Origin of the sequence: Sphingomonas sp. SAFR-052, assembly GCF_051965015.1 — a bacterium.
Taxonomy (GTDB): Bacteria; Pseudomonadota; Alphaproteobacteria; order Sphingomonadales; family Sphingomonadaceae; genus Sphingomonas.
The window spans coordinates 230,687-285,549 of record NZ_JBQCMO010000006.1 but is presented as its reverse complement, the minus strand read 5'-3'; the positions used below and the strand labels follow the sequence as shown (position 1 = coordinate 285,549).

The 54,863-nt window shown below is 67.5% G+C and carries 56 protein-coding genes (2 of these 56 running past the window's edge); 36 read left to right on the top strand and 20 right to left on the bottom strand.

The genetic code is table 11. The annotated features are described in order from the left end of the window. The 8 genes from ACTHQV_RS12745 to ACTHQV_RS12710 all read left to right on the top strand — a co-directional run. Positions 1-14: the final stretch of an A24 family peptidase gene (locus tag ACTHQV_RS12745; protein ID WP_440490748.1), read on the top strand. It extends 460 nt beyond the left edge of the window; 14 of the gene's 474 nt are visible here — the last part of the coding sequence; its start codon lies beyond the left edge, outside the window; the stop codon is at positions 12-14. A 46-nt stretch (positions 15-60) separates the two neighbouring features. Then, on the top strand, positions 61-1,101 hold the full coding sequence (cpaB, locus tag ACTHQV_RS12740; protein WP_440490747.1) for a Flp pilus assembly protein CpaB: 1,041 nt from the start codon (positions 61-63) through the stop codon (positions 1,099-1,101). Further along, positions 1,101-2,765, top strand: coding sequence for a pilus assembly protein N-terminal domain-containing protein (locus ACTHQV_RS12735; protein WP_440490745.1), 1,665 nt, complete (start codon positions 1,101-1,103; stop codon positions 2,763-2,765). The genes cpaB and ACTHQV_RS12735 overlap by 1 nt, the downstream gene beginning before the upstream one ends. 11 nt (positions 2,766-2,776) lie before the next feature. Next, positions 2,777-3,427: a CpaD family pilus assembly protein gene (locus ACTHQV_RS12730; protein ID WP_440490744.1), complete on the top strand. Its 651-nt coding sequence runs from the start codon at positions 2,777-2,779 to the stop codon at positions 3,425-3,427. After that, positions 3,427-4,707 (top strand): pilus assembly protein CpaE, encoded by a 1,281-nt coding sequence (locus ACTHQV_RS12725; protein ID WP_440490742.1) that lies wholly within the window; start codon positions 3,427-3,429, stop codon positions 4,705-4,707. Before ACTHQV_RS12730 ends, ACTHQV_RS12725 begins: the two co-directional genes overlap by 1 nt. A 16-nt stretch (positions 4,708-4,723) precedes the next feature. Further along, complete coding sequence (locus tag ACTHQV_RS12720; RefSeq protein ID WP_440490741.1) at positions 4,724-5,701, top strand: type II secretion system F family protein; 978 nt, start codon at positions 4,724-4,726, stop codon at positions 5,699-5,701. 4 nt (positions 5,702-5,705) lie between these two features. Beyond that, entirely contained in the window at positions 5,706-6,695 is a 990-nt protein-coding gene (locus tag ACTHQV_RS12715; RefSeq protein ID WP_440490739.1) for a type II secretion system F family protein, read from the top strand. Between the two features lie 73 nt (positions 6,696-6,768). Beyond that, complete coding sequence (locus tag ACTHQV_RS12710) at positions 6,769-7,314, top strand: hypothetical protein (protein WP_440490737.1); 546 nt, start codon at positions 6,769-6,771, stop codon at positions 7,312-7,314. 45 nt (positions 7,315-7,359) lie between these two features. Here ACTHQV_RS12710 and ACTHQV_RS12705 read toward each other — a convergent pair whose 3' ends face one another. From ACTHQV_RS12705 to ACTHQV_RS12690, 4 genes are all read right to left on the bottom strand, one after another. Further along, positions 7,360-7,554: a hypothetical protein gene (locus ACTHQV_RS12705; RefSeq protein ID WP_440490736.1), complete on the bottom strand. Its 195-nt coding sequence runs from the start codon at positions 7,552-7,554 to the stop codon at positions 7,360-7,362. Positions 7,555-7,561: 7 nt separating this feature from the next. Continuing rightward, positions 7,562-10,222 (bottom strand): pyruvate, phosphate dikinase, encoded by a 2,661-nt coding sequence (gene ppdK / locus ACTHQV_RS12700; RefSeq protein ID WP_440490735.1) that lies wholly within the window; start codon positions 10,220-10,222, stop codon positions 7,562-7,564. Between the two features lie 102 nt (positions 10,223-10,324). Next, positions 10,325-12,580 carry a glycine--tRNA ligase subunit beta gene (gene glyS, locus ACTHQV_RS12695; RefSeq protein WP_440490733.1) on the bottom strand — a complete coding sequence of 752 codons (2,256 nt, stop codon included), beginning with the start codon at positions 12,578-12,580 and terminating at the stop codon, positions 10,325-10,327. Next, the gene (locus ACTHQV_RS12690; protein WP_440490789.1) at positions 12,577-13,443 is read right to left on the bottom strand and encodes a glycine--tRNA ligase subunit alpha; all 867 of its coding nucleotides are present in this window, start codon (positions 13,441-13,443) and stop codon (positions 12,577-12,579) included. Before ACTHQV_RS12690 ends, glyS begins: the two co-directional genes overlap by 4 nt. A gap of 124 nt (positions 13,444-13,567) precedes the next feature. Between ACTHQV_RS12690 and ACTHQV_RS12685 the strand changes: the two genes are divergently transcribed. The 9 genes from ACTHQV_RS12685 to ACTHQV_RS12645 all read left to right on the top strand — a co-directional run bounded on the left by ACTHQV_RS12685 (position 13,568) and on the right by ACTHQV_RS12645 (position 21,983). Next, on the top strand, positions 13,568-14,425 hold the full coding sequence (locus ACTHQV_RS12685; RefSeq protein WP_440490732.1) for a TraB/GumN family protein: 858 nt from the start codon (positions 13,568-13,570) through the stop codon (positions 14,423-14,425). Positions 14,426-14,703: 278 nt separating this feature from the next. Continuing rightward, positions 14,704-15,381, top strand: coding sequence for a 50S ribosomal protein L25/general stress protein Ctc (locus tag ACTHQV_RS12680; protein WP_440490731.1), 678 nt, complete (start codon positions 14,704-14,706; stop codon positions 15,379-15,381). Positions 15,382-15,543: 162 nt separating this feature from the next. Beyond that, positions 15,544-16,110: an aminoacyl-tRNA hydrolase gene (gene pth, locus ACTHQV_RS12675; RefSeq protein ID WP_440490730.1), complete on the top strand. Its 567-nt coding sequence runs from the start codon at positions 15,544-15,546 to the stop codon at positions 16,108-16,110. Positions 16,111-16,416: 306 nt separating this feature from the next. Further along, complete coding sequence (locus tag ACTHQV_RS12670; protein ID WP_440490729.1) at positions 16,417-17,286, top strand: AraC family transcriptional regulator; 870 nt, start codon at positions 16,417-16,419, stop codon at positions 17,284-17,286. A gap of 193 nt (positions 17,287-17,479) precedes the next feature. Continuing rightward, entirely contained in the window at positions 17,480-18,367 is an 888-nt protein-coding gene (locus ACTHQV_RS12665) for an alpha/beta hydrolase family esterase (protein WP_440490727.1), read from the top strand. Between the two features lie 38 nt (positions 18,368-18,405). Further along, complete coding sequence (locus ACTHQV_RS12660) at positions 18,406-18,990, top strand: TIGR02466 family protein (RefSeq protein ID WP_440490726.1); 585 nt, start codon at positions 18,406-18,408, stop codon at positions 18,988-18,990. A 65-nt stretch (positions 18,991-19,055) separates the two neighbouring features. After that, the gene (gene ychF, locus ACTHQV_RS12655) at positions 19,056-20,156 is read left to right on the top strand and encodes a redox-regulated ATPase YchF (protein ID WP_440490724.1); all 1,101 of its coding nucleotides are present in this window, start codon (positions 19,056-19,058) and stop codon (positions 20,154-20,156) included. A gap of 63 nt (positions 20,157-20,219) precedes the next feature. Further along, positions 20,220-21,485 (top strand): alkaline phosphatase family protein, encoded by a 1,266-nt coding sequence (locus tag ACTHQV_RS12650; protein WP_440490722.1) that lies wholly within the window; start codon positions 20,220-20,222, stop codon positions 21,483-21,485. A 39-nt stretch (positions 21,486-21,524) separates the two neighbouring features. Further along, positions 21,525-21,983 carry a MaoC family dehydratase gene (locus tag ACTHQV_RS12645; RefSeq protein WP_440490720.1) on the top strand — a complete coding sequence of 153 codons (459 nt, stop codon included), beginning with the start codon at positions 21,525-21,527 and terminating at the stop codon, positions 21,981-21,983. 338 nt (positions 21,984-22,321) lie between these two features. Here ACTHQV_RS12645 and ACTHQV_RS12640 read toward each other — a convergent pair whose 3' ends face one another. Further along, the gene (locus ACTHQV_RS12640; protein ID WP_440490718.1) at positions 22,322-23,074 is read right to left on the bottom strand and encodes a peptidase; all 753 of its coding nucleotides are present in this window, start codon (positions 23,072-23,074) and stop codon (positions 22,322-22,324) included. 156 nt (positions 23,075-23,230) lie between these two features. On the opposite strand from ACTHQV_RS12640, the gene ACTHQV_RS12635 reads away from it, so the two are divergent. The 4 genes from ACTHQV_RS12635 to ACTHQV_RS12620 all read left to right on the top strand — a co-directional run bounded on the left by ACTHQV_RS12635 (position 23,231) and on the right by ACTHQV_RS12620 (position 25,730). Further along, positions 23,231-23,377, top strand: coding sequence for a hypothetical protein (locus tag ACTHQV_RS12635; RefSeq protein ID WP_440490716.1), 147 nt, complete (start codon positions 23,231-23,233; stop codon positions 23,375-23,377). 1 nt (position 23,378) lies between these two features. Continuing rightward, positions 23,379-23,696, top strand: coding sequence for a phosphoribosyl-ATP diphosphatase (locus ACTHQV_RS12630; RefSeq protein WP_440490715.1), 318 nt, complete (start codon positions 23,379-23,381; stop codon positions 23,694-23,696). Positions 23,697-23,700: 4 nt separating this feature from the next. Next, the gene (locus tag ACTHQV_RS12625; RefSeq protein ID WP_440490714.1) at positions 23,701-24,078 is read left to right on the top strand and encodes a histidine triad nucleotide-binding protein; all 378 of its coding nucleotides are present in this window, start codon (positions 23,701-23,703) and stop codon (positions 24,076-24,078) included. Between the two features lie 107 nt (positions 24,079-24,185). After that, positions 24,186-25,730, top strand: a complete 1,545-nt coding sequence (locus ACTHQV_RS12620; RefSeq protein WP_440490713.1) for an amino acid permease — start codon at positions 24,186-24,188, stop codon at positions 25,728-25,730. A 75-nt stretch (positions 25,731-25,805) separates the two neighbouring features. On the opposite strand, the gene ACTHQV_RS12615 is transcribed toward ACTHQV_RS12620, so the two are convergent. After that, positions 25,806-26,804, bottom strand: coding sequence for an adenosine kinase (locus tag ACTHQV_RS12615; protein ID WP_440490712.1), 999 nt, complete (start codon positions 26,802-26,804; stop codon positions 25,806-25,808). Between the two features lie 125 nt (positions 26,805-26,929). Between ACTHQV_RS12615 and ACTHQV_RS12610 the strand changes: the two genes are divergently transcribed. From ACTHQV_RS12610 to ACTHQV_RS12600, 3 genes are all read left to right on the top strand, one after another. Continuing rightward, positions 26,930-27,628: an EI24 domain-containing protein gene (locus ACTHQV_RS12610; RefSeq protein ID WP_440490711.1), complete on the top strand. Its 699-nt coding sequence runs from the start codon at positions 26,930-26,932 to the stop codon at positions 27,626-27,628. Beyond that, positions 27,621-28,001: a hypothetical protein gene (locus ACTHQV_RS12605; RefSeq protein WP_440490710.1), complete on the top strand. Its 381-nt coding sequence runs from the start codon at positions 27,621-27,623 to the stop codon at positions 27,999-28,001. Before ACTHQV_RS12610 ends, ACTHQV_RS12605 begins: the two co-directional genes overlap by 8 nt. A 63-nt stretch (positions 28,002-28,064) precedes the next feature. After that, positions 28,065-28,811, top strand: coding sequence for an HAD-IIB family hydrolase (locus ACTHQV_RS12600; RefSeq protein ID WP_440490709.1), 747 nt, complete (start codon positions 28,065-28,067; stop codon positions 28,809-28,811). Positions 28,812-29,009: 198 nt separating this feature from the next. Here ACTHQV_RS12600 and ACTHQV_RS12595 read toward each other — a convergent pair whose 3' ends face one another. Together ACTHQV_RS12595 and acnA are read right to left on the bottom strand one after the other, a co-directional pair. Further along, on the bottom strand, positions 29,010-30,014 hold the full coding sequence (locus ACTHQV_RS12595) for a glycosyltransferase (protein WP_440490707.1): 1,005 nt from the start codon (positions 30,012-30,014) through the stop codon (positions 29,010-29,012). 76 nt (positions 30,015-30,090) lie between these two features. Next, positions 30,091-32,766 (bottom strand): aconitate hydratase AcnA, encoded by a 2,676-nt coding sequence (acnA, locus tag ACTHQV_RS12590; RefSeq protein ID WP_440490706.1) that lies wholly within the window; start codon positions 32,764-32,766, stop codon positions 30,091-30,093. A gap of 519 nt (positions 32,767-33,285) precedes the next feature. Between acnA and ACTHQV_RS12585 the strand changes: the two genes are divergently transcribed. Together ACTHQV_RS12585 and ACTHQV_RS12580 are read left to right on the top strand one after the other, a co-directional pair. Then, positions 33,286-33,882 (top strand): hypothetical protein, encoded by a 597-nt coding sequence (locus ACTHQV_RS12585; protein ID WP_440490704.1) that lies wholly within the window; start codon positions 33,286-33,288, stop codon positions 33,880-33,882. Then, the gene (locus ACTHQV_RS12580; RefSeq protein ID WP_440490702.1) at positions 33,845-34,393 is read left to right on the top strand and encodes a 5'-methylthioadenosine/S-adenosylhomocysteine nucleosidase; all 549 of its coding nucleotides are present in this window, start codon (positions 33,845-33,847) and stop codon (positions 34,391-34,393) included. Before ACTHQV_RS12585 ends, ACTHQV_RS12580 begins: the two co-directional genes overlap by 38 nt. Positions 34,394-34,396: 3 nt before the next feature. Here ACTHQV_RS12580 and ACTHQV_RS12575 read toward each other — a convergent pair whose 3' ends face one another. From ACTHQV_RS12575 to xseA, 6 genes are all read right to left on the bottom strand, one after another. Next, positions 34,397-34,657: a hypothetical protein gene (locus ACTHQV_RS12575; RefSeq protein WP_440490700.1), complete on the bottom strand. Its 261-nt coding sequence runs from the start codon at positions 34,655-34,657 to the stop codon at positions 34,397-34,399. Positions 34,658-34,730: 73 nt separating this feature from the next. Next, complete coding sequence (locus ACTHQV_RS12570; RefSeq protein ID WP_440490699.1) at positions 34,731-35,807, bottom strand: lactonase family protein; 1,077 nt, start codon at positions 35,805-35,807, stop codon at positions 34,731-34,733. A 35-nt stretch (positions 35,808-35,842) separates the two neighbouring features. Next, complete coding sequence (locus ACTHQV_RS12565; protein ID WP_440490697.1) at positions 35,843-36,370, bottom strand: superoxide dismutase family protein; 528 nt, start codon at positions 36,368-36,370, stop codon at positions 35,843-35,845. A 56-nt stretch (positions 36,371-36,426) separates the two neighbouring features. Further along, positions 36,427-37,218 (bottom strand): M23 family metallopeptidase, encoded by a 792-nt coding sequence (locus ACTHQV_RS12560; protein WP_440490696.1) that lies wholly within the window; start codon positions 37,216-37,218, stop codon positions 36,427-36,429. Beyond that, a complete protein-coding gene (locus ACTHQV_RS12555; protein WP_440490695.1) occupies positions 37,215-37,412 on the bottom strand; it encodes a DUF2093 domain-containing protein in 198 nt (65 codons plus the stop codon). Before ACTHQV_RS12555 ends, ACTHQV_RS12560 begins: the two co-directional genes overlap by 4 nt. A gap of 11 nt (positions 37,413-37,423) precedes the next feature. Next, positions 37,424-38,920, bottom strand: coding sequence for an exodeoxyribonuclease VII large subunit (gene xseA, locus ACTHQV_RS12550; RefSeq protein ID WP_440490694.1), 1,497 nt, complete (start codon positions 38,918-38,920; stop codon positions 37,424-37,426). Here xseA and purD point away from each other — a divergent pair. Both purD and ACTHQV_RS12540 read left to right on the top strand, forming a co-directional pair. Beyond that, on the top strand, positions 38,919-40,187 hold the full coding sequence (gene purD, locus ACTHQV_RS12545; protein WP_440490692.1) for a phosphoribosylamine--glycine ligase: 1,269 nt from the start codon (positions 38,919-38,921) through the stop codon (positions 40,185-40,187). The genes xseA and purD overlap by 2 nt on opposite strands. A 3-nt stretch (positions 40,188-40,190) precedes the next feature. After that, positions 40,191-40,850 carry a hypothetical protein gene (locus tag ACTHQV_RS12540; RefSeq protein WP_440490690.1) on the top strand — a complete coding sequence of 220 codons (660 nt, stop codon included), beginning with the start codon at positions 40,191-40,193 and terminating at the stop codon, positions 40,848-40,850. A gap of 30 nt (positions 40,851-40,880) precedes the next feature. Here ACTHQV_RS12540 and ACTHQV_RS12535 read toward each other — a convergent pair whose 3' ends face one another. Beyond that, positions 40,881-41,231 (bottom strand): hypothetical protein, encoded by a 351-nt coding sequence (locus ACTHQV_RS12535; RefSeq protein ID WP_440490688.1) that lies wholly within the window; start codon positions 41,229-41,231, stop codon positions 40,881-40,883. A gap of 69 nt (positions 41,232-41,300) precedes the next feature. Then, positions 41,301-42,605 (bottom strand): hemolysin family protein, encoded by a 1,305-nt coding sequence (locus ACTHQV_RS12530; RefSeq protein ID WP_440490787.1) that lies wholly within the window; start codon positions 42,603-42,605, stop codon positions 41,301-41,303. A gap of 172 nt (positions 42,606-42,777) precedes the next feature. Between ACTHQV_RS12530 and ACTHQV_RS12525 the strand changes: the two genes are divergently transcribed. After that, positions 42,778-43,455, top strand: coding sequence for an OmpA family protein (locus tag ACTHQV_RS12525; RefSeq protein ID WP_440490686.1), 678 nt, complete (start codon positions 42,778-42,780; stop codon positions 43,453-43,455). Position 43,456: 1 nt separating this feature from the next. Here ACTHQV_RS12525 and ACTHQV_RS12520 read toward each other — a convergent pair whose 3' ends face one another. Further along, complete coding sequence (locus tag ACTHQV_RS12520; RefSeq protein WP_440490786.1) at positions 43,457-43,888, bottom strand: nucleoside deaminase; 432 nt, start codon at positions 43,886-43,888, stop codon at positions 43,457-43,459. Between the two features lie 60 nt (positions 43,889-43,948). After that, entirely contained in the window at positions 43,949-44,182 is a 234-nt protein-coding gene (locus tag ACTHQV_RS12515; RefSeq protein ID WP_440490685.1) for a hypothetical protein, read from the bottom strand. A gap of 167 nt (positions 44,183-44,349) precedes the next feature. Between ACTHQV_RS12515 and rpmB the strand changes: the two genes are divergently transcribed. Continuing rightward, positions 44,350-44,643: a 50S ribosomal protein L28 gene (gene rpmB / locus ACTHQV_RS12510; RefSeq protein ID WP_440490684.1), complete on the top strand. Its 294-nt coding sequence runs from the start codon at positions 44,350-44,352 to the stop codon at positions 44,641-44,643. Positions 44,644-44,828: 185 nt separating this feature from the next. Here the strand turns inward: rpmB and ACTHQV_RS12505 are convergent, their stop codons facing one another. Further along, entirely contained in the window at positions 44,829-45,839 is a 1,011-nt protein-coding gene (locus ACTHQV_RS12505; protein ID WP_440490682.1) for an esterase-like activity of phytase family protein, read from the bottom strand. Between the two features lie 91 nt (positions 45,840-45,930). On the opposite strand from ACTHQV_RS12505, the gene dapE reads away from it, so the two are divergent. Continuing rightward, positions 45,931-47,061 carry a succinyl-diaminopimelate desuccinylase gene (gene dapE / locus ACTHQV_RS12500; protein ID WP_440490681.1) on the top strand — a complete coding sequence of 377 codons (1,131 nt, stop codon included), beginning with the start codon at positions 45,931-45,933 and terminating at the stop codon, positions 47,059-47,061. Between the two features lie 92 nt (positions 47,062-47,153). Here dapE and ACTHQV_RS12495 read toward each other — a convergent pair whose 3' ends face one another. Beyond that, the gene (locus ACTHQV_RS12495; protein ID WP_440490679.1) at positions 47,154-48,134 is read right to left on the bottom strand and encodes an NAD-dependent epimerase/dehydratase family protein; all 981 of its coding nucleotides are present in this window, start codon (positions 48,132-48,134) and stop codon (positions 47,154-47,156) included. Between the two features lie 426 nt (positions 48,135-48,560). Between ACTHQV_RS12495 and murB the strand changes: the two genes are divergently transcribed. The 5 genes from murB to ACTHQV_RS12470 form a co-directional block, all read left to right on the top strand. Next, positions 48,561-49,598 carry a UDP-N-acetylmuramate dehydrogenase gene (gene murB, locus ACTHQV_RS12490; protein WP_440490677.1) on the top strand — a complete coding sequence of 346 codons (1,038 nt, stop codon included), beginning with the start codon at positions 48,561-48,563 and terminating at the stop codon, positions 49,596-49,598. Continuing rightward, a complete protein-coding gene (locus ACTHQV_RS12485; protein ID WP_440490675.1) occupies positions 49,595-50,881 on the top strand; it encodes a UDP-N-acetylglucosamine 1-carboxyvinyltransferase in 1,287 nt (428 codons plus the stop codon). The genes murB and ACTHQV_RS12485 overlap by 4 nt, the downstream gene beginning before the upstream one ends. A 46-nt stretch (positions 50,882-50,927) precedes the next feature. Beyond that, positions 50,928-52,769 (top strand): type I secretion system permease/ATPase, encoded by a 1,842-nt coding sequence (locus ACTHQV_RS12480; protein WP_440490674.1) that lies wholly within the window; start codon positions 50,928-50,930, stop codon positions 52,767-52,769. Next, the gene (locus ACTHQV_RS12475) at positions 52,766-54,151 is read left to right on the top strand and encodes an HlyD family type I secretion periplasmic adaptor subunit (protein ID WP_440490673.1); all 1,386 of its coding nucleotides are present in this window, start codon (positions 52,766-52,768) and stop codon (positions 54,149-54,151) included. Before ACTHQV_RS12480 ends, ACTHQV_RS12475 begins: the two co-directional genes overlap by 4 nt. Before the next feature lie 176 nt (positions 54,152-54,327). Further along, positions 54,328-54,863, top strand: the 5' end (the start) of a protein-coding gene (locus tag ACTHQV_RS12470; RefSeq protein WP_440490672.1) for a TolC family outer membrane protein. Its footprint extends 1,162 nt past the window's final position; the window shows 536 of its 1,698 coding nt (coding positions 1-536); it begins with the start codon at positions 54,328-54,330; its stop codon lies beyond the right edge, outside the window.

Here is a 54,863-nt window from a genome sequence, read left to right as displayed (position 1 = left end):
CCGGTCATATCTGATCCCACGAATCAACCCGGCCAGTCGAACGGAAAGGCCAACGAGGTCATGGACTCACGCAAATTGTTCCTGCTGGCCGGCGCGCTCGTCATCGCTGCGATGACGGCGTTGATGGCGCGCAGCCTGATGGTCGGGGCATCGGCACCGGTCGCCGCCGCCGCGGCGCCGGTCGAGGCGCCGATCGACGGCCCGCGCGTGCTGGTCGCGACCAAGGCGCTGCCGGTCGGCACGATCATCGACGCCGCTGCGCTGCGGTTCCAGCCATGGCCCAAGGAACTGGTCGAAAACGCCTATTTCCTTGAATCCTCGCCCGATTCGCGCAGCTTGGTCGGCACCGTCGTCCGCTTCGCCATCCCCGCCGGACAGCCGATCACGCAAGGGTCGCTGGTGAAGCCTGGCGACCGGGGCTTCCTCGCGGCGGCGCTCGGGCCGGGCATGCGTGCGGTGACCGTGCCGGTATCGGCGCAGAGCGCGGTCGCGGGCTTCGTCTTTCCCGGCGACCGGGTCGATCTGGTGCTGACCCAGACCGTGGCCGGCGGTGGCGACGGTCCGCCGCTCAAGGCGTCCGAGACGTTCCTGCGCAACCTTCGCGTGCTAGCGACCGACCAGCGCACCGACAAGAACAGCGACGATCAGGGTCGCACCGTCGTGTCGACCTATTCGACGGTCACCGTCGAGGCGACGCCGCGCATCGCCGAAAAGATCGCGGTCGCGCAGACCGTCGGCACGCTGTCGTTGTCGCTGCGCTCGATCGCCGACAACAAGTCCGAACTCGAAGAAGCGATCGCCAGCGGCGACGTGCAACTGCCCGCGAACGGCGATGCGAAGGCGGAGAAGGCGGCGCTCGACCGCATCGCCAGCCGCCCGCTCGACGGCCTGTCGACCTTCTCGACCGGGGCCGACGTCTCACGGTTCCAGCGCAGCTCGGTTCCCGGCAAGGGCACCGACAGCAGCGACAATTCGGGCGACGGCACCATGACGGTCGCGGCCAGCCCCGCGCCCAGCGCACCCGCCGCGCCGCGCGGTCCGACGGTGCGGATTACCCGCGGCAACGATGTGACCGATGTGTCGGTCGGGGGGAACAAGTAATGCCTGCCATCTGCCTGCTCCATCGATCGCTGGCCGCGACGCTGTCGATCGCGCTGGTCGCCGGACCGGTCCTGCCCGCCGCCGCCGCCGCGCCGGCCCCCGAAGCGCGCGGCGTCCGTGCCGCCCGCATCGGCACGCCTGCTGCCGGCACGCAGCGGCCGACCACCGACGTGCAACTGTCGATCGGTCAGGGCGAGCTCATCACCCTGCCCGGCAATGTCGCCGATGTCTGGGTGTCCAATCCCGGTGTCGCCGATGTCTATGTCGGCAATCCGCGCCAGATCCACCTGTTCGGCAAGGCCGATGGCGAGGCGACCGTCTTCGCCACCAGCGCCAGCGGCGCGGTGGTCTATTCGGCCAATGTCCGCGTCGGCCAGAACCTGACCTCGCTCGACCGGATGCTGAAGGCGGCGATGCCGGAGGCGGATATCCGCGTGACCACCGTCGGCCAGTTGGCGGTGCTGAACGGCACCATCGCCTCGCCCGCCGACAGCGCGCAGGCGGAGCGGCTGGTGCTGACGCTGCTCAATCCGGGCGTTTCGACTGCCGATCCGAATGCGGTGCTGAAGGTCGGGGTCGTGAACCGGCTGAAGCTGGCTACCCCGTTGCAGGTCAACCTGCAGGTCCGCATCGCCGAGGTCAGCCGCAGCTTCGTCAAGAATATCGGCGTCAACCTGACCTCGCGCGACAATTCGGGCGGCTTCCTGTTCGGCGTCGCGCAGGGACGACAGGGGACGATCACGACCGTTCCCGGCACGCCGACCACGACCGGGCCGGTCGACGTCAATGGCGCGCGTCCGGGCAACACTCTGTTCGGATTTCCGGCCAAGGCCGCAACCGGTACGACGCTCAACCTAGCCGGCCGACTGCTCGGCCTCGAACTGCTCGGCGCGCTCGATCTGGGCGAGCGGATCGGGCAGGTGACCACGCTGGCCAACCCGAACCTGACCGCCCTGTCGGGTGAGACCGGTTCGTTCCTTGCCGGCGGCGAAGTGCCGATCCCGGTGCGCCAGGGCCTCGGCGCCATTTCGGTCGAATACAAGCAATATGGCGTCAGCCTCGCCTACACGCCGACCGTGCTGGCCGATGGCCGCATCTCGCTGCGCGTCCGGCCCGAAGTGTCGCAGCTGTCGGCGGCGGGCGCGGTCCAGCTCGAAGGAACCACCATCCCCGCGCTCACCACCCGTCGCGCCGAAACCACGGTCGAACTGGGATCGGGGCAGAGCATGATGATCGGCGGCCTGCTGTCGAACAGCCATGACAATTCGATCGACAAGGCGCCGGGCCTAGGCGACCTGCCGATTCTCGGTTCGCTGTTCCGCTCGAACGGCTTCACCCGCAACGAAACCGAGCTGGTCATCGTCATCACCCCCTATCTGGTGAAGCCGGTCGACAGCCAGTCGCGCATCGCGCTGCCGACCGATGGCTATTCCGCCCCCGGCGATGTCGAACGCGTGCTGATGGGCCAGTTGCAGGGCCAGCGCCGCCCCGATCCGCGCCCGGTCCCGACCATGGCGCCGCAGCCGGCGGCGCGGCCGTCGATCGGCCTGACGGCACCGGTGCCGGTCGTCCCCGCCACCAAAACCGGCGACCCCGTTCCGGCCGCTCCGCGCAAGGGCAGCCGCAAGGCCGATCCGGTCGCCCCCGGCTTCAGCATCCAGTGAGGCACGCTTCGATGACCCTGCTTCGTATCCTCGCGCTCGGCACCGCCTTCGCCGTCGCCGGCTGTTCCGGGACCGCCAATCGCGGCGTCGAATCGGTGCATCAGCCGGTGGTGACGCGCGCCGCCTATGCCTTCGACGTCGCCGCCGGTCCCGGCGGCCTTGCCCCCGGCGAGCGCGCCCGTCTTGCCGGATGGCTGGAGGCGATGCGCCTGCGCTATGGCGATGAGATCGGCATCGATGGCGGCGACGGCGCGGTACAGGCCGATGTCGCGGCGGAAGCGGCGCGCGTCGGGCTATTGCTGGCCGACAGCGTCCCGCCGACGCCGGGGGCGATCGCGCCGGGCACCGTGCGCGTCGTCGTGTCGCGCATGACCGCGTCGGTTCCCGGCTGCCCCGACACCTCGCGCACCTACCAGCCGAATTTCGACGCGCACACCTCGTCCGATTTCGGCTGCGCCACCAATTCGAACCTCGCGGCGATGGTCGCCCGGCCCGGCGACCTCGTGCTCGGTCAATCGGCGGCGGGCACCACCGACACGATGGTCAACAGCAAGGCGGTCGGCGCGCTGCGCCGCGCCGCGCCCACCGGAAGTGGCGGACAGGTCAGCAACAGCGTCGGCAGCGCCGGCAACAGCGGCGGATCGGGCGGGAGCAGCAACTGATGAACGCACCCTTCTCCCTCGGCAAGTCCGCGCAACGCGAGCCGTTCGTCGCCTTTGTCTGCGACGAATTTTCCGCCGACACGCTGCGCAGCGTCGCCACCGAACATGGCTGGCCGATCGAAAAAGTCTTGAAGGGCGGGCTGCGCAACGCGGTGCAGACGCTGGCGGTCTCGGCCAGCCCCAACGTCCTGTTCGTCGACCTGTCCGAATCGGGCGATCCGCTGAACGACATCAACGGTCTGGCCGAGGTGTGCGAACCCGGCACGATCGTGATCGCGACCGGACAGGTCAACGACGTCCGCCTGTACCGCGATCTGATCGCCAGCGGCATCCACGACTATCTGCTCAAGCCGCTGCACCCCGACATGGTCCGAGATTCGATCGTGCAGGCGCATGCGCTGCTCAACGCCCCGAAGGTGGCGGAAGCGACCGTCGAGCGCCCGCATTGCGCGACCGCGGTGATCGGCACGCGCGGCGGCGCGGGCGCATCGACCGTCGCCACCTCGCTCGCCTGGCTGATGGGCGAACAGGAAAAGCGCAGCACCGCGCTGCTCGACCTCGACGTGCATTTCGGCACCGGTGCGCTGGCGCTCGACCTCGAACCCGGTCGCGGCCTGACCGACGCCATCGAAAATCCCAGCCGCATCGACGGGCTGTTCATCGAACGCGCGATGGTGCGCGCCGGCGAACGGCTGTCGGTACTGTCGGCCGAAGCGCCGATCAACGCACCCATCGAAACCGACGGCAGCGCCTTCTACCAGTTGCAGGAGGAGATGCGGAACGCGTTCGAATGCACGATCGTCGATCTGCCGCGGGCGATGCTGGTCAACCACCCGCACCTGATCGAGGAAGTGCAGACCACGGTCATCGTCACCGAAATGACGCTGGCGGCGGCGCGCGACACCATCCGGCTGCTGTCATGGTTGCGCTCCAACGCGCCGCACGTCAAGGTCGTGCTGCTCGCCAACCGCGTCCATCCGGTCGGCGCGCAGGAGATCAGCCGCAAGGATTTCGAGGGATCGATCGAACGCAAACTCGACTTCGTCATCGCGTTCGACGGCAAGCTCGCGGCGCAGGCGGCCAAGCTCGGCAAGCCGCTGGCCGAGGCGGCGAAGGGCAACCGCGCCATCGCGCCGCTGGTCGATCTCGCGCGGCATCTGTGCCGCCTGACCGAGGTTGAGGACGATGCCGCCGCTGCCGACACGGGCAAGGCTGGCACGTCGCTGGTCGGCAAGCTCGCCAAGCTGCGCGCGCGTCTGCCGGTCAAGGCAAAGAAGTAGGGGCGCGGGCGCGGCCATGGCGATCCTGCCGATCCTGGTGCCCGGAATAGGCGCGCTGCTGACACTGGCGATGCTCGCGCTCGCCTTTTCCGGGCCGTCGGGCGAACGCGCCCGCAACCGCCGGCTGATCGCGGTACGCGAACGCCATTCCTCCTCGGCCAGTGCGACGGCGATGGAGGCGCAGATGCGCCGCATCGGCAACCGCAACGCAACGCGCGGCGACCGTGCCGCCGCCCGGCTGCTCCCCAATGTCGAACAGTTGCAGCAGCGGCTGCAACGCACCGGCCGCAACTGGACGCTGGCCCAATATGGGCAGGCGACGCTGGGCGTTATCGTCGTTCTGTTCGCCTATTTGTGGTTGAAAGGGCTGCCGGCGCTGATGGCGCTGTTCATGGCGATGTCGGTCGGGCTCGGCCTGCCGCATCTGGTCGTCAGCTATTTCATCAAGCGCCGCATCGCCCGCTTCACCGCCAAGTTTCCCGACGCGATCGAATTGCTGGTCCGCGGCCTCCGCTCGGGCCTGCCGATCACTGAGACGATCACCGTCGTCGGGCAGGAGGTTGACGGCCCGGTCGGTGAGGAATTCCGCCTGGTCAGCGACCGGATGAAGATCGGCCGCACCCTCGACGCCGCGTTGCAGGAAACCGCCGACCGGCTCGGCACGCCCGAATTCCAGTTCTTCATGATCACCATCGCCATTCAGCGCGAGACCGGCGGCAACCTTGCCGAAACGCTCGCCAATCTGGCCGATGTGCTGCGCAAGCGCGCGCAGATGAAGCTGAAGATCAAGGCGATGTCGTCCGAATCCAAGGCATCGGCCTATATCGTCGGGTCGCTGCCGTTCATCGTGTTCGCGCTGATCTGGACCATCAACGGCCGGTACATGCAGAGCTTCTTCGTCGATCCGCGATTGATGGTGATCGGTGCGGGCGGCGTGCTGTGGATGGCGATCGGCGCGTTCATCATGTCCAGAATGGTCAATTTCGAGATCTGATGCGATGCTGACTGGCTCCACGACCATCCTGGGTTTCGACGCCGCCAATGTCGCGACGATACTGTCGGGCATCGCCGTCCTGTCGATGCTGGTCGCCCTCTATGTCGCGACGTCGGTCCGCGATCCGATGACGCGCCGCGTCCGCGCGCTGAACGACCGGCGCGAACAGCTGAAGGCCGGCATCACCGCCTCGACCAGCAAGCGCCGCGCCAAGCTGGTGCAGAAGAACGAGGCGACCGACCGCATCCGCGAACTGCTCACCTCGATGAAGGTGCTACAGGATTCGCAGCTAAAGGCGGCGCAGCTGAAACTGATGCAGGCCGGCATCCGGTCGAAGGACTGGGCGGTCGCGGTAATCTTCGGCCGGCTGATGCTGCCGATCGTGTTCGGCCTGCCGACGATCTATATTGTCTATGGTACCGACAGCTTCGCCGACTGGTCGCCGCTCAAGGCGTACGGCCTCGTCGCCGGCACGCTGATTCTCGCCTACAAGGCGCCCGACATCTATTTGAAGAACCGGATCACCAAACGATCGGATGCGATCCGCAAGGGGCTGCCCGATGCGCTCGACCTGCTGGTGATCTGTGCCGAGGCGGGGTTGACCGTCGACGCCGCCTTCACCCGCGTCGCACGTGAACTGGGGCGCGCCTATCCCGAACTGGGCGAAGAATTCTCGCTGACCGCGATCGAACTGGGCTTCCTGACCGAACGGCGCCAGGCGTTCGAGAACCTCGCGCTGCGCATCAATCTCGACGCGGTGAAGGGCGTGGTGACGACCATGATCCAGACCGAGAAATACGGCACCCCGCTCGCCAGCGCGTTGCGCGTCCTTTCGGCTGAATTTCGCAACGAACGCATGATGCGCGCCGAGGAAAAGGCGGCCCGCCTGCCCGCGATCATGACCGTGCCGCTGATCCTGTTCATTCTGCCGACGCTGTTCGTCGTCATCCTCGGCCCCGCCGCCTGCAGCATTAGCGACGCCTTCAGCAAATAGTGCAGCCCGGCGGGTGCGGAACGCCGCCCCCGCCCGACCGTTGTCGTCCCGTAATCACCGAAGGGGCCCGCACATGCTGTTCCAGACGCCGACCCAATTCGCGGTTCTCGCGCTCGTCCTCCTCGCCGGCTGGTTCTTCGGCCTCGCCTCGTCGTCGGGCGGCAAGAAGTGGAAACAGCGCTTCCGCGACGAGGAAGCCGCGCACAAGGCGTATCGCACCGAAGTCGCCAACGACCTGAAGACCCGTGACGCGCGGTTGCAGGAGGTGGAGGCGGAGCGCGACCGGCTGCTGAAGGAGCGCACCACGGCGACGACTGCGACCAGTGCCGCGGCGGCAACCGGGGCGGCAGCCGGCACTAGCCATGGCAGCGGCTTTTTCGGCTGGGGCCGCGACAATCTGTCGCGCATCCGCGGCATCGACGCCGATCTCGAACATGCGCTGGGCCAACGCGGCATCAAGACCTATCGCGCGATCGAGGGGTTGAGCGAAGCCGACGAGCGCGCGCTGGAGGATGATCTGCGCCTGCGCCCCGGCACGATCGACCACGAACGCTGGCGCGAACAGGCGGCGATGCTCCACGAAGGCCGCGACGACGACCACAGCACCCGCTGGGGATAAAGGATCGCCCCTCCCGACCAAGGGAGGGGAGACTCCGCTACGCGTCTAGAACGTCACCCACTCGGTACCACCGGGAAACACCACGTCCTCGACCTTGTCGCCGATCTTGGTGACCGCCAGCAGCACCGCGAGTACGACGAGCAGGTCGAACACGATCACCGCGCCCCAGACGAATGCGGGGTGGAACGGGCCGATGCGGTCGAACCCGTCCTTCGTCACCCGTGCCGTATCGTTCGTCATACGCTTCTCACTTCTTCAGTGCCGCCTGCGCCGCTGCCAGCCGGGCGATCGGCACGCGGTACGGGCTAGCCGACACATAGTCCAATCCGACCGTTTCACAGAAGGCGATCGACGCCGGGTCGCCACCATGCTCGCCGCAAATGCCGAGCTTAATGTCGGGGCGGGTCTTGCGCCCGCGCTCGGCGGCCAGTTCGATCAGTTCGCCCACGCCCTCGACATCGATCGAGACGAACGGATCGCGCGCATAGATGCCCTTTTCGACATAGGCACCCAGGAACCGGCTGGCATCGTCGCGGCTGACACCTAGCGTCGTCTGCGTCAGGTCGTTGGTCCCGAACGAGAAGAACTGCCCGGCCTCGGCAATCTCGCCGGCCTTGAGCGCAGCGCGCGGCAATTCGATCATCGTACCGACCAGATACTCGATCGTCCGCCCCTTGTCGGTGAACACCGCCTGCGCCGCCTTGTCGACGACCGTCTTCATCAGCTCCAGCTCACGCTTGGTGCCGACCAGCGGGATCATGACCTCAGGGATCGGTGCCTCGCCCGATTTCTCGGCGACGATCACCGCCGCTTCGAAGATCGCACGCGCCTGCATCTCGTAGATTTCGGGATAAGTCACGCCCAGCCGGCAGCCGCGATGGCCGAGCATCGGGTTGAATTCGTGCAGCTCGGCCGCGCGGCGCTTCAGCTGCTCGACCTCGATGCCCGCCGCCTGTGCGACTTCGGCGAACTCCGCCTCGGCATGCGGCAGGAATTCGTGGAGCGGCGGGTCGAGCAGGCGGATGGTGCAGGGGAGACCTACCATCACCTCGAAAATCTCGACGAAATCGCTGCGCTGTTCAGGCAGCAACCGCTCCAGCGCGGCACGACGCCCGGCTTCGTCCTCGGCGAGGATCATCTGCCGCACGGCGGTGATCCGCGACTGTTCGAAGAACATATGCTCGGTCCGGCACAGCCCGATCCCCTCTGCGCCGAAATCGCGCGCGGTGCGGCAATCGAGCGGGGTTTCGGCGTTGGTCCGCACCTTCAGGCGACGGACGCCATCGGCCCATTCCATCAGCGTGCCGAAATCGCCGGCCAGTTCGGGCTGCACCGTCGCGACGGCACCGGCCATCACCTCACCGGTCGCACCATCGATGGTGACGACATCGCCCTCGCGAATCTCACGCCCGGCTACCTTCATCACGCCCGCCTTGGCATCGATCGAGATGCTGCCGGCACCCGATACGCACGGCCGGCCCATGCCGCGTGCGACGACGGCGGCGTGGCTGGTCATGCCCCCGCGCGCGGTCAGGATGCCGCGCGCCGCGTGCATGCCGTGAATGTCTTCCGGCGACGTTTCGGTGCGGATCAGGATCACCGCATCGCCGGCATTGGCGCGCCGCTCGGCGGTGTCGCTGTCGAACACCGCGATGCCACTCGCCGCACCCGGCGAGGCCGGCAACCCCTTGGTCAGCACGTCGCGCGTTGCCTTCGGGTCGAGGGTCGGGTGGAGCAGCTGATCCAATGCCTGCGGATCGACGCGAGCGATCGCTTCCTCGCGCGAGATCAGCCCTTCCTCGGCCATGTCGACCGCGATCTTCAGCGCAGCCTTGGCGGTGCGCTTGCCCGACCGGGTCTGCAGCATCCACAGCTTGCCCTGCTGCACCGTGAATTCGATGTCCTGCATGTCGCGGTAATGCCGCTCGAGCCGGTCGAACACCGCCGCCAGTTCGGCATAGGCGTCGGGCATCGCCTCTTCCATCGACAGCGGCTTGGCGTTCGCTGCCGCGCGGGCGGCGGTGGTCAGGTACTGCGGCGTGCGGATGCCCGCGACCACGTCCTCGCCCTGGGCGTTGATGAGGAATTCGCCGTAATAGGCATTGTCGCCAGTCGACGGATCGCGCGTGAACGCGACGCCAGTCGCCGACGTGTCGCCCATATTGCCGAACACCATCGCCTGCACGTTGACCGCGGTGCCCCAGTCGCCCGGAATGTCGTTCAACCGGCGATAGACCTTCGCCCGGTCCGCCTGCCACGACCCGAACACCGCGCCGATCGCGCCCCATAGCTGGTCGTGCACGTCCTGCGGAAACGGCTTGCCCCACAGCTCGACGACGATGTCCTTGTACTGCGCGACCAGCGCGCGCCAGTCATCGGCGGTCAGGTCGGTGTCGAGATAATAGCCGCGATCTTCCTTCGCGATTTCCAGCGCCTCCTCGAACCGGCCATGGTCGAGTTCGAGCACCACGTCCGAATACATCTGGATGAAGCGGCGATAGCTGTCCCACGCGAAACGCGCGTCGTCCGACACGCTCGCCAACCCCTCGACCGTCTGGTCGTTGAGGCCGAGGTTCAGCACGGTGTCCATCATGCCCGGCATCGAAATGCGCGCGCCCGAGCGGACCGAGACGAGGAGCGGATCGGCAGGATCACCGAAGCGCTTGCCGGTCACGCCCTCGATATGGGCGATGCCGGTCTTCACCTCGTCGCGTACGCTGTCCGGAAAGGTCTGGCCTTCCTCATAATAGCGCGTGCACATCGTCGTCGCGATGGTGAAGCCCGGCGGCACCGGCAGACCGATCGAGGCCATTTCGGCAAGGTTCGCGCCCTTGCCGCCCAGCAGCACCTTGTCGCCCGATCCTCCGTCCGAAACCCCGCCGCCGAAGCGATAGACATATTGCGTCATTGCTCGTTCCCCATGCTCTCCGCGCAGGTGGTTCCGCGTCGGGGTATCTTGATTCGATCGGGCCTTGCCCTAAACCCCCGTTAAACGGGTTAAACCGACAGGTCAGCCCTCAATTTTCGAGAAATCGGCGACGCGGTGTACCGCATCGCGCACCCGTGCCAGCAAGGCGAGCCGCGCGGTGCGCTTGTGCGGGTCGGCATCGTTGACGGTCACGTCGGTAAAGAACGCGTCGATCGGCGCGCGCAGCGACGCCAGCGCCGCCATCGCCCCGCCGAAATCTTCCGCCGCGATCGCCCGTTCCGCCTGCGGTTCGGCCGTATCGAGCGCCGCGATCAGCGCGGCTTCGGCCGGTTCGCGGTCATAGTCGCGCTTCTCGCGCTCGGTCCGCGCATATTCGGCGACGATCGGCGCGAAATCGGGATCCTCGACCTCGGCCAGCGGGTCCTCCTCGCCGGTCTCCGGGATGTGCTTGCTGGTGCCTGGCGCTTCCTTCCTGAGGATGTTCGCGGCGCGCTTGTATCCGGCGAGCAGGTTCGCGCCGTCCTCGGTCGTGACGAACGCCTGCAACGCATGAACGCGCGCGAGCAGGCGGACGAGATCGTCCTCGCCGCCCAGCGCGAACACCGCGTCGATCAGGTCGTGCCGGACGCCCGCCTCGCGCTGCTGGACTTTCAGGCGGTCGGCGAAGAAGTCGATCACGTCCTCATGCGCCGTCGCACCCGCTGCCGCCGTCGCCTTCGAGAGCGACACGCGCACGCCATTGTCGAGCAGCAGGGCCAGCACACCCAGTGCCGACCGGCGCAGCGCGAACGGATCCTTCGACCCACTCGGCTTCAACCCGACCGCAAAGAACTGGACGATGCTGTCGAGCTTGTCGGCCAGCGCCACCGCAACCGTCACCGGCGCGGTGGGGACATCGTCGCCCTGCCCGACCGGCTTGTAATGATCGCGCACCGCCTCGGCGACTTGCCGGGGCTCACCCTGTGCGGCGGCATAGTAACCGCCCATCAGCCCCTGCAATTCGGGGAACTCGCCGACCATTCCGGTGACCAGATCGGCCTTGGCGAGCCGCGCCGCGCGCTCGGCCATGTCGGCGAGCGCCATATCCTCCCCGGCACGGGGAGGGGGACCATCCGCAGGATGGTGGAGGGGGGTGCCGGCATTCGCTGCCGTTTCGGGAGAAGGAAGCCCCCCTCCACCACCGGCTGCGCCGGCGGTCCCCCTCCCCGTACCGGGGAGGATAATTCCGCTTTCCACCAGCCACCGCGCGAGTTTCGCGACCCGCTGGACCTTGTCGGCGACCGTGCCCAGCTTCTCGTGAAACACGATCTTCTCGAGCTTCGGTAGCTGGTCCTCCAGCCGCGTCTTCAGATCGGTTTCGTAGAAAAACTTCGCATCCGACAGCCGCGCCGCCAGCACCTTGGCATTGCCCGCGACGATCCGTTCGCCGCCATCCGCCGCATCGATATTGGCGGTGCAGACGAACGCGTTCGCCAGCCTGCCATCGGCGTCGCGGCACACGAAATATTTCTGGTTCACCCGCGCGGTCAGCTGGATCACTTCGGGCGGCACGGCGAGGAACGCTTCGTCGAAGCGTCCGATCAACGGCACCGGCCATTCGGTCAGCCCGGCATTCTCCGCCAGCAGCCCCTCATCCTCGACGAGGCGGAGGCCCGCACCCTGCGCCGCCATCTTGGCACCCACCGCGATGATCGCAGCGCGTTCGTCCTGATCGACGATCACATGGCACGCGCGCAGCTTCTCGACATAGTCCGCCGCCGACCCGATGGTGATCGCGCCCGGATGGTGGAAACGATGGCCGAGCGTCACCGCCCCGCTCGTCACCCCCGCGACCTCGCACGGCACCACCTCGCTGCCGAACAGCGCGACGATGCCCTCCAACGGCCGTACCCAACGTGGGGACTCCGGGCTGAGCGACGCCGCGCCCCAGCGCATCGACTTGGGCCACGGGAACGCGCGGACGATCGCCGGGATCGCCGCCGCCAACACCTGCGCCGTCTCGCGCCCCGGCACCTCGGTCACCGCGAACAGCACGCCGTCACGTTCGGTCAGCGCCTCGCGCGTCAGTCCGGTCTTGCGCAGAAACCCTTCCAGCGCCTGTGGCGGGGCGGAGGCGCGCGGCCCCTTCACCTCTTCGCGCACCGGCTCGGTTCGCTCGGGCAGGTCATGCGCGATCAGCACCAGCCGCCGCGGCGTCGCATAGGTCGTGATCCGCGCCGCCGCGATACCCGCCTTGCCCAGTTCGCCGACGAACAGCTTCGACAGGTCCTCGCGGGCCTTCGCCTGCATCCGCGCCGGAATCTCCTCCGACCGTAATTCGAGCAGGAAATCGCTCATGCCACCCACCCCGGAAACTTCGCCTGCCAGGCGGGCGTCTGCGTCTCGATGAACTTCGCGCAGCTGGCCTTCGCCAGATCGCGCACCCGCCCGATATAGGCCTGCCGCTCGGCGACCGAGATCACGCCGCGCGCGTTGAGCAGATTGAACACATGGCTCGCCTCGATCGCCTGTTCATAGGCTGCGATCGGCACGTCATTGGCCAGCGCATTCTCGCACTCGGCCGCCGCCTTCCTGAACAGGTCGAACAGGCCGTCGGTATCGGCGACCTCGAAATTCCATTTCGACATCTGTTTCTCGTTCTCGAGGAACACGTCGCCATAGGTGACGCCGGCGTCGTTGAACGCCAGATCGTACACGCTGTCCTTGTCCTGGATATACATGGCCAGCCGCTCCAACCCATAGGTCAGCTCGCCCGCGACCGGCTTGCAGTCGAACCCGCCCATCTGCTGGAAATAAGTGAACTGGGTGACTTCCATCCCGTCGCACCAAACTTCCCAGCCAAGCCCCCATGCGCCCAAGGTCGGCGATTCCCAGTCATCCTCGACGAAGCGGATATCGTGCTGGGTGAAGTCGATGCCGATCGCCGCCAGCGACCCCAGATACAGCTCTTGCAGATCGGGCGGCGAAGGCTTGAGGATCACCTGATACTGGTAATAATGCTGCAACCGGTTCGGGTTCTCGCCATAGCGCCCGTCGGTTGGCCGCCGCGAAGGCTGGACGAACGCCGCGTTCCACGGCTCCGGCCCCAGCGCGCGCAGCGTGGTCGCCGGGTGGAACGTCCCCGCCCCCATCCGCATGTCATAGGGTTGCAGGATGACGCAGCCCCGATCGCTCCAATAATCATGGAGCGTCAGGATCATTTTCTGGAAGCTGAGCGGGGCGGACATGGTTTCGCCTTTGAATGCAAGAGCACCCGCGCCTAGCCTTTGGGTGGAGCGCGGGTCAAGGTTGCCGCCAGGCGCACCGCCCCGCTAGACCGACCGCATGTTCGCCCGCCCGCTCCTCGCCCTCCTGTGCTGGCTTTCGCTGGCCAGCCCGATCGCGGCGCCGGCGGCGCTCGCCCCGGCGCTGTGGGTCGCGCGCGATGGCGATACGACGATCTGGCTGTTCGGCACGGTCCATCAGTTGCGACAGGGTACGCCATGGCTGACGGGCGCCGTGGCCAAAGCGTTCGCCGACAGCGACGTGCTGACCCTCGAAATCGCGCCGGTGACGGACGATGCGATGGCAGAGTCGCTGGTGAAGGTCGCGCCGGTCAAACCCGCCCCGCTGCCGCCCGACCTCGACCGCCGCCTGCGCAAGCGGGCGCACGATCTCGGCTTTCCCGCCCAAGCGTTCGATGCGACCGATCCGTGGTTCGCCGCCACCACCCTCGCCGCCCAGCCGCTCGCCCGCGCCGGCTACAGCCCCGCGCCCGCCCCCGAGGCGCTGCTGGCGCGACTCGCCGATCGCAGCGGCACCACGATCGAGCCGCTGGAGACGATCGAGAAGCAAATCGCCATCTTCGCCGCGCTGCCGCAACCCGCACAGCGCACGATGCTCGCCCGCGTCCTCGACGACCCCGAACCGGTGGCGGCGATGGACCGCATTGTCGCGACCTGGGGCAAGGGCAATGTCGCCACGCTCGACCGGCTGCTGGCGAGCGACCTCGACGCAGCCGGCCCGTCGGTCCGCACCGCGCTGCTCGAGCGGCGCAATGCGGCATGGACACGCACGATCGGCAGGTGGATGCGCCAACCCGGTACCCGCTTCGTCGCGGTCGGCGCGGGGCATCTGGCCGGGCCGGACAGCGTGCAGGCGCGGTTGCAGGCGATGGGGGTCGAGGTGCGGCGGGTACGGTAGGCCGTTCCGTCACCCTAAATTCGTTCGGTTCGAGCAGCTTCGAGCGCAGTCGAGAAGCGCCCGTCGAGAACGCCTGGCTTGGGGCACCCCTTCTCGACTACGGTTCTTGACAGGCTCGAACCTCCGCTCGAAGCGAACGGGGGAAGAAAGGCGTCGGAGCAACCAACCTTGCCTTTCCGCCCGAACTCCCCTATGCGCCCGCGCTTGTTCGTGCCGGGGTCATCCCTGGAGGCCCGGCCGCGCAAGACACACAAACTTCGTTTCTTAAGGAAGACATGATGAGCGACACGCTGCACCTGTCGGCCGAGACGCGCGATCGGGTAGGCAAGGGAGCCTCCCGCGCCCTGCGTCGCGATGGCCGCGTCCCCGCCGTGATCTATGGCAACAACCAGGACCCGCAGGGCATCCACCTGAACGCCCGTGAGCTGATGAAGCAGCTCATGACCGGCCACTTCATGAACTCGGTCATCATGGTCGATGTCGGTGGTAGCAAGGTGCGCACGCTGGCCAAGGACGTCGCCTTCGACGTCGTCACCGACCAGCCGATCCATGTCGACTTCCTGCGCATCGCCAAGAACGCGACCGTGACCGTCGCCGTGCCGGTGACCTTCACCAACGAAGACGCGGCCCCCGGCATCAAGCGTGACGGCGGCGTTCTGAACGTCGTGACCCACGAAATCGAGCTGGCCGTCGAAGCGTCGAACATCCCGACCGAGATCGTCGTCGACCTGACCGGCCGCGAAGTCGGCGAATCGATTCACCTGTCGGACGTGACGCTGCCGAACGGCGCCGAAGCGACCGCTTCGGAAGATGCCGTCACCGTCGCCACCATCACCCCGCCGACCACGCTGACCGCCGAAGACGAGGCGCTCGACGCCGAAGTCGCCGAAGCGCAGTCGGCCGAAGCCGCTGCCGAGGCCGAAGAAGCCGAAGGCGAGGACAAGGCCGAGGGCTGATCCGCCCCGCCTGTCCGGCGTTACGAAGGAGCGGGATGGCCGAGGTCGTCCCGCTCCTTTGCGTTTCGGGGCTTTCATATTCCCCGATGTCATTCCCGCCTTCGCGAGCATGACGGTTGCGGCTACACGCGCCCTCGCCACTCCACCCGAAGGACCCACGCGATGCAACTCTGGACCGGCCTCGGCAATCCCGGCCCGCAATATGCGATGCACCGCCACAATATCGGCTTCATGGCGGTCGACGCCATTGCCGAGGTCCATGATTTCGCCGCGCCCAAACGCGCCTTCCAGGGCTGGATCCAGGAAGGTCGCATCGGCACGCAGAAGATCCTGCTGCTCAAACCCGGCACCTATATGAACGAAAGCGGGCGCTCGGTCGGCGAAGCGATGCGCTTCTACAAGCTGACGCCCGCCGACGTCACCGTCTTCCACGACGAACTCGACCTCGCACCCTTCAAGCTGAAGGTGAAGACCGGCGGCGGCCATGCCGGCCATAACGGCCTGCGCTCGACCGACGCGCATATCGGCCCCGACTTCCGCCGCATCCGCCTCGGCATCGGCCATCCGGGGCACAAGGACCGGGTCAGCCCCTATGTGCTGGGCAATTTCGTCAAGGCCGAACTCGACGACCTGACCGACCTGCTCGGCGCGGTCGCTGCCGAGGCGCCATGGCTGGCAGCGGGCGACGACGTGCGCTTCATGAACGAAGTCGCACGGCGGATGGGGTGAGGGGCGCTGCCACCCCCCTTTCGTCATTCCCGCGACGGCGAGACCTCTGCGAAAGTCCGCTACCTGTCCCCGGACCCATCCGTACCCCCGCGCAGGCGGGGGTCCAGAGCCGAGCAAAACAACGGCTTGCGAATGTGGCCCTGGGTCCCCGCCTTTGCGGGGATACGGTGCGGCAGACATTCGCAGAGGTCTCGCACAGGCGGGAATGACGAAGGTAATTGAAGCACGCACGCCCACTTCCGCAAGATCGGTCGAGCACCCCCGCCCTTCCCGTGCGCATACACAAGTGCCACACAAGGAACGGACATGACGCCGGCACAGCGCAATTATCACGACCGCATGCGTCGCGCGCTCGATCATATCGACCGGCATCTGGACGACGATCTCGACCTCGCGACCATCAGCGCGGTCGCCGCCTTTTCGAAATATCATTTCCACCGGCAGTTCACCGCCTGTTTCGGCCTGTCGGTGCATCGCTATGTCCAGCTCGCCCGGCTGAAGCGCGCCGCCTACCAACTCGCCTATCGCGATACCGACCGGATCACCGACATCGCGCTCGGTGCTGGTTACGACGCGCCCGATGCCTTTGCCCGCGCCTTTCGCCAGCGCTTCGGGCAATCGCCGTCCGATTTCCGTGCCGCGCCCGACTGGGCACCGTGGCGCGCGGCGCTCCTGCCGCTCGACGATGTAAGGAACCGAACGATGCAGCCCTTCGCTCCCGTCACGATCTGCGATGTCCCCGCCACCCCCGTTGCGATCATGCGCCACGATGGCGACATGGCTGCGATCGGCGACACCATCCGCCGCTTCATCGCGTGGCGTCGGGCGAACCGTCTGTCGCCCGCCAACACCCCGACCTTCAATATCTTTCACAGCGATCCGGCTGACCCAGCAGCGGGGCCGGTACGCATCGACCTGTGCGTCGGCACCGACCGCTCGTTTCCGGTGAGTGATGGCGTGACCGCCGGCCTCATCCCCGCCGGCCGCTGCGCCGTGCTGCGCCTGACCGGCCGCAGCGACGATCTCGAGCCCGCCGCGCTGCAGCTCTATCGCGACTGGCTGCCCGACAGCGGCGAGGAACCGCGCGACTTTCCCCTCTACTGCCAGCGGGTCCGCTTCTTTCCCGACGTGGCGGAGGCGGACGCGATCACCGACCTGTTCCTGCCGCTGCGATAAGGCGGATGCGGCGATCGTCGCGAAACCGCTTTCCTACCCGCCGCAACCGCACCATGCTCGCCCGGTCCGAACCATGTCCCGCTACCCGACGTCCCGCCCGGTCGCACCTTGCACAACTGCGTCACTAGTGTGAACTTTGTGAACTTTGACCCGCTGTTGCCCACCCCCGCCCCCGTCGGATAGGAAGCCATCCATGGTCAAGCCGTTGCAACTGCTCGCCTTCCTTCTCCTGCTCGTCACCGGCACCGCCCATGCCGCCCCGACCTGCACCCTGTCCGGCGCGGCGCGGGTCGCGGTCGGCGACCGCTCGGTCCTGATCCACCTGCCGCAGGGGCAGACCCCGGCCACGCCCGCACCGCTAGTCATCCTACTCCATGGCAGCGGCAGCACCGGCACGGCGATGCTGCGCGACTCCAACCTGGCCGCAGCATCGGACCAGCACGGCTTCCTCGTCGCCGCTCCAGATGCCGGCATCGCCCATGACAAGGGTTTCGTCTGGAACATCCCCGGCGTCCCTACCGTCGCCGGCACGATCCCCGGCCCCGACGCCCCCGATGACGTCGCCTTCATCGGCGCGCTGATCGACCAGCTGGCCAAAGCGGGCTGCGTCGATCCGGTCCGCGTCTATGCCACCGGGCTGTCTGGCGGCGGGCGGATGACCTCGTGGCTCGGCTGCGTCGCCGCCGACCGCTTCGCCGCGATCGCCCCGGTCGTCGGCCTGCGCGCCGGCAATCCGCTGGAAAGCGACCCCAGCCGCCCCGATCCCGCCACCTGCCGCCCGTCGCGTGCCGTTCCGGTCATCGCCTTTGCCGGCGACGCCGACACCACCAACCCCATCCAGGGCGGCGGTGCGAAATACTGGTCCTACACCATGCACGCCGCCGAACAGCGCTGGGCGACGCTCAACCGCTGCACCGCCGCTCCCACCACCCGCTGGGTCGCGCCTAAGGTCTATGAGGAACGCTACGCCGCCTGCCGCGGCGGCGCGGACGTGGTCGGGCGGGTCACCGTCGGCGGCGGGCATAGCTGGGTCGTCGACAACGACGCGCTGTGGGCCTTCCTGTCGCAGCACCGCCGCTGACCCTTTCCAAACCCGCGCCAATCCGCCAAGCCGCCGCCATGACCGTCCGCACCCTGTTCCCGACCCATCTCTACGAAGCCAGCCTATCGGACGACACGCTGGTCGCCGATCTCGACGCCTCGGTCCGTGCGCTGGCCGAGGAGGATATGGCCGGGCGCCGCTGGTCGAAGGAGCATGGCTATCGCGGCTATACCTCCTACGCCTCGCTCAACGACCTGCCGCTGCGCGACCCGGTCTTCGCCGATCTGAAGCGCGTGCTCGACCGCCATGTCGCGAAATTCGCCGCCGCCTGCGGCATGGAACTGGGGGGCCGCAAGCTGAAGCTCGACAGCCTGTGGGTCAATCTGCTCAAGCCCGGCGGCGGCCATTCGGGGCATCTCCACCCGCACAGCGTCGTGTCAGGCACCGTCTATGTCGCGGTGCCCGAGGGTGCCGGCGGCATCCGGTTCGAAGACCCGCGGCTGCCGATGCTGATGGCCGCCCCCACCCGCCCCGGCACGTTCGAAACGGTCGCGCCGCATTCGGGCACGTTGCTGCTGTGGGAAAGCTGGCTGCGCCACGAGGTCATGCCGCATGCCGGCAAGAGCGAGCGGATCAGCGTCAGCTTCAACTATCGCTGGTAGCTTTTGCAAAGCCCGGCCACAGCGGCTAAGGGGCGGGCTTTCCACCATCACCGGGATTGCGCCAAGTGGGTTTTCGCTGCGGTATCGTCGGCCTGCCGAATGTCGGCAAGTCCACCCTGTTCAACGCATTGACGCAGACACAGGCGGCGCAGGCGGCCAATTATCCCTTCTGCACGATCGAGCCGAATGTCGGCAACGTCGCCGTCCCCGACCCTCGCCTAGACCAATTGGCCGAGATCGCCGGTTCGGCCAAGAAGATCGAGACGCAGCTGGCGTTCGTCGACATCGCCGGCCTCGTGCGCGGCGCATCGAAGGGCGAAGGGCTCGGCAACCAGTTCCTCGGCAACATCCGCGAGGTGGACGCGATCGTCCACGTCCTGCGCTGCTTCGAGAATGACGACATCCAGCATGTCGACGATCGCGTCGATCCGATCGCGGATGCCGATACGGTCGAAACCGAGCTGATGCTCTCCGACCTGGAAAGCCTCGAAAAGCGCGTGCCCAACCTGACCAAGAAGGGGCAGCAGGGCGACAAGGAGGCGAAGGTCGCCGCCGCCGTGCTCGGCCGCGCGCTCGACCTGTTGCGCGAGGGCAAGCCCGCGCGGCTGACCGAGATCAAGGACGAGGAAGAGGAACGCCTCTTCGCGCAGGCGCAGCTGCTGACCGCCAAGCCGGTCCTGTACGTCTGCAACGTGAACGAAGAAGACGCCGCCGACGGCAACGAACTGTCGGCGAAGGTCTTTGCCAAGGCGAAGGCGGAAGGGGCCGAAGCGGTCGTCGTCTCCGCCGCGATCGAGGCCGATATCGCGACGATGGACCCCGCTGACCGCGCCGAATTCCTGTCCGACCTTGGCCTCGAGGAGACCGGCCTCGCGCGCGTTATCCGCGCCGGCTATTCGCTGCTCCACCTGCTCACCTTCTTCACCGTCGGCCCGAAGGAAGCGCGCGCCTGGACCGTGTCGGTCGGGGCGAAGGCACCGCAGGCGGCGGGCGAGATCCACAGCGATTTCGAACGCGGCTTCATCCGGGCCGAAACCATCGCCTTCGCCGACTATATCGCCTGCAAGGGCGAAAGCGGCGCCCGCGATGCCGGCAAGCTGCGCGCCGAAGGCAAGGAATATGTCGTGCAGGACGGCGACGTGATGCTGTTCCGTTTCAACGTCTGACCGCCACATTCCCGTCACGCGCAGACGATAGACCGGCTGCTTGTCCAGTTGCCGAGACCTGTCATGCGTATCCCGACCCTGTTCGTCGCGCTCGCCGCACTGTCGGGCTGCGTCATCCACACCGGGTCGGTCGCCCCGCGGCCGCCCGCCGCGGCGGTGGCCGAGGCGAAGGCCCCGGTCACGATCCTGATCGGCGTCGACGGTGCCCGGCCCGACTATCTGTCGCCGACCGTCGCGCCCAACCTGTCGCGACTGGCGGCGGACGGGGTGAAGGCGGCGATGCAGCCGAGCTTCCCGACCAAGACCTTCCCCAATTTCTGGACGATCGCCACCGGGGTGCGTCCCGACAAATCGGGCATCGTCGGCAACAAGATGGAGGACGCCGCCCGCCCCGGTGAGGTCTTCACCATGGAAACGACCGATCCCTTCTGGTGGAACGCTGCCAAGCCGATCTGGATCGCGGCGGAGGAGGGTGGCGTGCGCGGCGCGACGCTGTTCTGGCCGGGCAGCGAGGTGGCGTGGGGCGGCACCGGCAAGGCCGATCACGGCGTCTATGTCGGCGGTCGCCATGCGTCGGACTGGCAGGCGTTCAATCAGGCGATCACCGCCGAACAGCGCGTCGAAGGCGTTATCGACTGGATGCGACGCCCGGCGGCGACGCGCCCGCGCTTCGTCACCCTCTATTTCGACGATGTCGACGTCGCCGGCCACGATCACGGCCCCGCCGCGCCCGAGACGCTGGCGGCGATGACGAAGGTCGATGCCGCGATCGGCCGGCTGCAGCGCGAACTGGCGGCGCTGGACCAGCCTGCCAACCTGATCGTCGTCGCCGATCATGGCATGGCCGCGGTCGCCACCGACCGCGTCATCGCGTTCGATCGCATTGCGCCGACCGGCAGCTATCGCCTGATCGAAACCGGCCCCTATGCCGCGATCGAACCGATGCCGGGTCGGCAGGCCGCGCTCGCCGCCGCGCTCGCCCGGCCACAGCAGCATATGCATTGCTGGCCCAAGGCACAGGTCCCCGCCCGGCTGCGCTACGGCACCAATCCGCGCGCGCCGGCCTTCCTGTGCCTCGCGGAGGTCGGCTGGACGATCATGCCGACCGCCCCGACCCGCCCGGTCACCGGCGGCGCCCACGGGTATGACAATGCCGCGCCCGAGATGCAGGCGCTGTTCGTCGCGGGCGGCCCCGCTTTCCGCTCGGGTGTGACGCTGCCGTCGTTCCGCAACACCGCGATCCACCCGTTGCTGCGTCGGATGCTCGGCCTGCCGGCCGACCCGACGCTCGACGGCGACGACGGCCTTGCCGGACGCGCGCTGCGATAACGCTTGCCAGCGGGCGGGTTTCGGCCTGAAACCTGTACGATGCGCTATTTCGAGGACATCGCCGTCGGCGACACCGCCCGGTTCGGCTCCTACACCGTCGATCGCGACGCGGTGATCGACTTCGCCCGGCGATACGACCCGCAACCCTTCCACCTGTCCGACGAGGCCGCAGCACGAACCCATTTCGGGCGGCTGGCGGCGAGCGGCTGGCATAGCTGTGCGATGACCATGGCGATGCTGGTCGAACACTGGACCGCCCACCCGATCGCGAGCCTCGGCGCGGCGGGGATCGACGAACTACGCTGGCGGCGGCCGGTCTATCCCGGCGACACGCTGTCGTGCGAGACCGAGGTACTGTCGGTGCGCCCATCGACCAGCCGCCCCGAAATGGGCAGCGTCGCAAGCAAGGTGACGGTGCGCAACCAGGACGATCAGATCGTGCTGACGTTCATTTCGCAGGCGCTGATCGCGACGCGTGCCGGCAAGGACGCAGGGTAGACGCGCACGCTGTCCCCGGTGGCGAGTCGTTGTAACGCCCTACGCCACCCCCGTGCCCACGCGGAGGCGGGGGCCCAGGGCCTAGCAGAACAGCCCGTTGCGCGTGTGACCCTGGACCTCCGCCTGCGCGGGGGTACGCCGAAGAGCGTTTCACCAGGATCCCGCCGCCATCCCCGTACCGCCGTTCCGACCGGCGATGTGCACACTTGATGCGAAACGTCGCCCCGGCGAAGGCTGGGGCTTCTGGCGGCTCCTGCCACCATCTATGACCCGGATATCCCAGCCCATGCCGGGATGAGGTCCGGTTCGAAGGGAAGGCACAACGCCCTAGCGCCGCCTCAATCCGACCGACGTCCGCCCCGGCCCGGTCCGCGCCCTTCGGCCCCACGGAAGCGGCCGCCGCCCGGCCGAACCCCTTCGGGCCGTTCGAAGCCGCGCACCGCACCGGCACCCTGTCGCGGCGACTGGCTGGACCCGCGCGGGACATATTCGAACCCGCGCCGCCGCTCGAACCCGGGCCGCCCCGTGCTCCCTGGCGCCGCAACGGGCTGGCCGGGCACCGGCGCTTGGGTGGAGCCGCGTGGCACATACTGGAAGCCGCGCCGTTCGAACCCGGCGCGCGGCGGGTTGCCCGGCAGGGCATCGCTACGCCCGCGCCAGCCGCCCGGACGGCCCGGCAGCGGCGACTGGCTGCTGCCGCGCGGGACGTTCTCGAACCCCGGCCGCCGGTCGAACCCTGGTCGGTTCCAGCCGTCCCAGCGCGGGCGGTTGTCGCCCCAGCCGCCGCGCCACTGGCCGCGGCGCTGCTGCCAGTAATAGCGCTGGCGATCGTTCCATCGGAACGGCCGGCGATAGCGGTCATAGACGTAATAGCCGGTGCCCGGATAATAATAGTCGCCGAACCATCCCCAGTACGGATCGCCGAACCCGGTCGCATAGGGGTCGTAATAGCCGCCATAGCCGCCCCCGCCATAATAGCCCGATCCGACGCCGACCCCGACGCCGCCATAGCCGAAATCGCCATAGGCGCAGCCGGACACGCCCGCCCCCGCCGCCAATGCCAGCACGATCGCGCGCAGCCGATAGAACATGCGATTGCTCCTGCGGGTCGCTGACCGACGTGACGACGTCGCAACGCCCGATGATGGATAATGGAACAAAACGATCCCGCCATGCCAGCGGTTCCTGTCGCAGCGGACCCGGTACGGTGCTTGCCCGGCGACCGCCAAACCGCCTAGAGCGGCAGCATGCCGACCGCCGCCCTCGCCGCCCATTCGGGCGTCGCCCCGCCCCGCGAAGGCTTCGCCGTGTCCGACGTCGCGACCTTCGCCGCGTTCGTGTTCATGGTGGTGCTGGCACGGCGCGCGATCCGCAACCGCAAGCGCAAGGACTGACATGGACGCCTTCGACCGGCTCGAATCGGTAATCGCCAGCCGCATCGGCGGCGACCCGGCCCAAAGCTATGTCGCGAAGCTGCACGCCCGCGGCACCGCCAAGATCGCGCAGAAGGTCGGCGAGGAAGCGGTCGAATGCGTCATCGCCGCCTGTCAGAACGATCGCGCCGGGCTGATCGGCGAAGCGGCCGACCTGATGTTCCATCTGACCGTGCTGCTCTGCGACCGGGGCATCTCACTCGACGATGTCCGCGCCGAACTGACCGCCCGCGAAGGCCGCTCGGGCATCGCCGAGAAGGCCGCCCGTCCCAAGGAGTGATCCGATGCCGATCGACGCTACCCAGGCTTACGACCCCGACAACATCTTCGCCCGCATCCTGCGCGGCGAAATCCCCGCCAAGCGCGTGTATGAGGACGAATACGCCCTCGCCTTCCACGATATTTCGCCGCAGGCACCGGTTCACATTCTGGTGATCCCAAAGGGGGCCTATGTGTCGTGGGACGATTTTTCGGCGCGGGGCAGCGATGCCGAAATCGCGGGGTTCGTGCGCGCAGTGGGACAGATTGCGCGCGACAACGCCCTGGTCGAACCGGGCTATCGCCTGCTCGCCAATATCGGCGGCCATGGCGGGCAGGAGGTGCCGCATCTGCACGTCCACCTGTTCGGCGGACAGCCGCTCGGCCCCATGCTAGCACGATAGGTCAGCTTTGTTGCACGAAAGCAATTGCACGGACGGTTTTTGCGGGTAGGTTTACGCCTTTGTAATCCGCGGCCCTCGGTAGAAGGCGCCGCGTTTGGGGGGCCTGCATGATTTTCGGCCGTATCAAGCCACTCGATGCGATCCTTGCGACCGCAGAAAAGAAATCGCTAACCCGCACCCTCGGTGCGTTCCAGCTGACCATGCTGGGGGTCGGCGCCATCATCGGCACCGGCATTTTCGTGCTGACGTCCGAAGCCGCGCAAAAGGCGGGACCGGGCATGATGATCTCGTTCATCATCGCCGCGGTCGTCTGCGCGGTGGCGGCTTTGTGCTATTCCGAATTCGCGTCGATGGTCCCGGTGTCGGGATCGGCCTATACCTATACCTATGCGGTGCTCGGCGAGCTGCTGGCATGGATGGTCGGCTGGGCGCTGGTCCTCGAATATGCCGTCGCCGCCTCCGCCGTGTCGGTCGGCTGGTCGGGCTATTTCGTCGGGCAGTTGCAGGGGTGGTTCGGCATCACCCTGCCGACTGCGCTGATTACCGGGCCGTACGTGCCCGGCGGCTTCATCAACCTGCCCGCCGTCGCCATCGCGCTGCTCATCACCGGGCTGCTGATGCTCGGCACCAGCGAGAGCGCGAAGGTCAATGCGGTGCTGGTCGCGATCAAGGTGACGGCGCTGACCGCGTTCATCATCCTCGCGCTGCCGGTGATGCGGATGGAGAATTTCGAACCCTTCGCCCCCAATGGCTGGTTCGGCAGCGAGGGTCAGGGGATCGTCGGCGCAGCGGCCTCGATCTTCTTCGCCTATGTCGGCTTCGACGCGGTTTCCACGGCGGCCGAGGAGACCAAGAACCCGCAACGCAACGTGCCGCTCGGCCTGATCGGCAGCCTCGGCATTTGCACCGCCTTCTACATGCTGGTGGCGGCGGGCGCGATCGGTTCGCCGCTCGGGTCGCAGCCGGTGACCTCGGCGATCGGCGAATGGCTGGCACCGGGTTCGCAGGCGCTGGGCGCACGCTGCACCGAACTGGCCGGCATGGGCAGCGAACCGCTGGCCTGTTCGAAGGAAGCGCTGGCGCACGTGCTGCGCGAGATCGGCTATTTGAACATCGGCAACCTGATCGGCCTCGCCGCCTTCCTCGCCCTCCCGTCAGTCATTCTGGTGATGCTGTTCGGCCAGACGCGCATCTTTTTCACCATGTCGCGCGACGGGCTGCTGCCCGAGAAGCTGTCGGCGATCCACCCGAAGTGGAAGACGCCGCACGTCATCACCGCGATCACCGGCATCGGCGTGACCTTTGCCGCAGCGTTCCTGCCGGTCGGCAAGCTGGCCGACATCGCCAATGCCGGCACACTGTTCGCCTTCTTCATGGTGGCGGTCGGCGTGCTGGTGCTGCGCAAGCGCGATCCGCACCGCCCTCGCCCGTTCCGCACGCCGGCCGTGTGGCTGGTCGCGCCGGCGACGATGATCGGCTGTGTCGGCCTGTTCCTGGCACTGCCGCCTGACGCCAAGCTGGTGCTGCCGGTGTGGGGCGCGATCGGCCTCGTAATCTATTTCCTCTACGGTTATCGCCGCAGCCATCTCGGTCGCGGGATCGTCGAGGTCGCGGAAATGGACGACCATCGCGACGTACCCGGTTCGCACTGATCGAACCGACCGGACACAAAAAGGGGGAGGCCGAACCGATCGGCCTCCCCCTTTTCTTTTGAAGGGTCGCGTCGCTCAGCCGAGCTTATCGTGCATCAGCTTGGTCAGGTCGACCTCGGGCCGCGCGCCATAGTGGGAGATGATCTCGGCAGCGCACAGCGCGCCCAGCTTCAGCGAGCGTTCGATGTCGTAGCCATGCGACTGACCGTGCAGGAAGCCGGCGGCGAACAAGTCGCCCGCGCCGGTCGTGTCGACGACGCGCTCGATCGGCTGGGCAGGGACGCTGGTGCGCGTGCCCCCGGTGACCGCGATCGCGCCATGTTCGCCGCGGGTTACGACCAGTACCGGCACCTGGCCTGCGATCTGGTCCACCGCCGCGTCGAAATCTTCGACTTGCGCCAGCGCCAGCAACTCGCTCTCGTTGGCGAACAGGATGTCGACCTGCCCCTCGGCGATCAGCGCGCGGAAGTCGTCGCCGTGGCGCGAGATACAGAAGGTGTCCGACAGGGTGAAGGCGACCTTGCGCCCCGCATCACGCGCGATGCGGATGCCGGCGCGCATCGCGGCGCGCGGCTCTTCCGGATCCCACAGATAGCCTTCGAGATACAGGATCGCGCCGCTGGCGATCAGGTCGGCGTCGAGCGCCGCTTCGGGCAGGAACTGCGACGCGCCCAGAAAGGTGTTCATCGTCCGCTGCCCATCGGGCGTGACGAAGATCAGGCAGCGGGCAGTGGTCGGCTCGCCGCTACGCGCCGCGGTGTCGAAGCGGACGCCGGCGGCGCGGATGTCGTGCGCGAAGACCGCGCCCAGCTGGTCGTCGGCGACCTGGCCGATGAAGCCGGTCTTGCCGCCCAGCGCCGCGATGCCCGCGACGGTGTTCGCCGCCGACCCGCCCGATACTTCGCGGCCCGGCCCCATCTTGGCATAGAGCGCATCGGCGTCGGCAGGCGAGAAGACGAGCTGCATCGACCCCTTGGTCATGCCTTCGCTGGCGAGGAAGGCGTCGTCGGACTGGGCCAGAATATCGACGATGGCGTTACCGATCGCGACGACGTCGAGCGTGGGTTGGGTCAAATAGGGTCTCCGAACAAGCGGTCCGCCGCCAGCATAGGCGCGGACGTTGCCGTTCGCGTTAGCCAGCGGCGGGAGGGCAGGCAAGGCGTTGACGGCGGGCGGCCGGCCCCGCATCGTCGCGGGCGATGATCGAAAGCTTCCTCCTGTCCGTCCGGCAACTCGGCGACCGGGCGTTCCTGCGCGTGCTGGCCAAGTCGCTGGCGCTGACGCTGGTGCTGCTCGCCGCATTGGGAGCGGCGCTGGCGTGGGGCGCGCACTGGCTGACCGCCGATGTCCTGCTGCTCGGCGACGATGCCGGCACGCTGGCGGCAGTGGCGGCGGCGATCGCGGCGATCGGCATCGCTTGGCTGTTGTTCCGCATCGTCGCGATCGCGGTCATCGGGCTGTTCGCCGATGACGTGGTCGAAGCGGTCGAGGCGAGACATTACCCGGCCGCCCTTGCCACCGCACGACCGGTGCCGATCGGCCGGTCGCTGAGGATGAGTGCGACGTCGGCGCTGCGCGCGCTGGCGGTCAATCTGTTCTTCCTGCCGCTCTATGTCGTGCTGCTGGCGACCGGGATCGGGACGGCGGCGGTGTTCTTCGTCGTCAATGGTTGGCTGTTGGGGCGCGACCTGTCGGACATGGTCGCCGCCCGGCACCTGCCGCCCGCCGCGATGCGGGCCGAACGGTCCGCCACGGGCGGGCGGCGTTTCGTGCTGGGGCTGGTCGGAACCGGATTGCTGCTTGTGCCGTTTGTGAATTTCGTTGCGCCCTTGATCGGCGCGGCGATGGCGACGCATCGGTTCCACCGGCGGCGCCCGAGGGGGGACGGACATGCGTAGCGGTTTCATCGCGGTCGCCGCGGGGCTGACCCTGTCTGCCTGTGCCGGGTCGATCGCGCCGGTCGTCCGCCAGAACGCCTTGCCCGTCCCGCCCAGACCGACCTATGGCATCGTCGGCCTCGAACGGGTGCTGGGGCAGAACGCCAATGCGCTGACCGGCCTGTTCGGCCAGCCGCAGCTCGACCTGACCGAAGGGGCTGGGCGCAAGCTGCAATTCGGGTCGAACATCTGTGTGCTCGACGCCTATCTCTACCCGCCGCAGGACGGCGGCGTGCCGGTGGTCCGCCATATCGATTCGCGCCAGCGCAACGGCGCGCCGATCGACCGGGCCAGCTGCGTCGCCGCGCTGACCCGCCGTGAGGGCGGCCGCTGACCATCCTGCCAACCTTTCCCGCGCCGGCGCCCGCCGGCGCTCGCCCCCTGCCGGAGTGACAATATGAAGCAACTCGTAGCCTTCGACCTCGACGGAACCCTGGCCGAAAGCAAACAGCAACTGACCGAGGCGATGGGCGAAGCGCTCGCCGACCTACTGGGCGTCACGCATGTCGCGATCATCTCCGGCGGCGACTGGCCGCAGTTCGAAAAACAGGTCGCCAGCCGCCTCCCCGAACGCGCCGATCTCAGCCGGCTGTGGATGATGCCGACCAGCGGCACCAAGCTGTATACCTATGGCGATGGGCGCTGGAACACGGTCTATGCCGACCTGTTCGCCGATGAGACCAAGGCGAAGATCCTTGAGGCGTTCGACGCGGCGCTAGAAGCCACCGGCTTCGTCCCCGAACAAACCTGGGGCGAGCGGATCGAGGATCGCGGCAGCCAGATCACCTTCTCGGCACTGGGCCAGCAGGCGCCGATCGACGCCAAGGAACATTGGGACCCCAAGTTCGAGAAGCGCAAGATCATCCAGGCCGATCTCAAGCAGCGCCTGCCGGGCCTGTCGATCAACATGGGCGGCGCGACGTCGATCGACATCACCAAGGAAGGCGTCGACAAGGCGACCGGCCTTGCCAAGCTGGCCGATATCAGCGGCATCGCCACCGACGACATGCTGTTCATCGGCGACGCGATCTTCCCCGGCGGCAATGACTATGCGCCCAAGGCCGCGGGCATGGACACGGTGAAGATCCGCGACCCGCAGGAAACGCTGGCCGTGATCGAGGCGATCGTCGCTTGCCAGAAGTAAGCGGCACCCCCTGCCCCGCCGCGCGCGGGGCGGGGTTTGAGGTCCAAAGTTCACAAAGTTCACACTCGTGCAGCATTGCGCGGCGAGGTGCTTTCGACCTGTCGACCGGGCTTTTGAGCGGACCTTTGAAAGAGCGCCGTCATCGATAGGATAAGCCGTTCGCTGTAGGAAAGCGGGGTATTGGGGGCGGCTGATTTGCTATTTCCCGGCGGGCGGGCGATAGAAGCGGGCGAGCGCATATTCATTGCGCCCGCGATTGGTCTTCACCGCCAGACGCTGCATCGCATCGCGCAGGCCGATGGTCGAGAGCAGCAACTGGGTGGCGACGATCGCGCCGCGAAGCGTCAGCTTCTCGGCCAGCGAGCGGCGGGCGAGGTGTCGGGCGATGCGATCATCGCCCTGTAGCCAATGGACGACGGCGGCGCGAGCGAGGCCGCCGGCGATCTTCTTCGAGCGCGGCATGTAATAGGGGGCGAGGACGCCGTGCCGGTCGATCACATCCGCCGATACTCCGCTCGACAGGGCGTCGGCAAACGCGTCATGGCCGATCGCCGAATAGAGTTCATGTTCGGCGAACTTGGCCGCAGAGGCATTGACGCCGTCGCGGAACAGGTAACGGCGGTACAATAGCTGGTCGACATAGCCGAAATCGCCGATCCGGCTCATCCGCCGGAACAGGTCGGTCGCCTGTGCCACGCGGAAGAACGGGCGATAGCCGCCGGCGGCCAGATAGGCCGAGCGGCGGAACATGACTTCGCCGTGCGAGATGCCGAAGCCGGCGATCATCGGCCCCTTCCGGATCGGCTGGGCGGGCCGGATGACATAGCCCTTGCCGCCCTCCTCGACATTCTCGATCGCGCAGCCGACTGCGACGACTTGGTGGTGGGTGAGGAGAAAGTCGCGTTGCGCGCGGAGGCGCCCGGGCAGGCTTTCGTCGCCCGCGCCGTGGACGGCGATGAAGTCGGTGTCCGCCGCCGCGCAGGCCGCCGCCATCGTCGCAGTGAAGCCTTTGTTAGGCTGGGATATAACGGTCAGGTTCGGCGCGGACAGGGCACGCAGTTCGGCGAGCGTATCGTCGCGCGATCCATCGTCGATCGCGACGATCCGCACGTCCTCGCAATCCTGTGCCAGCAGCGATTCGATCGACGGTCGTACCCGGTGGGCGCGGTTGTGGAACACCGTGATGACCGTGATGCCTGCCATGGCCCGCTCCCCCCACACGAAACGGGCCGCGTCCCCGGATCGGAGACACGGCCCGCGCTTAACCGGTTACCGGCGCTTATGCGGCCAGCTTGCGCAGCACATATTGCAGGATGCCGCCGTTCAGGAAATATTCCAGTTCATTGACGGTATCGATGCGGCACTTGGTCAGGAACGTCTCGGTAGAGCCGTCGGCGCGGGTCAGGATGACTTCCACGTCCTGACGCGGGCGCAGGTTCGCAACGCCCTGGATCGTGAAGCTTTCGTCACCGGTCAGGCCGAGGGTCTGGCGGGTCACGCCTTCGGCGAACTGCAGCGGCAGCACGCCCATGCCGACGAGGTTCGAGCGGTGGATACGCTCGAAGCTCTCGGTAATGACCGCGCGGACGCCCAAGAGATTCGTGCCCTTCGCCGCCCAGTCGCGCGACGAGCCGGTGCCATATTCCTTGCCCGCGATGACGACCAGCGGGGTGCCGTCGGCCTTGTGGCGCATGGCGGCGTCGTAGATCGGCATGACTTCGCCGTCGTAGCGGCTCATGCCGCCTTCGACGCCGGGGACCATTTCGTTCTTGATGCGGATGTTGGCGAAGGTGCCACGCATCATGACATCGTGATTGCCGCGGCGGGCGCCGTAGCTGTTGAAGTCGCGGCGGCTAACCTGATGTTCTTGCAGGAAAGTTCCGGCGGGGCTGTCTGCCTTGATCGAACCGGCCGGCGAAATATGGTCGGTAGTGATCGAGTCGCCGAGGATCGCCAGCGGCTTCGCCTCGATGATGTCCGAAGTCGGGTTCGGCGTCATCGTAAGCCCTTCGAAATAGGGCGGATTGGCGATGTAGGTGCTCGACGTCGGCCAGTTGTAGGTGTCCGACCCCTCGACCGAGATGCCCGCCCAATGCTTGTCGCCGGCATAGACATTGCCGTAGCGCGAGCGGAACATGCCGTCGTCGATGTTGGCGGCCATGAGGTCGGCGACCTCTTCGTTCGACGGCCAGATGTCCTTGAGATACACGTCCTGCCCGTCCGAGCCCTGCCCGATCGGGGTCGACACCATATCCTCGGTCACGGTGCCCTTCAGCGCATAGGCGACGACGAGCGGCGGCGAGGCGAGGAAATTGGCGCGGACATCGGCCGACACGCGGCCTTCGAAGTTGCGGTTGCCCGACAGGACCGAGGCGGCGACGATGTCGTTGCCGTTGATCGCCGCCGAAATCGGTGCCGCCAGCGGACCCGAATTGCCGATGCAGGTGGTGCAGCCATAGCCGACGAGGTTGAAGCCGACCGCGTCGAGATCCTGAGTCAGACCCGCCTTGTCGAGATAGTCGGTGACGACCTGCGAGCCCGGCGCCAGCGAGGTCTTGACCCACGGCTTGGGCTTGAGACCGAGCTTGTTCGCCTTGCGCGCGACGAGGCCGGCGGCGACCAGCACCGACGGGTTCGACGTGTTGGTGCACGAGGTGATCGCGGCGATGACGACGTCGCCGTCGCCGATGTCGTGATTCTCACCCTCGACCGCGACGCGCTTCGGTGCGTCCTTCTTGTAGACCTTGGTCAGGTCGCCGTTGAACACATCGTCGACATTCGGCAGCTCGACGCGGTCCTGCGGACGCTTCGGCCCGGCGAGCGACGGTACGACGGTCGACATGTCGAGTTCGAGCGTGTCGGTGAAGATCGGGTCGACGGCGTTCTCGTCACGCCAGAAGCCGTTCGCCTTCGCATAGGCTTCGGTGAGCGCGATCACTTCGGCCGGACGGGCGGTCAGACGCATATAGTCGATCGTCTTGTCGTCGACCGGGAAGAAGCCGCAGGTCGCGCCATATTCGGGCGCCATGTTGGCGATCGTCGCGCGATCGGCGAGCGTCATCGACGACAGGCCCGGACCATAGAATTCGACGAAACGGCCGACCACGCCCTTGGCGCGCAGCATTTGCGTGACGGTGAGCACGAGGTCGGTGGCGGTGATGCCTTCCTGCAGCTTACCCGTAAGCTTGAAGCCGACGACCTCGGGGATCAGCATCGACACCGGCTGGCCGAGCATCGCCGCTTCCGCCTCGATGCCGCCCACGCCCCAGCCGAGCACGCCGAGGCCGTTGACCATCGTCGTGTGGCTGTCGGTGCCGACCAGCGTGTCGGGATAGGCGATCGTACCGCTGCCGTCGGTCGATTCCGACGACCATACGGCTTGCGCGACATATTCAAGGTTCACCTGGTGGCAGATGCCGGTGCCAGGGGGAACGACCGAGAAATTGTCGAGCGCCTTCGAACCCCATTTCAGGAATTCATAGCGTTCGATGTTACGCTGATATTCCAGCTCGACATTCTCTTCGGCAGCGGTCGGGGTACCGAATTCGTCGACCATGACCGAGTGGTCGATGACGAGGTGGACGGGCACCTGCGGGTTGATCTTGCCCGCGTCGCCGCCGAGCTTGGTGATCGCATCGCGCATTGCCGCCAGATCGACGACGCAGGGAACGCCGGTGAAGTCCTGCATCAGCACGCGCGCCGGGCGATACTGGATCTCGCGGTCCGACCGGGCATCCTTCTGCCAGTCGACGATCGCCTGCGCATCCTCGGGCGTGACGGTCACGCCGTCCTCGAAGCGGAGCATGTTCTCGAGCAGCACCTTCATCGAGAAGGGCAGCCGCGACACGTCGCCGAGCTTTGCCGACGCCTTGGCCAGCGAATAGTAAGAATAGGTCTTGCCGCCGACATCGAGCGTGTCGCGGGTGCCGAGCGTGTCCTGGCCGATAGCGGTCATGCGGATCCTTCCCAGTTGGTCGCGGGCGGGATCGATCGGCCGGGGGCCGTCGACGTGCATGCCGCCGCGGGAGGTTATCGAGCTGTACCGGTGGCCCTTAGCAACCGTATAAAGCCGGGGGAAGTGGGTGAATCCGGTTCCGGGCGGGACGATGGCCGACTTTTAATGCAACATAAATGATTTCGCTTTGCAATAGCGATAATATCAGTTTTTGTCGGGGTAGAGCGGGGTTTGCGAACGTAAGTGTTCATCCTACCACGCAGGCAAGACCTTTGTGAAAGTCGCGATCAAAAGCCTTATTGCGTACCCCCGCGCAGGCGGGGGTCCAGGGCCTCAAACGCAAGCCCTTGTTCTGTTTGGCTCTGGCCCCCCGCCTGCGCGGGGGTACGGCAAGTATGCGGCGAAGTAGGGGACTTTCGCAGCGGTGTCGCTGCGGAGAAAGGACGTTGCGGATGGTTTCAGCCCTTTCCTACAGCCATTATGTTCCCGTACTGTTCCAGCATCATCGGGAGGCGGGGAATGGCGACATATCGGGTACGGCATGACGGGTGGACGCCGCAGCGGCAGCGGGCGTTCTTGCGGGCGTTGAGCGAGACGGGGTCGGTGCGCGATGCGTGTGTGCGGGCGCAGATTTCGACGACCTCGGCCTATCGGATGCGCGACCGGTCGATGGCGTTCGATCGGGCGTGGCGGCGGGCGCTGGCCAAGGTCGCGCCGACGATCGAACAGGCGGCGTATGAACGCGCCGTGCTGGGGTGGGAGGAGCCGGTATGGCATGGCGGCAAGATCGTTGGGCATCGGCGGCGGTACTCGGATGGGCTGTTGCGGTTGCTGCTCATGCGCGGGGTCGGAGACGCACGGCGCGACGGCGAGGAAATGATCGTCGCGAACATGGCGACGCAGGCGGAAACCGATGCGATGTTGATCGCCAGGATCGACGGAATGAAGCGCCGGATCGAGGCGGAAAAGGCGCAGCAAGCCTTGCCTGCGCCCAATCCTGCCGTCACCAACCGCGCGGAACAGCAGGGGAATGGAGATGCAGGTGACGCGGATCGGGGGACGGCGGGTGCTGTTCGTCATGGCGACGGACCACGAATACGGACCCTGTCTGGCTGAACGCTTCGTGCCGCTGATCACCGGGGTCGGGCCGGTCGAGGCGGCGATCGGGACGACGCAGGCGCTGGCAGGAATGGCGGAGCTGCCCGAACTGGTCGTGTCGATCGGGTCGGCCGGGTCGCGGCGGCTGCCTTTGGGGTCGATCTGGCAGGTGGCGAGCGTATCGTGGCGCGACATGGATGCGACGCGGATCGGCGTGGCGAAGGGGGTGACGCCTTTTTCGGATCATCCCGCCGAAATGCCGCTGGCGACGCCGCTCGACTGGCCGGTGGCGCGGTTGTCGACGGGGGCGAATATCGTCGGCGGCAGCGACTATGACGCGATCGATGCCGACATGGTCGACATGGAGACGTTCGCGGTGCTGCGGGCGTGCCAGCGTTTCGGGGTGCCGGTGATGGGGCTGCGCGGCGTGTCCGATGGGCCGGGCGAACTGGAGGCGTTGGGCGGGTGGACGGCGATGCTGGGGGTGCTCGACGAACGGCTGGCGGCGGCGGTGGATCGGTTGGGGTAGCGGCTATTGCCGGTCGTTGCGTCGTTGCCGCCTGCCGACCGCAGCGCGGGCGGCGAAGAAGGCGACCAGCGCGACGATCGTGCCGGGAACCAGCACCTGGCTTAGAAAACCACGTCTGCAACCGCTGCCCGGCCAGCAGTCACCGAGTGCATCGACGAACAGCAGGAAGGCAAATACGGGCGCGGCGAAAAGGAAGGCAGCGAAGCACCCCCACCGCGTCCGCTGCGATGCCCCTTCGTAACCGTCATGCCCTTCGATCGCCATGGCAGCATGGTGAGGGGTCGGACGATTTCTGGCAAGCCTCTGCTTTGAAACAGAATTGCGCTTGAGGCGCGCGTTACGCCCGGTCGAGGAACACCACGCCCGGCACCTTCAGCCGCGTCGGGGTCGGGCGGATCGGGCCGTCGACGGTCACCGTGAAGACTGCCACGTCGCCGCTGCGTTCGTTGGCGACGAGCAGTTGGCCGCTGTCCTCGATCAGCAGGAAGAAGCGCGGCCAGTTGCCGCCGCAGTCGATATGCTGGGCGAGCGTGGCGGTGCCGTCCTCGGCCAAGTCGAACACCGCGATGCTGTTGTGGCCGCGGTTCGAGGCGTAGAGGCGGCGGCCGGCGCTGTCGATCGCGATGTGCGCGGCCTGCGACTGCCCTTCCCAGCCGGGCGGGAGCAGCGAGGTGGTGGCACGGGTGGTGAAGCTGCCATCCGCCTGCGCGTCGAGCGTGACCAACGTGTTGGCGAGTTCGGTGACGACATAGCCGATCGGCAGCGTCGGGTGATAGGCCATGTGGCGCGGGCCGGCACCGGCGGGGGCGCGCCATGCGACGACCGGATCGCCGATCTCGCCGCTGTCGAGCGGATAGGCGAAGATCGTGTCTGCGCCGAGATCGACCGAGTGGCAGAAGCGATCGTTCGGGGAGAAGCCGACCCAGTGGGCGTGCGGGGCGCTTTGCCGATCCTTGTTGGGGCCGGTGCCTGTGTGCTGCCGGACGATCGGCGGCTGCGGCATGCCGGCGGCGAGCGGATAGAGCGCGACGGTTCCGGAAGAATAATTGGCGAGGGCCAGCAGGTTACCGCGATGGTTGATGGCGACATGGCAGGGATCGTCGCCGCCGCTCGACAGGTCGGCGAGGACCTTGCCCTGATGATCGGTGGCGAGCAGGCGACCGGCGGCCGATTCGCGGACCAGATAGCGCATCGCGCCGCGGGTCACGCCGAACGAGATGTCCTTGAGCGCAGGATCGGCGGCGCCGACGCTCCAGCCGCTGCCACGCGCGGGCAGTTGGTAGAGCCCCTGCCCGCCGAGTCGGGCATAGGTGCCGGCGATCAGGTCGAGCCGGTCCCGCTGCGCGCGGGCGGGGACGGCGGCGAGCGTGGCGGTGGCGGCGATGCCGGCCAGGAGCGTGCGGCGGGTGGTCATCCCGACGCTATGCCCGTGGCCGGACCTGCGCGCAATCAGGCGGCGGTGAACACGCCGCAGGCGATGCGACCGCCCGAATTGCCCGACGGATCGGTCTTATAGTCGTCGGCATTGGCGTGGATGACGAACGCCGCGCCATCGGCATCGAGCATGCCGTCGATCGTGCCGGCGGGCAGTTCGACGGTCAGCGATCCGGTGCCATCGGCGCCGATGGTCAGATTGGGGGCGTCGCCGGCATGCGGGCCGGCGGGGTTGCTGGTGCCGTGCTGCTTCGACGTCGGGTTCCAGTGACCGCCGGCGGTGGTGAAGTCGGGTGCGTCGCAGCGGCCGACGGTATGGACATGCGCGCCATGGACACCGACGGGCATGCCGCGCGCGTCGATGCGGATCTGAATGCCGCCCGCCATTTCGGTCGCGGTGACGGTGCCGACATCGGCGCCGGTCGCGGTGCGCAGCGGCGCGGTGGCGGTACGGCCGCCGGCGGTGCCCGATCCGCTGGTCGTGGTGGTGCAGCCGGCCAGCGCGGTGGCGGCGATGGCGGTCAGGATGGTGGCACGCAGCATGGTCGCAGTCCCCTTTGATCTGGGGGCGGAATGATCGGGGGCGGCCTGCGGTTCCTTTATTGCGGCATCGGCCCGGCAAGCAGTAGCGGGTCGATGCGCGCGTCGTGCCACTTCATGCTCCAGTGGAGATGCGGACCGGTGGCGCGGCCGGTCGCGCCGATCGCGCCGACGGTCTGGCCCTGGGCGACGCGGTCGCCGGGCTTCACGTCGATGCGCGAGAGGTGGAGGAAGGCGCTGTTGAGGCCCATGCCGTGGTCGATCATCAGCAGATTGCCCTCGAGGGTGAAGGGCGCAGGCGCGGCGAGGATGACGACGCCGTCGGCGGGGGCGGCGACGGGCGTGCCGGTCGGGCGGGCGACGTCGACGCCCGAATGATAGGCGCCGGGTTCGCCGGCGTAGATGCGCTGCGATCCGAACAGGCCGTAGATGCGCCCAGTGACCGGCCAGACGAAGCGCTGCCGCCAGCCCTGCGCATCGGTCGCACGGGTGCGGGCGGCGGCGATCTGCGCCAGTTCGGGGGCGCGGCGCCGCTGATATTCGGCGGACGGCTGCGACACGCGCGGCAGGGTCGGCAGCCGCTCGATCCGCCAGGCGCGGGGCGCGATGGTCGGGGTGCGGACTTCGCGCCGGCCGTCGGGCAGCGTCGCGAGGAGCGTGGCGGCGGGGCCGGCGTCGCGGTCGAAGGCGATCAGGAACGCGCCGTCGGGGGCGACCGTAACCGGCTGTCCATCGAGGGTCAGCGTGGTGCCGGGCGGCACCTGTCCGGTCATCGCCGCGCCCTGCCCCGGCGTGCCGTTCAGCGTGATCGCGCTCTGCACCGCCAGCAACAGCGCGGCGGCGACGATCACTGGGGCGCCATCGCCTTGGTCGAGGCCTCGGCATCGACATAGGGTTCCTGCCGCGCGGCGCTCCAGTAGCGCAGTTCGTCGAGTGGAATGCGGGTGCCGGTAATCGCGCAGGTCACGAAGTCGCCATCGACCAGCACCCGGAAATTATTGGTCAGATATTGGAGTTTGGCGGGGCGGGCTTCGGGCTTCAGCATGGGGTCCGGTTCTACAGCAAGGTGGGTTGGGTCGGTTCGACATAGGCGCGGCCGGGGGTGCGCTCAACCTTCGCCTCGAGCACGCCGTCGCCGAAATGGAGCTGCAGCGCGCCCGCCGAGCGGGCTTCGGCGGCGGAGGTGACCGTCTTGCCGCTGGCACGGGCGGTGACGCGGACATAGCCCTTTTGCAGCAGATTGTCGGGATCGACCTGCGCCAGCATCCGCGCCGTGCCCTCGAACTGCGCGCGGGCCTGGGCGAGGCGCTGGGTGAGCATCGCGGGGCGGAGCGCATGGCCGTGGCGGTCGAAATTGCGGCGCGCAGTCGCGACACGTCGTTCGAGCGCCAGCGACAGGCGGGCGGCGACATCATCGAGCCGCTGGCGCTGCGGCCCCAGCAGCGCGTCGCGGCGCGGCATGACGCGGACCAAAGCCGCCAATTGTTCGCTGCCGCGCTGGTGATAGCGGCGGACGATGCGCTGGGTGCGCAGCGACAGGGTGGCGATGTTGTGGGCCAGTTCGGCGCGGACCGGCACCGCGATCTCGGCCGCGGCGGTCGGGGTCGGCGCGCGCAGGTCGGCGGCGTGGTCGCACAGCGTCGTGTCTGTCTCGTGCCCGACTGCCGAGATGACCGGGATCGGCGAGGCGGCGACGGCGCGGACGACGATCTCCTCGTTGAACGACCAGAGGTCCTCGATCGACCCGCCGCCGCGCGCGACGATCAGCAGGTCGGGGCGGTAGATGGTGTTTTCCCCGTCACTTGCCGTACCCCCGCGTGGGCGGGGGTCCAGGGTTTCAGGCGTTGACGTCAGTATCTGTGGCTCTGGGCCCCCGCCTTCGCGGGGGTACGGTTCGAGGTTGTCGGTGGTCGGTCTCACCGGCAACGCGCCGAAGCCCTGTACCGCCCGCGCGATCTCCGCCGCCGAGCCTTCGCCCTGCACCTTGACCGGCCAGACGATGACATGGGTCGGGCAGCGATCCTCCAGCCGGTGCAAGATGTCGCGGATCACCGCGCCGGTCGGCGAGGTGACGATGCCGATGGTGCGCGGCAGGAATGGCAGGCGGCGTTTCTTCGCCGGATCGAACAGCCCCTCCCCCGCCAGCTTCGCCTTCAGCTTTTCGAGCAGCGCCATCAGCGCGCCCTCGCCGGCCAGTTCCATCCGGTCGATCACGATCTGATAGCGCGAGCGGCCGGGATAGGTGGTCAGCTTGCCGCTGGCGATCACCTCGACTCCGTCCTGCGGGGTGAACGGCAGGCTGCCCGCCGATCCGCGCCACATCACGCCGTCGATCAGCGCCGAATCATCCTTCAGGCACAGATAGACATGGCCCGATGATGCGCGCTTATAGCCCGAAATCTCGCCGCGCAGGCGGACGCGGCCGAATTCGCCCTCGACCATGCGTTTCAGGCGACCGGCCAGTTCGGACACGCTTTCGGGCGCGGCGTTGTCGCCGGGCTGCTGCTCGGCTACGAGCCGGCTCGACTGAAAACCGGGGAAGCGATCGTCCATGAATGTCCTGTTGATCGGATCGGGTGGGCGCGAACATGCGCTGGCGTGGAAGCTGGCGCGTTCGCCGCTCCTAGGTACGCTTTATGCCGCACCGGGCAACCCCGGCATCGCGCAAGTGGCGACGCTGGTGCCGCTCGACGTCGCCGATCACGCTGCGGTGGTGCGGTTCTGCGTCGAACGGACGATCAGGCTGGTGGTGGTCGGTCCCGAAGCGCCGCTGGTCGCGGGGCTGGCCGACGATCTGCGCAGCAACGGTATCGCGACCTTCGGCCCGTCGGCGGCTGCCGCGCAGTTGGAGGGGTCGAAGGGCTATACCAAGGATCTGTGTCGCGAGGCGGATATCCCGACCGCCGGCTATGTCCGGGTGACCGACCTCGACAACGCAATCGCCGCCCTCTCCCCCTTCTCGCTCCCCGTCGTCATCAAGGCCGACGGGCTGGCGGCGGGCAAGGGCGTGACGATCGCGATGGACCGTGCCGAAGCCGAAGCCGCGCTGGCCGCGATCTTCGACAAGCCCGGCGGCGAGGCGGTGATCGAGGAGTTCCTGGCGGGCGAGGAAGCCAGCCTGTTCGTGCTGACCGACGGCGTATCGCTGATGCCGTTCGGATCGGCGCAGGATCACAAGCGTGTCGGCGACGGCGATACCGGACCGAACACCGGCGGCATGGGCGCCTATTCGCCCGCGCCGGTGCTGACCCCCGAACTGGAGCGGCTGGCGATCGATACGATCGTGCAGCCGACCGTGGCGGCGATGGCGGCGCGGGGCACGCCCTATTCGGGGGTGCTGTATGCCGGGCTGATGCTGACCGATCGCGGCCCCAAGCTGATCGAATATAATGCGCGGTTCGGCGATCCCGAATGTCAGGTGCTGATGGCGCGGCTCGACAGCGACCTGTTGCCGCTGTTGCTGGCTGTGGCCGAAGGGCGGCTGGCCGAGGCGGAAGCGCCGGTATTTTCGAACGATACCGCGCTGACCGTCGTGATGGCCGCGCCCGGCTATCCGGGGACGCCCGAAACGGGCAAGCCCATCGGCGGTATCGATGCGGCGGAAGCGGCGGGCACGATCGTGTTCCATGCGGGAACCCGGACGGGCGATGCGGGCGTTGTCACCGCCGGAGGCCGGGTGCTGGCCGTCACCGCGCGCGGGGCGACCGTCACCACCGCACAGGCGGCAGCATATCGCGGAGTCGATGCGCTCGACTTTCCGGGATTCTGCCGCCGCGACATCGGCTGGCGCGAAGTGGCACGCGAGAACGAGCAGGACTGAACCATGCAGGATAGCGGTACGACCCCGTTGCAATCGCCGGGCTTTCTGGGGACGCTCACCACGGTGCATTTCGTCATCATCGCCATTCTGGCGGTGCTGGCGATCATCGGCATCCTTTATGGCATGAAGCTGTCGCGCGAGCGGCGGGCGGCGACGCGCGAACTGGAGGAAGCCGGGCATCTGCAGCGGACCGGCGACGTGCCGGCGGCCGATCCGGATGCGCCGGGTGAGCCGGTTTCGGCTCCGGCGAGGAACGAACGACCGGCACCGGTGGCACCGGAGCCGGCGGTGCCGGTGATGCTGGAGCCGGTCACGACCCCGCTGGAACAGCCGATCGAAGCACCGGTGCCGCCGGTCGTCGCGCCCGAGCCGGCCCGCGCGCCGTTCGTCGAGAGCGCCGCGCCGGTGGTGCCGGCCGCGCCCTCCGGCACCGACCTGACGCGGTTGAAGGGGCTGGGCCCCAAGGTCGCGGCGATGCTTGTCGAGCAGGGTATTCCCGATATCGCCACGCTGGCGCGGTTGCAGCCGGGCGAGGCGGACGACGTGGCAGCGCGGCTCGGGGTCTTTGCGCCGCGAATGGCGAAGGATCGCTGGGTCGAACAGGCGCGCTATCTGGCCGCCGGGGATATCGCCGGGTTCGAGGCGGTGTTCGGGAAGTTGTAAGGCGGGGGGGGGGGGTAGCGTTTCGCCCCCTCAACGCGATCGGTTTGCCGGCATTCCCCTCAACGCCGGTCGCCGCTGCTTCCGTTGCTGCACTGCCAGCACGAAGAACAACACCGCCGGCCAGAACACCGAATAGGTGAAGTCGGCCGTCGTATCATTCCACCGCCACGACCCGAAGTTGAGGCGGTTCAGCACCTCGTTCGCCGCCGCCACGACGACGACGATCAGGAACGGGACCGGGTGCGACAGCGGATAGCGCGTGACCAGCCGAGCGAGGACCAGCACGGCCATGCCGGCATGGATGTGCAACACCGGGTCCGACGCATCAGTATTGTTCCGGATCCACTGCACCAGCGACGCATATTCCGACGAAATCTGCATCGGAACAAGCTACCACCCGCCGATATTGCAACGCAACATCCGCGCCGCGCTGCAGTATCGTCCGATGGTCTACTCGACGTGTTCGACCAACAGCTTGTCGATCTTGCGCCCGTCCATGTCGACGATCTCGAAGCGCCAGCCCTGTTCGGTGAAATGCTCGCCCTCGGTCGGGAGATGCTTGAGGATCGCGAGCGCCAGGCCGGCGACGGTGGCATAGTCGCGGTCCTCTGGAAGGTCGATGCCGATGCGTTCGGCGAGTTGGTCGGCCGGGGTCTGGCCCGACACCAGCAACGATCCGTCGTCGCGGCGGACGATCAGCGGATGGTCGCCCTCCTCCGCGTCCGAGGCGAAATCGCCGGCGATCGCGCGCAGCAGGTCGGCGGGGGTCACGATCCCTTCGAAATGGCCATATTCGTCATGGACGAGGCCCATCGGCACGGCGGCACGGCGGATCGCCTGCAACGCGTCCATCGCATCGACCTGATCGGGCAGTACCGGCGCTTCGTGAAGCAGGGTGCGCAAGTTCAGCGGTTCGCCCCGGCACAAAGCGGCGACGATGTCGCGCGCCTGCACCACGCCGATCACCGCATCGACCGATCCTTCGGCGATCGGCAGGCGAGTATGCGGGGTGGCGGCCATCGCCGCGCGGATGCCCGCTTCGTCGAGCGACACGTCGAGCCATTCGACATCGGTGCGCGGGGTCATGACCTCACGCACCGGCCGGTCGGCCAAGCGGACGACGCCCGAGATGATCGAGCGCTCATGCTCCTCGATCACGCCCGACTTACTGGCTTCGGCGACCAGCAGATGCAGTTCCTCCGCCGTCACCCGGTTTTCGGATTCGCGGTTCATCCGCAACAGCTTGAAGATCAGCCCCGACGTGGTGTCGAGCAGCCAGACGAACGGCGCGGTGATCCGCGACAGCCACAGCATCGGCAGCGCGACCAGCACCGCGATCGGCTCCGGGCTGCGCAGCGCGAACTGCTTGGGCACCAGCTCGCCGATGACGAGGCTGGCGAAAGTGGTGATGCCGATGACCACGCCGAAGCCGACATTGTCCGCGAGCGACGGCGGCAGGCCGAGCAACACCATCCGTTCGCCGACCGGCCCGCCGAGGCTGGCGCCCGAATAGGCGCCCGACAGGATGCCGATCAGGGTGATGCCGATCTGGACGGTCGACAGGAACTTGCCGGGATCGTCGGCCAGCCGCATCGCGGTGGCCGCCCCGCGCCCGCCGGCACGCGCCAATCCCTCCAGCCGGGCCTTGCGCGCAGAGACGATGGCGAGTTCGGACATGGCGAACACGCCGTTCAACGCCACCAGCGCTAGGATGATGACGACGTCGAACCAGGGGAAGGGAGAAAGAGGTTCCATCGAACTGCCCCACCCATGCAGCAATGCCGCGCCCGGCACAACCGGCGAGTCGCCTGGGCTGCACGATTTGATGAACGCGTCGGTCAGCGTCCGTTCAAAACGGTTGCGGAACAACGACCCGCCTGCCCGGTTTTTCCGGGCGACGACGAAATCGAATACCATGGAGGACATAATGGCGGCTCGTTCGAAACTGTGGGTGGCCGGCGCGCTCTCGGCAGCGATGCTGACCTCGGCCTGCGTGACCGATCCCGAAACCGGCGAACGGCGCATTTCGCGTGCGGCGATCGGCGGGATCGGCGGCGCGGTCGGTGGCTATCTGCTCGGCGACCTGGTCGGCGGACGGCGCGACCGCACCGAAAAGATCCTGGGCGCGGGCATCGGCGGTTTGGCCGGGGCCGGGATCGGCGCATATATGGACAAGCAGGAGCGCGACCTGCGCGCCCGCACCGCCGGCACCGATGTCGAAGTCACGCGGCGTGGCGACGACCTGGTGCTGAACATGCCGTCGGGTATCACCTTCGCGACCGACAGTTCGAACGTGCAGCCGCAGTTCCGCCCGACGCTGGACCAGGTGGCCGACGTGCTGAAGGAATATAACCAGACCTATATTGACGTGTACGGCCATACCGATTCGACCGGTTCGGATGCGTATAACCAGACGCTGTCGGAACGCCGGGCGGGTGCGGTGGCCAGCTATCTCAGCAGCCAGGGCGTGCAGTCGGCGCGCATCGGCACGCGCGGGTTCGGCGAAACGCAGCCGATCGCGTCGAACGAGACCGAGGAAGGCCGTTCGGAGAATCGCCGCGTCGAGATCAAGATCGTGCCGATCGCGCAGAACGATCTGCGCTGATTTATCCGCGGCGCTGCTCGAAGAACTCGCGGAGCAGCGCCGCGGCCTCGACCTCACCGATCCCCGAATAGATGTCGGGGCGGTGGTGGCAGGTCGGTTGACTGAAAAAGCGCGGGCCGTGCATGACCGCCCCGCCCTTCGCGTCGTCCGCCCCATAATAGAGCCGGGCGATTCGGGCATGGGCGATAGCCCCGGCGCACATCGCGCAGGGCTCGAGCGTCACCCACAGGTCGCAATCCTCCAGTCGGTCGCGTCCGAGCGCTTGGGCCGCGGCGCGTATCGCGAGGATTTCGGCATGAGCCGTCGGGTCGCAGAACGCACGTGGGGCATTTGCGCCGGTGGCGATCACCCTGCCCCCCTGTACCACGACAGCCCCGACCGGCACCTCGCCCGCCTGTGCAGCGGCATGGGCGGCGGCGAGGGCCGCGTGCATCGGGGACGCATCGAACATCGCCGACCCCCTTGCCAGCCGCCGGATGCAGCGGCCAGTGGCTTATTGTCCGTTGGCGGGGCGTTCGACCTTGACCGCCGGGACTTCGACGGTGCGGTTGACGGTGCCGACGTCGACCTTGCCGACATCGACGTCGAATTTCGGCGTCTGCCCCCCTTCTAGCCGGACATTCGGCAGGGCAGCGGCGCGAGTCTGGTTAAGGTCGATGAATCCGAAGCTCATCAGTGCGGCGACGATGAGCGCCGCGACGCCCAGCAGGACCAATATTGCGCGCATTCCGCCACTCCCTTGCGACTTGCCACTATCCGAATCGATGGCGTAACAACGCGGCGGCGGCGGCGAGGGTTGCACGCGCGGCGGACGGTTGACGTCCGCGCCGTTCGACGCTATCCGCGCCGTCTTTCCGGGGCATGTGTCCCGACACAGAATCAGGATCAACGATCATGTCGCGCATCTGCGAGCTGACCGGCAAGGGCCGGCAGGTGGGTCACAACGTTTCCCACGCCAACAACAAGACCAAGCGCACCTTCCTGCCGAACCTGCAGAATGTGACGCTGATGTCGGAAGCGCTGGAGCGGTCGATCCGCCTGCGCGTGTCGACGCACGGCCTGCGCTCGGTCGAGCATAATGGCGGTCTCGACAACTGGCTGCTCAAGACCCGCGACGACGACCTGTCGCTGCGCGCCCGTCGCCTGAAGCGCGACGTCGCCAAGAAGGTCGCTGCCACCGCCGCATAAGCGGTTCGGGTGACGCGAGATATGCCCCCGGCGCCCCAGCGGCGCCGGGGGTTTTGTCGTGGATGGCGTCTGGGTGACTTTGTGAAGGTCGGCCAGCGTGCTCCTGACAGGCAGGGGTCGAGGTTATCGACGCAAGCCGTTGTTCTGCTTGGCTCTGGGCCCCCGCCTGCGCGGGGCACGGTGGGTCAGCGGCGGTTGCGCTCCGCCTTCGGCTTCCACGACTCCGGCAGCGGGCCGACCGCGAATTTCAGCAGCAGCGAGCGTTGCAGCATCGACTGGTTGTCGTCGGTCGCCAGCCACAGGATCAGGCGGCCGTTTTCGCGGGTCAGGGCCATCGCCTCGAAATTGTCGTGCAACGTCGGGGGGACGAGCCGCGCGAGCGTGCGGCCGCGCAGGAACTGCCCCGGACGGACGCCGCGGGTGTCGAGCAGCTCGATGCCGGTCGTGAAGAAGTCCTTCAGCCGCGTCCGGCGGGTCAGCACCAGCAGCCGCCCGTCGGGCAGTTGCACCGCGTCGGTGTTCACGAAACTGGCCGGCGGCGCGTAGCGGAAGCCGTAGCGCGGCGTCCGTGGATCGGTCGGGTCACCGAGGAAGCGGATCGCGCTATAGCCACGCTTCCCCTTCCCGCCGTTGCTTTCGCTCAGCACGATGACGCTGCCGTCGTGCAGTTGCGCCATCGCCTCCGCCCCGCTGTTCGCCGACCATTCGGCCATCAGGCGCGGGGCGGCGTGCGATAGCGGGTGCGACAGGTCGGCGGTGAAGCGCCAGATCTGGTTGCGACGTTCATAGCCGACCAGGACCGATCCGTCGGGGCGCACGGCGAGTGATTCGGTGTCGCGGTCGCGCTTTTCCCAGCCGGTGCCGGGGCCGGCGATCTCACGCACCGCGACGTCGCGCGGGGTCCAGTCGGCACCCATGGTGAACTGGACCAACCCGCCGCCATCGGACAACAGGCTGAACCGGTCGCCATCGACATGCATCGACGAGAAGCCGCCGAATGCCGGATCGTCGCCGCGCAGCACCACGCCGCCGAGATAGAAGAACGGGCCAAGATCGCGGCGCCTCGGATTCTTGGGGTAGAGCGCGACCGGTTCGGCGGTGATCGTCGGCACCTTCGCAAAGAGCGGCAGCCGGTCGGCACCGCTCCAGCCGGGGACGAGCAGCAGCACCGCCAATATCACGAACAGGACCCGCATCGCCCCGGCTGTAGCGTCCCCCGCCCCAAGCGCCAGTGGCGTTTGTCCGCGCACACGCTACAGCCGCGACGAAATGCGCGTGGAGACCGTTATGCCTGCCGATGTCGTCGACCTGACCTGCCGCCTGATCGCCTGTGACAGCGTGACCCCGGCGACGGGCAGCGTGTTCGACTTGCTGGCGGCGGAACTGGTCGCGATCGGCTTTGCCGTCGACCGGTTCACGGTCGGCGAGGCACCCGACGGGCCGGTCGAGAATTTGCTGGCGGTACGTGGAAATGGCGGGCGGCACTTCGCCTTTGCCGGCCATGTCGATGTCGTGCCCGCCGGCGCCGGATGGCAGGGCGATCCGTTCGGCGGCACGATCCGCGACGGGCTGGTGTTCGGGCGCGGCGCGGTCGACATGAAGGGCGCGGTGGCAGCCTTCGTTGCGGCGGCGGCGCGGGTACCGGCCGATGCGGGCACGATCAGCCTGATCATCACCGGCGACGAGGAAGGACCGGCGGTCTATGGCACCCGCGCGCTGATCGATCGCATGGCCGCGCGGGGCATCAAGCCCGATTTGTGCCTGGTCGGCGAACCGACGTCGCAGCAGCGGCTGGGCGACATGATCAAGATCGGGCGGCGCGGGTCGGTCAATATCTGGATCGACGTGCCCGGGCGGCAGGGGCATGTCGCCTATCCGCATCTGGCCGACAATCCGATCACCCCGTTGATCGCGGCGCTGCACGAGATCGAGGGTATCGTGCTCGACGGCGGCAATGCGTGGTTCCAGCCGTCGAACATCGAGATCACCGATTTGAGCGTCGGCAATCCCGCGACCAACGTCATTCCCGGCCATGCCGCGGCGCGGCTGTCGATCCGGTTCAACGACGAACAGCGCGGCGATGCCTTGGTCGAGCGGATCGCGGGCGTGGTGCGGTCGCACGCGCCGCACGCACAGGTGGTCGGGCGGGTGTCGGGCGAAGCGTTCCTGACCCAGCCCGGCGCGTTTTCGACGCTGATCGCCGATGCGATCGGCAGGCATACCGGGCTGGCGCCGGAATTGTCGACGACCGGCGGGACGTCCGACGCACGTTTCCTGTCGGCGCTGTGTCCGACGGTCGAATTCGGGTTGCTCAACGCGACGATGCACAAGGTCGACGAGGCGGTGGCGATCGACGACCTGCGGCTGCTGGAGGAAATTTACGTCGATATCGTTGGGGCGGCGCTGGCGGGGGAATGACGCCGGGGTCGAACTGGACCAGCGTCGATCGCCCTCACCCTTCGCGGCTGCGCCGCTCCCTCCCTCTCCCGCCGGGAGAGGGAAATGAGGCGTCAATTGACCTTGTAATAGCCTTTGTACCATTCGGCGAACCGACCCAACCCCTCGGCCAGCCGCACCTTCGGCTCATACCCGGTCAGGGCGTGGAGTTGCGACACATCGGCATAGGTCGAGGTGACGTCGCCGGGTTGCATCGGCTTCATGACCTTCACGCTCTCGCGCCCGATCGCGCGTTCGAGCGTCTCGATCATGTCCATCAGCCCGACCGGCTGGCTGCCGCCGATGTTGAGCACGCGGTGGCCGCCGGGTTCGGGCGGATGATCGAGCGCGCCGATGATGCCGTCGACGATGTCGTCGATATAGGTGAAATCGCGGGCCATGCGGCCTTCGCCGAACACCTCGATCGGTGCCCCGGCAACGATCCGGTCGGTGAAGCTGAAATAGGCCATGTCGGGCCGACCCCATGGGCCATAGACGGTGAAAAAGCGCAGCCCGGTCTGAGGCATGCGATAGAGATGGGCGTAGGACTGGCTCATCAATTCGCAGGCGCGCTTGGTCGCGGCATAGAGCGAGACCGGGCGATTGGCCGGTTCATCCTCGCGAAACCCCTCCCCGCCCATCGGCTTGTCGCCATAGACCGAACTGGACGAGGCATAGACCAGATGTTCGAAGCCGGGCGCGTGACGGCACGCCTCGAGGATGGCGAGATGGCCGCCGACGTTCGAGCGTTCATAGGCGAAGGGATTGTCGATGCTGTGCCGGACCCCGGCCTGTGCCGCAAGATGGACGACGCGGCGTATGCCATGGTCGCGGACCAGTGCGGCGATCGCTTCGGCATCGGACACGTCGATCCGCTGAAAGGTGAAACCGTCGATATTGTCGAAGGTCGCCAGCCGCGCTTCCTTCAGCGTCACGTCGTAATAGTCGTTGACGATATCGATGCCGATCACGCGTTCGCCACGTGCGAGCAGGCGGTGGGCGGTGGCATGGCCGACAAAGCCGGCGGCACCGGTGACGAGGATCGGAGCGGCCATCAGCAACGGCTCGCCACGACGCCAGCCGTCGGATCGTTCGGGGTCGCCGGACCCGTTCCAAGGTTGCGCATCGTCCGTTTCCTTTACCGCAACATGTTGATATCGTGCCGCGGTGCAACATCGGCATACGCAGGAACACACAATCGAGCGCGTAGCATATCGGCCATCCCCCGCCATGCAAGTCGCACGGTCGCCGGGCGCAGCGTTAGTCCGTGCGGCGTTAACAAATTGGCATGATCGTCATGCTATCGACTTTCCAATGACTTGGACGACCGGAGCGCCGGGGCTGGACCCGTCGAACCGGACGATCTAATGGATCGCCGGTCAACGACCTTGCCCGCCGCGCCGACGCCACGGGATCTGGGCCGGCGCGCGGCGAGCCCGGCCAAGGGGCGGGATCGTCTGGCCAACGGGGAACAGGGACGGATGACTTTCGCTGCCGATCTCGCCGCCAAGGGCCATGCGCCGGACGCCGGCGTCGCCGCCGCGTTGCGGCGTGCCCTGCCGGCGCACGAGGTCGCGACCGACGTGCCGCTCGCCTCGCTTGGCCGCTGGGGCATCGGCGGACCGGCAGACATCGTCGTCACGCCGCAATCGGCCGCGACGCTGGCCGCCGCGCTGGCGGTGATCGCCGAGTATGACGCACGCCATATCGTGATCGGCGACGGATCGAACCTGTTGTTCGACGATGCCGGGTTTCGCGGCGTCGTGCTGCGGATCGGCCGCGGCCTCGGCGGTATCCGCCGGCTGGACGAACACCGGGTCGGGGCGGGTGCGGGCATATGGGTGCCGGCGTTCGTGCGGCAGGTGATCGACTGGGGCATGGCGGGCGCGGTCCATGCGATCGGCATTCCGGGCACGCTGGGCGGCCTGATCACCATGAACGGCGGCAGCCAGCGCAAGGGCATCGGCGAGAATGTCGTCCATGTCGATGCGATCGACCATCAGGGGCGGATGCACCGGCTGACGCACGACCAGCTCGACTATCGCTATCGCGCGTCGCGTTTGCAGCGCGGCGACCTGATCGTCGTGTCGGCGCAGTTACGCTTCACGCCGGGCGACGTCCGCGCAATGCGGCGCGAGGCGCTGTCGATCCTCGCCGCGCGCCGCGCCAAATTCCCGCGGGTGCGCGCCAATTGCGGGTCGGTGTTCGTCAGCGACCCCGCGCTCTACGCGCAGATCGGCCCGCCCGGACTTGCCATCGAACGCGCCGGATTAAAGGGCGTATCGGCGGGCGGCGCGCAGATTTCACCCGACCATGCCAATTTCATCGTCAACAATGGCGGCGCGCGTGCCGAGGACGTGCTGCACCTGATCCGGCTGGCGCGGCGATCGGTCGCCGACCTGTCGGGCATTGCCATGGACGCCGAAGTCCGCCACCTCGCCCCCGACGGCGTCATGCGTCCCGCGCATGAAGTGGCCGAACTGCTCGACGACCGGGCGTCGCCGGGAGCCACCGCATGACCGACCAGCCGTTCGACCCCGCCCAGCCCGCCGACCGCATCCTGACCGTCGAGCCGTCGCGGCTCGAAGGGATCGTGACCGTCAGCGGAGCGAAGAACAGCGTGCTGCGGCTGATGGCGGCATCGCTGCTGACGCCCGAGCGGATCGTGCTCGACAATTATCCGCAAGGGCTGCTCGACGCGCAGGTCCATGTCGGGATGCTGGAGGCGCTGGGCAAACGCTGCACGATCGCGCACGACGCGCTGACGATCGAGGAGGCGGCGCCGCCGCCGAGCGAACTGGCGTGGGACGGGCGGTCGATCCGCAACACGCTGCTGATCCTCGGCGCGCTGGTGGCGCGGACCGGTGCGGGCAGCGTCCCCCTGCCCGGCGGATGCGACCTGGGCGGGCGCGGCTATGACCTGCATGAACTGGTGCTGACCCGGCTGGGCGCGCGGGTGTGGGGCGAGCATGGTCGCCTGTATGCCGAGGCGCCGGACGGGCTGACGGGGGCGGAGATCGTCCTGCCATTGCGATCGACTGGTGCGACCGAGAATGCGCTGCTGGTCGCATCGCTGGCGAAGGGCACGACGCGGCTGTGGAATCCGCATATCCGCCCTGAAATCCTCGATCTGTGCGCGTTCCTACGCGCGATGGGCGCGACGATCACCGTCTATGGCCAGGAAAGCATCGAGATCACCGGCGCGCCCGCCCTTGCCGGTACCGGATGGCGGGTGATGCCCGACAATATGGAGGCGATGACGTGGCTGGTCGGGTCGGTCATCACCGGCGGCGATGTCGAGATCCGCGATTTTCCGTTCGAGGACCTCGAGGTCCCGTTGATCTTCCTGCGCGAAAGCGGTGCCAAGATCTTTCGCGACGGCAATGTCGCGATCGTGCGTTCGGGCCGGCCCTATCCGGTCGAGATCAGCACCGGCCCCTATCCCGGGATCAATTCGGACATGCAGCCGCTGTTCGCGGCATTGGGCGCCTGTGCGCGCGGCGAATCGCGGATCGTCGACCTGCGCTTCGCCGGTCGCTATGCCTATCTGCCCGATTTCGCACGGATGGGGGTCGACAGCTTCGTGCGCGACGGTACCGCGCACATCATCGGCACCCAGTCGCTGGTTGGGGCCGATGTCCGCGCCGCCGATCTGCGTGCGGGGGCGGCGCTGGCATTACTTGGTATGAAGGCCGCGGGACAGACACGGATCAGCGATGCGTGGCAGATCGAGCGCGGCTATGATAAATTTCTCGAGAAGGCGCGCAGTCTTAACGCTACGCTTGCCTATCATGGTTCATAACGCGCGCACATAACTGGCCCGTTTTAAAGGGATTCGGCTTCTTCCCATGTCCTACGAATCGAACCCGTTGCAGGCAGCCCTGCGCAAATGCCGGCGGCATTTCATCGCCACCGGCATCTTTTCAGGGCTGATCAACATCCTGTACCTCGTGCCCTCCATCTTCATGTTGCAGGTGTACGACCGGGTCGTGCCGACGCGCGGCACGGCGACGTTGCTGGTCCTGTCGCTGATCCTCGCGATATCGCTGATCGTCTTCGCAGCACTCGACACGGTGCGCATGAAGCTGCTGCTTCAGGCGAGCATGCGGCTGGAAAAGATGGCGGCGGGCAACATCCTGCACCGCATCCTCGGCGCCAACGGCGCGACGCCGGCGCAGCGGGCTCAGGCGATGCGCGATTTCGATACGCTGCGCGGTACGCTGACCGGGCCGGCGATCATCGCGATGTTCGACGCGCCCTGGGCGCCGATCTACATCATCATTTCCTACCTGCTTCATCCCCTGATCGGGTTGCTGGCGCTGCTCAGCTCGGCGCTGCTCATCACGCTGGCGGTGCTGAGCGACAAGACGACCAAGGGCCGGTTGAACGAGGTCGGGCAGCGGACCAACATGGCGTATCGGTCGCAGGATTATTCGATCCAGGCGTCCGAAGTCGCCCGCGCGCTGGGCATGCGCAGCGCGCTGGTGACCCGCCATTTGGTCGAGCGTGCCGATCTGGTCCGCGCGCAGGGCGATATCGCCGGGACGTCGGGCATCTTCCTCGCGATCACCAAATTCTTCCGCCTGTTCTTGCAGTCGATGGCGCTGGCACTGGGTGCGTATCTGGCGATCAACCAGCAGATTTCGGGCGGCGCGATCTTTGCCGCGTCGCTGATCCTCGGCCGCGCCCTGCAGCCGGTCGAACAGATCCTCAACGCGCTGAAGAACGTCATCAGCGCGCAGAACGCGTATAAGGGGCTGAACGAGTTCTGCCGCCTGCCCGACGTGACGGTACAACGCACCTCGCTGCCCGATCCGGTCGGTCGGATCGAGGTCGACGGCCTGACCGTCCGCGTTCCCGGATCGGACCGGGTGCTGCTCAACAAGCTGAGCTTCACCATCGAACCGGGCACGATCGTTGCGCTGGTCGGCCCGTCGGGCGCCGGCAAGTCGACGCTGCTGCGCGCGCTGGCCGGAGCGATCGACCCCGACGAGGGCGAGATCCGCGTCGACGGCGCCAGCCTGAACGACTGGAACCGCGAGGAGCTGGGCCGGCATCTGGGCTATATGCCGCAGACGCCGACGCTGTTCCCGGCGACGGTCCATTCGAACATCTCGCGCTTCCGCCAGTTCGAGGGGTTGAGCGGGCAGGAGCTGGACGCGCAGGTGGTGACCGCCGCGCAGCTGGCCGGTGCCCACGACCTGATCCTGCGGTTCGAGCGCGGGTACGACACGCAGCTGGCGATGCGCGAGGGCGGCGGTCTGTCGGCCGGGCAGCGGCAGGTGGTGGCGCTGGCGCGCGCGCTGTTCGGGTCGCCGCGCATCCTGTTCCTCGACGAACCCAACGCGCATCTCGACATCAGTGCCGAGGGACGGTTGATGGAAACGCTCGGGCATCTGCGCGAACGCGGCGCGACGGTGGTCGTGTCGACGCACCGCACGGGGCTGTTGCAGGCGGTGGACAAGGTGATGCTGCTGCGCGACGGCGTGATCCAGATCTATGACGATCGCAGCAAGGTGATCCGCCCCGCGGCACCGCAGATGGAACAGCAGGGCGCGGGTGCGCCGGGCGGCACGCCGCCGCAAGGGGGCCAGGGACCGGCGAACCCGACGCCCGCCCCGCCGCTGCCGGGTAATGACGGGACGGCTGCCGCGTCGAGCGGCAACCGCGCCAATGGAGGTGAAGCGTGAGCGGCGAATTGGTCAACGCCCCCCAGTCGGGGCAAAGCGTCGTGCCGGTGGCGCAGGCGATCCGCGAACGGCTGGAAATCGACGATTCGCCCAATAAGGCGCTGCGTACCGGCATCATCATCGCCGTGCTGTTCTTCGTCGTGCTGCTCGGCTGGGCATCCTTCGCCCGGCTGGACGCGGCGGCGGCGGGCGACGGTCGGGTCGTGGTGTCGGGCAATCGCCAGACGGTGCAGCATCGTGACGGCGGCTATGTCGAGCATCTCGACGTGCGCGAGGGCCAGCACGTCAACCAGGGCCAGGTCATCATCCGCCTGCGCGGTGCGGAGGTCGCGGCGACCGAACGCGCGCTGGCCGGCAGCGTGATCGACCTGCAGGCGCAGCGCGCGCGACTGGAAGCCGAAATCCGCGGCACGCCGATCCAGTGGCCGGCCAGCTTCGCGCAGGCGACCGGCGACGACAAGGTGCTGGTCGACCGCGCCAAGACGCTGCAGCTGGCGCAGCAGAATGCGCGCAACAACGCGCTGGCCGCCAACCGCGCGGTCATCCGCCAGCAACAGGCCGAAGCGTCGCAGAGCATCGGCGGCTATTCGGCACAGGCCCGCGCCAGCGCCGAACAGCGCCGCTCGCTCGAGGAACAGCTGGCCAGCACCAAGCGGCTGGCCGACGAGGGCTATGTCTCGCGCAACTCGGTCCGTCAGATCGAACGGTCGATCCAGCAATTGGAAGGCGCCGATGCCGATTACGCCTCGCGCGCCCGTGCGGCACGCGAACAGGTCGGCCAGGCTCGCGAATCGTCGATCGCGACCTCGCGGCGCTATGTCGAGGATGCGGCGACGCTGCTGCGCGACACCCAGTTCCAGCTGAACGAGGTCATGCCGAAATGGCTGGCCGCCAAGGAACAGCTGGAACGCACCGTCATCCGTGCACCCGTGTCCGGACGCGTGGTCGAACTGCGCGTCTTCTCGCAAGGCGGCGTTGTGCAGGCGGGGCAGCCGATCCTCGACATCGTGCCCGATGCCGCACCGCTGATCGTGCGCGCCAATTTCGACCCGAGCGACATCGACGGCGTCTATGAAGGGCGTCAGGCCGAGGTGAAGTTCCTGTCGCTGCACGAACGCGATCTGCCGATCCTGCTCGGCAACATCCGCAACGTGTCGGCGGACAGCCTGGTCGATGAAAAGTCGGGCCGCAGCTACTTCACCGCCGAGATCGTGGTGCCGCAGTCGCAGATCGCGATGCTGAAGGAAGTGCGCGGCGCCGATACCGGCATCCGCGCCGGTGTGCCGGTCAGCGTACTGGTGAAACTGCGTCCGCGCACGGCGCTGCAGTACATGCTCGACCCGCTGACCGAGGCATTCCGCCGGTCGTTGCACGAGCGTTGATCCGAAGCGTGCCGGACGCGGGCAAACGCGCCGCGTCCGGCACTTATCATGGTTACATCCGTCGGGCGCTGCGATAAGGATCGCGGGCATCGACACGACCGCCCGCCCGGACAGGGAAGCCGGGGGATGGTCCTGACAAGGGGGATTTTATGCCGGCGGGATATCGTTCGCGAGCAATGCTGCTGCTGTCGGTCGCGCTGACCGGCCTCACGCCGGCGATGGCGCAGGTCGCGCGGCCGACGCCGCGCCCGGCCACCCGGCCGACGCCGCCCGCCCCCGCGCCGATGCGGTCGGACCCGGTATCGATCGAAATCCCGACGCTGCCCGCCGATCCCAATGCGCGGACCGAAACGCTGGCCGAGGCGGTCGCCGATGCCTATCGCCACAATCCGCAGCTGGAGGCGCAGCGTGCGCAGCTCCGCGCGATTGACGAAAGCGTCATCCAGGCGAGCTCGCCCTACCGCCTGCGCTCGAGCGTCGTCGGTACGGTGCGCTATCAGGAGCAGGTCCAGCGCCAGATCTTCTTCAACGACCTCATCACCAACCGCAACCGCGCGACTGGCGCGTCGCTGACCGCGTCGCAGATCCTGTTCAACGGCGGGCGCACCGCCGCACAGGTTTCCGCGGCCGAAGCCGATGTGCTGTCGGCGCGCGAACGGCTGCGTGAGGTCGAAAGCTTCATCCTGTTCGAAGTCGTCGATGCCTATGCATC

Bases quoted from the DNA above. Each gene is read 5' to 3' on its own strand.
- xseA (WP_440490694.1), bottom strand. From the start codon at position 38,920: ATGGACGATCGCTTCCCCGGTTTTCAGTCGAGCCGGCTCGTAGCCGAG.
- ACTHQV_RS12620 (WP_440490713.1), top strand. From the start codon at position 24,186: ATGATTTTCGGCCGTATCAAGCCACTCGATGCGATCCTTGCGACCGCA.
- ACTHQV_RS12705 (WP_440490736.1), bottom strand. From the start codon at position 7,554: ATGACGAACGATACGGCACGGGTGACGAAGGACGGGTTCGACCGCATC.
- cpaB (WP_440490747.1), top strand. From the start codon at position 61: ATGGACTCACGCAAATTGTTCCTGCTGGCCGGCGCGCTCGTCATCGCT.
- ACTHQV_RS12680 (WP_440490731.1), top strand. From the start codon at position 14,704: ATGAGCGACACGCTGCACCTGTCGGCCGAGACGCGCGATCGGGTAGGC.
- ACTHQV_RS12570 (WP_440490699.1), bottom strand. From the start codon at position 35,807: ATGACCACCCGCCGCACGCTCCTGGCCGGCATCGCCGCCACCGCCACG.
- ACTHQV_RS12580 (WP_440490702.1), top strand. From the start codon at position 33,845: ATGGCGACGGACCACGAATACGGACCCTGTCTGGCTGAACGCTTCGTG.
- ACTHQV_RS12645 (WP_440490720.1), top strand. From the start codon at position 21,525: ATGCGCTATTTCGAGGACATCGCCGTCGGCGACACCGCCCGGTTCGGC.
- ACTHQV_RS12635 (WP_440490716.1), top strand. From the start codon at position 23,231: ATGCCGACCGCCGCCCTCGCCGCCCATTCGGGCGTCGCCCCGCCCCGC.
- ACTHQV_RS12670 (WP_440490729.1), top strand. From the start codon at position 16,417: ATGACGCCGGCACAGCGCAATTATCACGACCGCATGCGTCGCGCGCTC.
- ACTHQV_RS12730 (WP_440490744.1), top strand. From the start codon at position 2,777: ATGACCCTGCTTCGTATCCTCGCGCTCGGCACCGCCTTCGCCGTCGCC.
- ACTHQV_RS12640 (WP_440490718.1), bottom strand. From the start codon at position 23,074: ATGTTCTATCGGCTGCGCGCGATCGTGCTGGCATTGGCGGCGGGGGCG.
- ACTHQV_RS12735 (WP_440490745.1), top strand. From the start codon at position 1,101: ATGCCTGCCATCTGCCTGCTCCATCGATCGCTGGCCGCGACGCTGTCG.
- dapE (WP_440490681.1), top strand. From the start codon at position 45,931: ATGCCTGCCGATGTCGTCGACCTGACCTGCCGCCTGATCGCCTGTGAC.
- ACTHQV_RS12530 (WP_440490787.1), bottom strand. From the start codon at position 42,605: ATGGAACCTCTTTCTCCCTTCCCCTGGTTCGACGTCGTCATCATCCTA.
- ACTHQV_RS12595 (WP_440490707.1), bottom strand. From the start codon at position 30,014: ATGGCAGGCATCACGGTCATCACGGTGTTCCACAACCGCGCCCACCGG.
- ACTHQV_RS12525 (WP_440490686.1), top strand. From the start codon at position 42,778: ATGGCGGCTCGTTCGAAACTGTGGGTGGCCGGCGCGCTCTCGGCAGCG.
- ACTHQV_RS12660 (WP_440490726.1), top strand. From the start codon at position 18,406: ATGACCGTCCGCACCCTGTTCCCGACCCATCTCTACGAAGCCAGCCTA.
- ACTHQV_RS12540 (WP_440490690.1), top strand. From the start codon at position 40,191: ATGCAGGATAGCGGTACGACCCCGTTGCAATCGCCGGGCTTTCTGGGG.
- ACTHQV_RS12605 (WP_440490710.1), top strand. From the start codon at position 27,621: ATGCGTAGCGGTTTCATCGCGGTCGCCGCGGGGCTGACCCTGTCTGCC.
- ACTHQV_RS12625 (WP_440490714.1), top strand. From the start codon at position 23,701: ATGCCGATCGACGCTACCCAGGCTTACGACCCCGACAACATCTTCGCC.
- ACTHQV_RS12715 (WP_440490739.1), top strand. From the start codon at position 5,706: ATGCTGACTGGCTCCACGACCATCCTGGGTTTCGACGCCGCCAATGTC.
- ACTHQV_RS12630 (WP_440490715.1), top strand. From the start codon at position 23,379: ATGGACGCCTTCGACCGGCTCGAATCGGTAATCGCCAGCCGCATCGGC.
- ACTHQV_RS12555 (WP_440490695.1), bottom strand. From the start codon at position 37,412: ATGCTGAAGCCCGAAGCCCGCCCCGCCAAACTCCAATATCTGACCAAT.
- ppdK (WP_440490735.1), bottom strand. From the start codon at position 10,222: ATGACGCAATATGTCTATCGCTTCGGCGGCGGGGTTTCGGACGGAGGA.
- ACTHQV_RS12690 (WP_440490789.1), bottom strand. From the start codon at position 13,443: ATGATCCTGACGCTCCATGATTATTGGAGCGATCGGGGCTGCGTCATC.
- ACTHQV_RS12520 (WP_440490786.1), bottom strand. From the start codon at position 43,888: ATGCACGCGGCCCTCGCCGCCGCCCATGCCGCTGCACAGGCGGGCGAG.
- rpmB (WP_440490684.1), top strand. From the start codon at position 44,350: ATGTCGCGCATCTGCGAGCTGACCGGCAAGGGCCGGCAGGTGGGTCAC.
- ACTHQV_RS12485 (WP_440490675.1), top strand. From the start codon at position 49,595: ATGACCGACCAGCCGTTCGACCCCGCCCAGCCCGCCGACCGCATCCTG.
- murB (WP_440490677.1), top strand. From the start codon at position 48,561: ATGACTTTCGCTGCCGATCTCGCCGCCAAGGGCCATGCGCCGGACGCC.
- acnA (WP_440490706.1), bottom strand. From the start codon at position 32,766: ATGACCGCTATCGGCCAGGACACGCTCGGCACCCGCGACACGCTCGAT.
- ACTHQV_RS12665 (WP_440490727.1), top strand. From the start codon at position 17,480: ATGGTCAAGCCGTTGCAACTGCTCGCCTTCCTTCTCCTGCTCGTCACC.
- ACTHQV_RS12600 (WP_440490709.1), top strand. From the start codon at position 28,065: ATGAAGCAACTCGTAGCCTTCGACCTCGACGGAACCCTGGCCGAAAGC.
- ACTHQV_RS12505 (WP_440490682.1), bottom strand. From the start codon at position 45,839: ATGCGGGTCCTGTTCGTGATATTGGCGGTGCTGCTGCTCGTCCCCGGC.
- ACTHQV_RS12725 (WP_440490742.1), top strand. From the start codon at position 3,427: ATGAACGCACCCTTCTCCCTCGGCAAGTCCGCGCAACGCGAGCCGTTC.
- ACTHQV_RS12535 (WP_440490688.1), bottom strand. From the start codon at position 41,231: ATGCAGATTTCGTCGGAATATGCGTCGCTGGTGCAGTGGATCCGGAAC.
- ACTHQV_RS12565 (WP_440490697.1), bottom strand. From the start codon at position 36,370: ATGCTGCGTGCCACCATCCTGACCGCCATCGCCGCCACCGCGCTGGCC.
- glyS (WP_440490733.1), bottom strand. From the start codon at position 12,580: ATGAGCGATTTCCTGCTCGAATTACGGTCGGAGGAGATTCCGGCGCGG.
- ACTHQV_RS12515 (WP_440490685.1), bottom strand. From the start codon at position 44,182: ATGCGCGCAATATTGGTCCTGCTGGGCGTCGCGGCGCTCATCGTCGCC.
- ACTHQV_RS12575 (WP_440490700.1), bottom strand. From the start codon at position 34,657: ATGGCGATCGAAGGGCATGACGGTTACGAAGGGGCATCGCAGCGGACG.
- ACTHQV_RS12710 (WP_440490737.1), top strand. From the start codon at position 6,769: ATGCTGTTCCAGACGCCGACCCAATTCGCGGTTCTCGCGCTCGTCCTC.
- ACTHQV_RS12685 (WP_440490732.1), top strand. From the start codon at position 13,568: ATGTTCGCCCGCCCGCTCCTCGCCCTCCTGTGCTGGCTTTCGCTGGCC.
- purD (WP_440490692.1), top strand. From the start codon at position 38,919: ATGAATGTCCTGTTGATCGGATCGGGTGGGCGCGAACATGCGCTGGCG.
- ACTHQV_RS12480 (WP_440490674.1), top strand. From the start codon at position 50,928: ATGTCCTACGAATCGAACCCGTTGCAGGCAGCCCTGCGCAAATGCCGG.
- ACTHQV_RS12610 (WP_440490711.1), top strand. From the start codon at position 26,930: ATGATCGAAAGCTTCCTCCTGTCCGTCCGGCAACTCGGCGACCGGGCG.
- ACTHQV_RS12650 (WP_440490722.1), top strand. From the start codon at position 20,220: ATGCGTATCCCGACCCTGTTCGTCGCGCTCGCCGCACTGTCGGGCTGC.
- ACTHQV_RS12585 (WP_440490704.1), top strand. From the start codon at position 33,286: ATGGCGACATATCGGGTACGGCATGACGGGTGGACGCCGCAGCGGCAG.
- ACTHQV_RS12495 (WP_440490679.1), bottom strand. From the start codon at position 48,134: ATGGCCGCTCCGATCCTCGTCACCGGTGCCGCCGGCTTTGTCGGCCAT.
- ACTHQV_RS12720 (WP_440490741.1), top strand. From the start codon at position 4,724: ATGGCGATCCTGCCGATCCTGGTGCCCGGAATAGGCGCGCTGCTGACA.
- pth (WP_440490730.1), top strand. From the start codon at position 15,544: ATGCAACTCTGGACCGGCCTCGGCAATCCCGGCCCGCAATATGCGATG.